At 66.4% G+C, this 53,596-nt stretch carries 59 protein-coding genes and 1 pseudogene (2 of these 60 running past the window's edge); 28 read left to right on the top strand and 32 right to left on the bottom strand.

Annotation, left to right across the window (positions count from 1 at the left end; all coding sequences use genetic code 11):
- From ACW7G2_RS10690 to rpsU, 6 genes are all read right to left on the bottom strand, one after another.
- Positions 1-141: the start of a DNA/RNA non-specific endonuclease gene (locus tag ACW7G2_RS10690; RefSeq protein ID WP_456975557.1), read on the bottom strand. 1,086 nt of this gene lie to the left of the window's left edge; 141 of the gene's 1,227 nt are visible here — the first part of the coding sequence; its start codon is at positions 139-141; its stop codon lies beyond the left edge, outside the window.
- A gap of 109 nt (positions 142-250) precedes the next feature.
- Positions 251-811, bottom strand: a complete 561-nt coding sequence (locus ACW7G2_RS10685) for a cytochrome b (RefSeq protein WP_456975555.1) — start codon at positions 809-811, stop codon at positions 251-253.
- Between the two features lie 89 nt (positions 812-900).
- Entirely contained in the window at positions 901-2,628 is a 1,728-nt protein-coding gene (gene dnaG / locus ACW7G2_RS10680) for a DNA primase (protein ID WP_456975553.1), read from the bottom strand.
- A 30-nt stretch (positions 2,629-2,658) separates the two neighbouring features.
- Positions 2,659-3,618: a YihY/virulence factor BrkB family protein gene (locus ACW7G2_RS10675; RefSeq protein WP_456975551.1), complete on the bottom strand. Its 960-nt coding sequence runs from the start codon at positions 3,616-3,618 to the stop codon at positions 2,659-2,661.
- 224 nt (positions 3,619-3,842) lie between these two features.
- A complete protein-coding gene (locus ACW7G2_RS10670; protein WP_456975549.1) occupies positions 3,843-4,289 on the bottom strand; it encodes a GatB/YqeY domain-containing protein in 447 nt (148 codons plus the stop codon).
- Between the two features lie 111 nt (positions 4,290-4,400).
- On the bottom strand, positions 4,401-4,616 hold the full coding sequence (rpsU, locus tag ACW7G2_RS10665) for a 30S ribosomal protein S21 (protein ID WP_343257411.1): 216 nt from the start codon (positions 4,614-4,616) through the stop codon (positions 4,401-4,403).
- A gap of 173 nt (positions 4,617-4,789) precedes the next feature.
- Between rpsU and tsaD the strand changes: the two genes are divergently transcribed.
- The 4 genes from tsaD to ACW7G2_RS10645 all read left to right on the top strand — a co-directional run bounded on the left by tsaD (position 4,790) and on the right by ACW7G2_RS10645 (position 8,090).
- Positions 4,790-5,827 carry a tRNA (adenosine(37)-N6)-threonylcarbamoyltransferase complex transferase subunit TsaD gene (tsaD, locus tag ACW7G2_RS10660; protein WP_456975546.1) on the top strand — a complete coding sequence of 346 codons (1,038 nt, stop codon included), beginning with the start codon at positions 4,790-4,792 and terminating at the stop codon, positions 5,825-5,827.
- A 178-nt stretch (positions 5,828-6,005) separates the two neighbouring features.
- Positions 6,006-7,292, top strand: coding sequence for a mechanosensitive ion channel family protein (locus tag ACW7G2_RS10655; protein WP_456975544.1), 1,287 nt, complete (start codon positions 6,006-6,008; stop codon positions 7,290-7,292).
- A gap of 40 nt (positions 7,293-7,332) precedes the next feature.
- Positions 7,333-7,698 (top strand): dihydroneopterin aldolase, encoded by a 366-nt coding sequence (gene folB / locus ACW7G2_RS10650; RefSeq protein WP_456975542.1) that lies wholly within the window; start codon positions 7,333-7,335, stop codon positions 7,696-7,698.
- Positions 7,695-8,090, top strand: coding sequence for a 2-amino-4-hydroxy-6-hydroxymethyldihydropteridine diphosphokinase (locus ACW7G2_RS10645; protein ID WP_456975540.1), 396 nt, complete (start codon positions 7,695-7,697; stop codon positions 8,088-8,090). The genes folB and ACW7G2_RS10645 overlap by 4 nt, the downstream gene beginning before the upstream one ends.
- A 37-nt stretch (positions 8,091-8,127) precedes the next feature.
- Here ACW7G2_RS10645 and ACW7G2_RS10640 read toward each other — a convergent pair whose 3' ends face one another.
- A complete protein-coding gene (locus tag ACW7G2_RS10640) occupies positions 8,128-8,868 on the bottom strand; it encodes a pteridine reductase (protein ID WP_456975538.1) in 741 nt (246 codons plus the stop codon).
- 285 nt (positions 8,869-9,153) lie between these two features.
- Between ACW7G2_RS10640 and ACW7G2_RS10635 the strand changes: the two genes are divergently transcribed.
- The 3 genes from ACW7G2_RS10635 to ACW7G2_RS10625 all read left to right on the top strand — a co-directional run bounded on the left by ACW7G2_RS10635 (position 9,154) and on the right by ACW7G2_RS10625 (position 11,958).
- The gene (locus ACW7G2_RS10635; RefSeq protein ID WP_456975536.1) at positions 9,154-10,338 is read left to right on the top strand and encodes a class I SAM-dependent methyltransferase; all 1,185 of its coding nucleotides are present in this window, start codon (positions 9,154-9,156) and stop codon (positions 10,336-10,338) included.
- Positions 10,335-10,748 (top strand): VanZ family protein, encoded by a 414-nt coding sequence (locus ACW7G2_RS10630; protein ID WP_456975535.1) that lies wholly within the window; start codon positions 10,335-10,337, stop codon positions 10,746-10,748. The genes ACW7G2_RS10635 and ACW7G2_RS10630 overlap by 4 nt, the downstream gene beginning before the upstream one ends.
- 193 nt (positions 10,749-10,941) lie before the next feature.
- Positions 10,942-11,958, top strand: coding sequence for an aminoglycoside phosphotransferase family protein (locus ACW7G2_RS10625; RefSeq protein ID WP_456975533.1), 1,017 nt, complete (start codon positions 10,942-10,944; stop codon positions 11,956-11,958).
- 137 nt (positions 11,959-12,095) lie between these two features.
- Here the strand turns inward: ACW7G2_RS10625 and ACW7G2_RS10620 are convergent, their stop codons facing one another.
- Positions 12,096-13,328 (bottom strand): multifunctional CCA addition/repair protein, encoded by a 1,233-nt coding sequence (locus ACW7G2_RS10620; protein WP_456975531.1) that lies wholly within the window; start codon positions 13,326-13,328, stop codon positions 12,096-12,098.
- A 48-nt stretch (positions 13,329-13,376) separates the two neighbouring features.
- On the bottom strand, positions 13,377-15,305 hold the full coding sequence (locus ACW7G2_RS10615; RefSeq protein WP_456975529.1) for a transglycosylase SLT domain-containing protein: 1,929 nt from the start codon (positions 15,303-15,305) through the stop codon (positions 13,377-13,379).
- Between the two features lie 156 nt (positions 15,306-15,461).
- Between ACW7G2_RS10615 and ACW7G2_RS10610 the strand changes: the two genes are divergently transcribed.
- Complete coding sequence (locus ACW7G2_RS10610; protein ID WP_456975527.1) at positions 15,462-16,256, top strand: sulfite exporter TauE/SafE family protein; 795 nt, start codon at positions 15,462-15,464, stop codon at positions 16,254-16,256.
- Between the two features lie 18 nt (positions 16,257-16,274).
- Here ACW7G2_RS10610 and ACW7G2_RS10605 read toward each other — a convergent pair whose 3' ends face one another.
- The 4 genes and pseudogenes from ACW7G2_RS10605 to ACW7G2_RS10590 form a co-directional block, all read right to left on the bottom strand.
- On the bottom strand, positions 16,275-17,021 hold the full coding sequence (locus ACW7G2_RS10605) for an endonuclease/exonuclease/phosphatase family protein (RefSeq protein WP_456975607.1): 747 nt from the start codon (positions 17,019-17,021) through the stop codon (positions 16,275-16,277).
- Positions 17,022-17,107: 86 nt separating this feature from the next.
- Positions 17,108-17,914, bottom strand: coding sequence for a thiol:disulfide interchange protein DsbA/DsbL (locus tag ACW7G2_RS10600; RefSeq protein WP_456975525.1), 807 nt, complete (start codon positions 17,912-17,914; stop codon positions 17,108-17,110).
- A gap of 50 nt (positions 17,915-17,964) precedes the next feature.
- The gene (locus ACW7G2_RS10595) at positions 17,965-18,603 is read right to left on the bottom strand and encodes a thiol:disulfide interchange protein DsbA/DsbL (protein ID WP_456975523.1); all 639 of its coding nucleotides are present in this window, start codon (positions 18,601-18,603) and stop codon (positions 17,965-17,967) included.
- Positions 18,604-18,873: 270 nt separating this feature from the next.
- A pseudogene (locus ACW7G2_RS10590) lies at positions 18,874-19,679 on the bottom strand (c-type cytochrome); the annotation flags it as partial.
- Positions 19,680-19,800: 121 nt separating this feature from the next.
- Here ACW7G2_RS10590 and yihA point away from each other — a divergent pair.
- The 7 genes from yihA (at position 19,801) to ACW7G2_RS10555 (ending at position 28,088) form a co-directional block, all read left to right on the top strand.
- Positions 19,801-20,406, top strand: a complete 606-nt coding sequence (gene yihA, locus ACW7G2_RS10585) for a ribosome biogenesis GTP-binding protein YihA/YsxC (protein ID WP_456975521.1) — start codon at positions 19,801-19,803, stop codon at positions 20,404-20,406.
- Positions 20,407-20,667: 261 nt separating this feature from the next.
- Positions 20,668-22,035, top strand: a complete 1,368-nt coding sequence (locus ACW7G2_RS10580; protein ID WP_456975519.1) for a glutamate--cysteine ligase — start codon at positions 20,668-20,670, stop codon at positions 22,033-22,035.
- Positions 22,036-22,094: 59 nt separating this feature from the next.
- Positions 22,095-24,851 carry a phosphoenolpyruvate carboxylase gene (ppc, locus tag ACW7G2_RS10575; RefSeq protein ID WP_456975517.1) on the top strand — a complete coding sequence of 919 codons (2,757 nt, stop codon included), beginning with the start codon at positions 22,095-22,097 and terminating at the stop codon, positions 24,849-24,851.
- A 206-nt stretch (positions 24,852-25,057) separates the two neighbouring features.
- Positions 25,058-25,687 (top strand): glutathione S-transferase family protein, encoded by a 630-nt coding sequence (locus ACW7G2_RS10570; protein WP_456975515.1) that lies wholly within the window; start codon positions 25,058-25,060, stop codon positions 25,685-25,687.
- Positions 25,688-25,725: 38 nt separating this feature from the next.
- The gene (locus tag ACW7G2_RS10565; protein WP_456975513.1) at positions 25,726-26,709 is read left to right on the top strand and encodes a GlxA family transcriptional regulator; all 984 of its coding nucleotides are present in this window, start codon (positions 25,726-25,728) and stop codon (positions 26,707-26,709) included.
- A gap of 99 nt (positions 26,710-26,808) precedes the next feature.
- Entirely contained in the window at positions 26,809-27,450 is a 642-nt protein-coding gene (locus ACW7G2_RS10560) for an HD domain-containing protein (protein WP_456975511.1), read from the top strand.
- 167 nt (positions 27,451-27,617) lie between these two features.
- Complete coding sequence (locus ACW7G2_RS10555; RefSeq protein WP_456975509.1) at positions 27,618-28,088, top strand: TfuA-like protein; 471 nt, start codon at positions 27,618-27,620, stop codon at positions 28,086-28,088.
- Between the two features lie 18 nt (positions 28,089-28,106).
- Here ACW7G2_RS10555 and ACW7G2_RS10550 read toward each other — a convergent pair whose 3' ends face one another.
- From ACW7G2_RS10550 to ACW7G2_RS10540, 3 genes are read right to left on the bottom strand one after another with little or no spacing between them, the layout of a single operon-like run.
- Positions 28,107-28,229, bottom strand: a complete 123-nt coding sequence (locus ACW7G2_RS10550) for a hypothetical protein (RefSeq protein WP_456975507.1) — start codon at positions 28,227-28,229, stop codon at positions 28,107-28,109.
- A gap of 10 nt (positions 28,230-28,239) precedes the next feature.
- Positions 28,240-28,785, bottom strand: a complete 546-nt coding sequence (locus ACW7G2_RS10545; protein WP_456975505.1) for a cysteine hydrolase family protein — start codon at positions 28,783-28,785, stop codon at positions 28,240-28,242.
- A gap of 15 nt (positions 28,786-28,800) precedes the next feature.
- A complete protein-coding gene (locus tag ACW7G2_RS10540) occupies positions 28,801-29,697 on the bottom strand; it encodes an MBL fold metallo-hydrolase (RefSeq protein ID WP_456975503.1) in 897 nt (298 codons plus the stop codon).
- A 123-nt stretch (positions 29,698-29,820) separates the two neighbouring features.
- Between ACW7G2_RS10540 and ACW7G2_RS10535 the strand changes: the two genes are divergently transcribed.
- The 3 genes from ACW7G2_RS10535 to ACW7G2_RS10525 all read left to right on the top strand — a co-directional run bounded on the left by ACW7G2_RS10535 (position 29,821) and on the right by ACW7G2_RS10525 (position 31,577).
- Positions 29,821-30,855, top strand: coding sequence for a GlxA family transcriptional regulator (locus ACW7G2_RS10535; protein ID WP_456975501.1), 1,035 nt, complete (start codon positions 29,821-29,823; stop codon positions 30,853-30,855).
- 112 nt (positions 30,856-30,967) lie between these two features.
- A complete protein-coding gene (locus tag ACW7G2_RS10530) occupies positions 30,968-31,240 on the top strand; it encodes a type II toxin-antitoxin system Phd/YefM family antitoxin (RefSeq protein ID WP_456975499.1) in 273 nt (90 codons plus the stop codon).
- A 1-nt stretch (position 31,241) separates the two neighbouring features.
- Positions 31,242-31,577 carry a type II toxin-antitoxin system RelE/ParE family toxin gene (locus tag ACW7G2_RS10525; protein WP_456975497.1) on the top strand — a complete coding sequence of 112 codons (336 nt, stop codon included), beginning with the start codon at positions 31,242-31,244 and terminating at the stop codon, positions 31,575-31,577.
- A gap of 161 nt (positions 31,578-31,738) precedes the next feature.
- Here ACW7G2_RS10525 and ACW7G2_RS10520 read toward each other — a convergent pair whose 3' ends face one another.
- Positions 31,739-32,221 (bottom strand): TlpA family protein disulfide reductase, encoded by a 483-nt coding sequence (locus ACW7G2_RS10520; RefSeq protein ID WP_456975495.1) that lies wholly within the window; start codon positions 32,219-32,221, stop codon positions 31,739-31,741.
- 178 nt (positions 32,222-32,399) lie between these two features.
- Here ACW7G2_RS10520 and ACW7G2_RS10515 point away from each other — a divergent pair, with 178 nt between their 5' ends.
- Positions 32,400-32,858 carry a helix-turn-helix domain-containing protein gene (locus ACW7G2_RS10515; protein ID WP_456975493.1) on the top strand — a complete coding sequence of 153 codons (459 nt, stop codon included), beginning with the start codon at positions 32,400-32,402 and terminating at the stop codon, positions 32,856-32,858.
- A 155-nt stretch (positions 32,859-33,013) separates the two neighbouring features.
- On the opposite strand, the gene ACW7G2_RS10510 is transcribed toward ACW7G2_RS10515, so the two are convergent.
- Both ACW7G2_RS10510 and ACW7G2_RS10505 read right to left on the bottom strand, forming a co-directional pair.
- Positions 33,014-37,591: an AAA domain-containing protein gene (locus ACW7G2_RS10510; protein ID WP_456975491.1), complete on the bottom strand. Its 4,578-nt coding sequence runs from the start codon at positions 37,589-37,591 to the stop codon at positions 33,014-33,016.
- 61 nt (positions 37,592-37,652) lie between these two features.
- Positions 37,653-37,808, bottom strand: a complete 156-nt coding sequence (locus tag ACW7G2_RS10505; protein WP_456975489.1) for a hypothetical protein — start codon at positions 37,806-37,808, stop codon at positions 37,653-37,655.
- Positions 37,809-37,827: 19 nt separating this feature from the next.
- On the opposite strand from ACW7G2_RS10505, the gene ACW7G2_RS10500 reads away from it, so the two are divergent.
- The gene (locus tag ACW7G2_RS10500) at positions 37,828-38,055 is read left to right on the top strand and encodes a helix-turn-helix domain-containing protein (protein WP_456975487.1); all 228 of its coding nucleotides are present in this window, start codon (positions 37,828-37,830) and stop codon (positions 38,053-38,055) included.
- Between the two features lie 72 nt (positions 38,056-38,127).
- On the opposite strand, the gene ACW7G2_RS10495 is transcribed toward ACW7G2_RS10500, so the two are convergent.
- Positions 38,128-39,231 (bottom strand): alkene reductase, encoded by a 1,104-nt coding sequence (locus ACW7G2_RS10495; protein WP_456975485.1) that lies wholly within the window; start codon positions 39,229-39,231, stop codon positions 38,128-38,130.
- 115 nt (positions 39,232-39,346) lie between these two features.
- On the opposite strand from ACW7G2_RS10495, the gene ACW7G2_RS10490 reads away from it, so the two are divergent.
- On the top strand, positions 39,347-40,255 hold the full coding sequence (locus tag ACW7G2_RS10490; protein ID WP_456975483.1) for a LysR family transcriptional regulator: 909 nt from the start codon (positions 39,347-39,349) through the stop codon (positions 40,253-40,255).
- 320 nt (positions 40,256-40,575) lie between these two features.
- Here ACW7G2_RS10490 and ACW7G2_RS10485 read toward each other — a convergent pair whose 3' ends face one another.
- On the bottom strand, positions 40,576-41,574 hold the full coding sequence (locus tag ACW7G2_RS10485; RefSeq protein ID WP_456975605.1) for an LLM class flavin-dependent oxidoreductase: 999 nt from the start codon (positions 41,572-41,574) through the stop codon (positions 40,576-40,578).
- 145 nt (positions 41,575-41,719) lie between these two features.
- Positions 41,720-42,787, bottom strand: coding sequence for an NADPH dehydrogenase NamA (gene namA / locus ACW7G2_RS10480; protein WP_456975481.1), 1,068 nt, complete (start codon positions 42,785-42,787; stop codon positions 41,720-41,722).
- A 109-nt stretch (positions 42,788-42,896) separates the two neighbouring features.
- Here namA and ACW7G2_RS10475 point away from each other — a divergent pair, with 109 nt between their 5' ends.
- The 4 genes from ACW7G2_RS10475 to ACW7G2_RS10460 all read left to right on the top strand — a co-directional run bounded on the left by ACW7G2_RS10475 (position 42,897) and on the right by ACW7G2_RS10460 (position 45,922).
- Positions 42,897-43,310, top strand: a complete 414-nt coding sequence (locus tag ACW7G2_RS10475) for a winged helix-turn-helix transcriptional regulator (protein ID WP_456975479.1) — start codon at positions 42,897-42,899, stop codon at positions 43,308-43,310.
- 138 nt (positions 43,311-43,448) lie between these two features.
- Positions 43,449-44,465: a zinc-dependent alcohol dehydrogenase family protein gene (locus tag ACW7G2_RS10470; protein WP_456975477.1), complete on the top strand. Its 1,017-nt coding sequence runs from the start codon at positions 43,449-43,451 to the stop codon at positions 44,463-44,465.
- Between the two features lie 30 nt (positions 44,466-44,495).
- Positions 44,496-44,951 carry a MarR family winged helix-turn-helix transcriptional regulator gene (locus ACW7G2_RS10465; RefSeq protein ID WP_456975475.1) on the top strand — a complete coding sequence of 152 codons (456 nt, stop codon included), beginning with the start codon at positions 44,496-44,498 and terminating at the stop codon, positions 44,949-44,951.
- A 35-nt stretch (positions 44,952-44,986) separates the two neighbouring features.
- On the top strand, positions 44,987-45,922 hold the full coding sequence (locus ACW7G2_RS10460) for a TIGR03571 family LLM class oxidoreductase (RefSeq protein ID WP_456975473.1): 936 nt from the start codon (positions 44,987-44,989) through the stop codon (positions 45,920-45,922).
- A 219-nt stretch (positions 45,923-46,141) separates the two neighbouring features.
- Here the strand turns inward: ACW7G2_RS10460 and ACW7G2_RS10455 are convergent, their stop codons facing one another.
- From ACW7G2_RS10455 to ACW7G2_RS10435, 5 genes are read right to left on the bottom strand one after another with little or no spacing between them, the layout of a single operon-like run.
- A complete protein-coding gene (locus tag ACW7G2_RS10455; protein WP_456975471.1) occupies positions 46,142-46,309 on the bottom strand; it encodes a hypothetical protein in 168 nt (55 codons plus the stop codon).
- Positions 46,310-46,345: 36 nt separating this feature from the next.
- A complete protein-coding gene (locus ACW7G2_RS10450; protein WP_456975469.1) occupies positions 46,346-46,792 on the bottom strand; it encodes a CBS domain-containing protein in 447 nt (148 codons plus the stop codon).
- 27 nt (positions 46,793-46,819) lie between these two features.
- A complete protein-coding gene (sdhD, locus tag ACW7G2_RS10445) occupies positions 46,820-47,203 on the bottom strand; it encodes a succinate dehydrogenase, hydrophobic membrane anchor protein (RefSeq protein ID WP_456975467.1) in 384 nt (127 codons plus the stop codon).
- A 3-nt stretch (positions 47,204-47,206) separates the two neighbouring features.
- Complete coding sequence (sdhC, locus tag ACW7G2_RS10440) at positions 47,207-47,584, bottom strand: succinate dehydrogenase, cytochrome b556 subunit (RefSeq protein ID WP_456975465.1); 378 nt, start codon at positions 47,582-47,584, stop codon at positions 47,207-47,209.
- A gap of 47 nt (positions 47,585-47,631) precedes the next feature.
- The gene (locus ACW7G2_RS10435; protein WP_456975603.1) at positions 47,632-48,471 is read right to left on the bottom strand and encodes a succinate dehydrogenase iron-sulfur subunit; all 840 of its coding nucleotides are present in this window, start codon (positions 48,469-48,471) and stop codon (positions 47,632-47,634) included.
- Positions 48,472-48,633: 162 nt separating this feature from the next.
- Here ACW7G2_RS10435 and ACW7G2_RS10430 point away from each other — a divergent pair, with 162 nt between their 5' ends.
- Both ACW7G2_RS10430 and ACW7G2_RS10425 read left to right on the top strand, forming a co-directional pair.
- Positions 48,634-48,834 (top strand): hypothetical protein, encoded by a 201-nt coding sequence (locus tag ACW7G2_RS10430; protein ID WP_456975463.1) that lies wholly within the window; start codon positions 48,634-48,636, stop codon positions 48,832-48,834.
- Complete coding sequence (locus tag ACW7G2_RS10425) at positions 48,827-49,075, top strand: hypothetical protein (protein WP_456975461.1); 249 nt, start codon at positions 48,827-48,829, stop codon at positions 49,073-49,075. The genes ACW7G2_RS10430 and ACW7G2_RS10425 overlap by 8 nt, the downstream gene beginning before the upstream one ends.
- 18 nt (positions 49,076-49,093) lie before the next feature.
- Here ACW7G2_RS10425 and ACW7G2_RS10420 read toward each other — a convergent pair whose 3' ends face one another.
- The 5 genes from ACW7G2_RS10420 to ACW7G2_RS10400 are packed head-to-tail and all read right to left on the bottom strand — an operon-like array spanning position 49,094 to position 52,487.
- Positions 49,094-50,221: a zinc-binding dehydrogenase gene (locus ACW7G2_RS10420; RefSeq protein WP_456975459.1), complete on the bottom strand. Its 1,128-nt coding sequence runs from the start codon at positions 50,219-50,221 to the stop codon at positions 49,094-49,096.
- Positions 50,222-50,231: 10 nt separating this feature from the next.
- Positions 50,232-50,699 carry a PaaI family thioesterase gene (locus ACW7G2_RS10415; protein WP_456975457.1) on the bottom strand — a complete coding sequence of 156 codons (468 nt, stop codon included), beginning with the start codon at positions 50,697-50,699 and terminating at the stop codon, positions 50,232-50,234.
- A complete protein-coding gene (locus tag ACW7G2_RS10410; RefSeq protein ID WP_456975455.1) occupies positions 50,696-51,397 on the bottom strand; it encodes an SDR family NAD(P)-dependent oxidoreductase in 702 nt (233 codons plus the stop codon). Before ACW7G2_RS10410 ends, ACW7G2_RS10415 begins: the two co-directional genes overlap by 4 nt.
- A complete protein-coding gene (locus ACW7G2_RS10405) occupies positions 51,394-51,987 on the bottom strand; it encodes a DsbA family protein (RefSeq protein ID WP_456975453.1) in 594 nt (197 codons plus the stop codon). The genes ACW7G2_RS10410 and ACW7G2_RS10405 overlap by 4 nt, the downstream gene beginning before the upstream one ends.
- On the bottom strand, positions 51,984-52,487 hold the full coding sequence (locus ACW7G2_RS10400; RefSeq protein WP_456975451.1) for a winged helix-turn-helix transcriptional regulator: 504 nt from the start codon (positions 52,485-52,487) through the stop codon (positions 51,984-51,986). Before ACW7G2_RS10400 ends, ACW7G2_RS10405 begins: the two co-directional genes overlap by 4 nt.
- 207 nt (positions 52,488-52,694) lie before the next feature.
- Here ACW7G2_RS10400 and ACW7G2_RS10395 point away from each other — a divergent pair, with 207 nt between their 5' ends.
- Positions 52,695-53,596: the 5' portion of a SulP family inorganic anion transporter gene (locus ACW7G2_RS10395; RefSeq protein ID WP_456975601.1), read on the top strand. 562 nt of this gene lie beyond the right edge of the window; only the first 902 of its 1,464 coding nucleotides appear in the window; its start codon is at positions 52,695-52,697; the stop codon falls past the right edge of the window.

Here is a 53,596-nt window from a genome sequence, read left to right as displayed (position 1 = left end):
GTCACTGATGCGGGTGCTGGCGGGATCGTGCTCGAAGGCCAGCTCACGCCCGTTGGCGCTGGTAATGGCCGGCCCGAAATCCTGCGCCGGGCTCGCCGTGTCACGGAAGCGCTGCAGGGCGCTGTTGACCCAGTCGGACATGGAAAAATCGGAGCGGGGCGCGTTGATGGTCATCGGGGGCACGCGGAAACGGTGGCCGTAGCCGGTGCCCGAAAGTTTATCGATGCCGCATAACGCCGGGTATTGGGGTTTACCCGAGGCGCGCCCGGCCGGCCATGCGCGCGGCGGTGCCGTCGCGCAGGAGCACCTGGTGCACGGCCACCATGAGGATATGGCCCACGATCAGGGTCAGCAGGGTCCAGCCCATCAGCCCGTGGGAAGCGCTGGCCGGGGCCATCATCCAGTCCACCTGCTGGCCGGTTTCCGGAAACAGCGGGATGCCGAACGGCGAGAAGCCGCGACCGCGGCCGTAATCGCGCATCAGGGCGACGAAGGGGATGTAGAGCATCAGCAGGTACATCACCCCGTGGGCGGTGGTGGCCACGCGGCCACGCAGGGTGCCGGGCTGGCGCGGGCGGCGACGCAACTGCGACAGGCCCCAGGCGGCGCGCAGCAGCACCAGCAGCATCAGCAGGGCGCCGACCGGCTTGTGCGTGCCCATGATGAAGGCGGCAATGTCGTTTTCGCGGCCGACGGTGATCTTCAGCAGCATGCCGGTGAACTGCCAGGCCAGCACGGCAACCATCAGCCAGTGCAGGGTGCGGGACACCACGCCGTAGCGCTGGGGTGAATCAAGCAGGGGGGAAGACATGCTGCGGATTTTCAACTTTGATGTGGGCGTTGAATGATGCCAGCCGGCGCCAATGCTTGCTATTCATCAAAGTGAGGGTCGAACGCGTTTCAGGTCGACCGGGGGGCGGCCTGCAGCTGGCGCAGCTCGTCCTTTTCCTCGGCCGACAGGGCGCTGAAGCCGCCGCCGGCCACCCGCTGCTGCAGTTCCTCCACCCGCTGGTCGAGGGTCTGGCGGTCGAGGCGGGCGATGATGTCGAGGAATTCGGATCGCCAGGCTTTTTCTTCCCCCGGCAGGCTGATGGTGGCGAGCTTCTGCAGCGCGTCGGCTTCATCACGGCCGCTGAAGTGGTCGATCAGGGCGCCGGTGCTGATCTCCGGGCGGGTGTGCACGATGGCCAGCAGCTCGGTCAGCAGCGCAATGCCGGGCTGGCGCAGGGCGGTGAAGCGGTAGGAATCGGGCAGGTCCAATGCCAGCGCCGGGCGGTGTAGCAACAGGATGATGGCGGTGCGCACCAGGCTGCGCCGCGGTGCGCTGCTTGGTGCACTGCGCCGTTGCGGCCGGGCCGGGGCGGCCTGGGGGCGGCCGCCGACGCCGGTCAGTTCGGTCAGGCGCTGACGCATCAGGTCAGCGAAGGCGCCATCGGGGATCTGCGCCAGCTGCGGGCGGGCGCGCTCGGCCAGGCGCGCCTTGCCGTCCAGCGTGCCCAGGTTGATGTCCTCGCCCACGCTGTCGAAAAAGAATTCAGACAGCGGTGTGGCTTGGGCCAGGCGCGCATTGAAGCCTTCGGCGCCCTCGGCGCGGACCAGCGAATCAGGATCCTCGCCATCGGGCACGAACAGGAAGAACGCCTGGCGACCATCGCGCATGCGCGGCAGCACCGTTTCCATTGCCTTGACTGCGGCGCGACGGCCGGCGGCGTCGCCGTCGAAGCAGAAGTACACATCCGGCGCGTTGCGGAACAGCAGCTCGGCATGGTCGGGAGTGGTGGCGGTGCCCAGCGTGGCCACGGCCTGGGTGATGCCGTGCTGGAACAGGGCGATCACATCCATGTAGCCCTCGACCACGATCAGGCGGCCGAGCTCGCGATTGGCTTGGCGCGCCTGCCACAGGCCGTAGAGTTCGCGGCCCTTGTGGAACAGCGGGGTTTCGGGCGAGTTGAGGTATTTCGGACCGTCATCCTTGCCCATCACCCGGCCGCCGAAGGCGATGGTGCGCCCGCGCCGGTCGGAAATCGGAAACATCACCCGGTCGCGGAACTTGTCGTACACGTGGCCGCGGTCGTTGCGCGACAGCATGCCGGTCTTTTCCAGCAGCCGCAGGCGGCGCTCATCGGTGCCGAGCCGGTCCTTGAGCGCGGAAAATCCTTCCGGCGCGTAGCCGATGCCGAACTGCTCGCGGATGGCTTCGTCCACGCCGCGGTCGTCCAGGTAGGCGCGGGCGGTGGCGCTGTTCGCCAGTTCGCGGCGGTAGAAATTGCGCGCCGAATCCATGGCGTTGAACATCGCGTCGATATCGCCGTCGCGGTTGTTCTGTCGGGTTTCGCGCGGCACTTCCATGCCGGCGATGCGGGCCAGCTCCTCGATCGCGTCGAGGAATTCCAGCCGGTCGTACTCCATCAGAAAGCCGATCGCGCTGCCGTGCGCGCCGCAGCCGAAGCAGTGGTAGAACTGCTTGGTCGGCGACACCGTGAACGACGGCGAGCGCTCGTCGTGGAACGGGCAGCAGGCGGCGTATTCCTTGCCCTGGCGCTTGAGCGGCACGCGGGCGTTGACCACCTCGACGATGTCGGTGCGGGCAATGAGGTCGTCGATGAAGGCGTCGGGAATGCGGGACATGTCCCCGCTAGGATGCCACGCCGGCTGCTGTCATGGCCGCGGCTGTGAAGGCTCGCCGGCCGTGGACAGGTCGCCGTCCGCGGGCAGGACCACCGGCAGCAGGCGCGGGTCGTCGACCGTCTCCGCTTCGCGCCGGGCGACGCGCGCGCGCCAGCGCTCGTCGATCACCGCGGTGATCATGGCGCCACCGAAGAAGATCATCGCCGCGTAGTACATCCACACCAGCAGCAGCACCAGCGCGCCGGCCGAGCCGTAGGCGCTGCCGGGCGCAGCCTGGGCCAGGTACACGGCGATCGCCCAGCGCCCGATCAGGAACAGCGCCGCGGTGATCAGTCCGCCCAGGAACGCCTGCTTCCAGTGCACCCGGCGGTCGGGCAGGTAGTGGTACATCAGGGCGAAGGCGAAGGTGTAGACCAGCAGCATCACCGCATTGCCCGCCAAGGGCACCAGGACCGGGATATCGCGGAAGGCCAGCTCCACCACGGTCCCGGCCAGGGTGGAGATGATGATCAAGAAGCCGAGCGAGAACACCACCCCCACCGAGAACACCCGCTTGCGCAGCCAGGCCATGAGGCCGCCGAGCGCCTTGTCGCTGGTGTGGAAGATCAGGTTCAGCGTGGTCTGCAGGCGCGCGAACACCACCGTGGCGCCGACGAACAGCAGCAGCGTGCTCCACAGGCCGGCGAGGCTGCCGATATCGGGCTGGTCGCTGGCGTTGCGGATGACGGTGTTGGCCACGGCCTCGGCCTGCGGACCGGCGAGCCCGCCGATCTGGCTGATCAGCGCGTCCTGGGCTTCCGGGTACAGCGAGGCGGTCAGCCACAGCAGCAGCACCAGCAGCGGCGCCAGCGAGATCAGGGCGAAGAACGAGAGCGAGGCGGCCTGGGTGAGCAGGTCGCATTCAATGAAGCGCTGGACCAGTGCGTAGGGCAGGCTCTCCTGCACCTTGGCGATCCATCGCTTGATTCGTGGGTGGTCGAGCAGGGACATGGCTCAAGGATGGCATGGCCGTGTCAGCGGACCGTGATTCCGGCGCACCCACGATCACGTGTAGGAGCGCGCCATGCGCGCGAAGCCGCGTGAAACATGTCGTTGCCGCGCGGCGTCGGCCCGCGCGCAGGTACCGACGCCACCCCGCGTGGCCAGGTGTCACGCGGTTTCGCGCGCGTGGCGCGCTCCTACAGCAGGGCCGGGCCACTTACAGCAGGACAGGGTCAGCTGGCGAGCTTCTGCTTGACCAGCTTGGACACCAGGCCCATGTCGGCCTTGCCGGCGAGCTTGGGCTTCAGCGCGCCCATCAGCTTGCCCATGTCGGCCGGGCCGGAGGCACCGGTGGCGGCAACGGCGGCGTCGATCTCGGCGTTGATCGCGGCCTCGTCCATCTGCGCAGGCAGGTAGGTTTCAATCACTTCGATCTCGGACCGCTCCACCGAAGCCAGGTCTTCGCGGTCGGCGGCTTCGTACTGCGACACCGAGTCGCGGCGCTGCTTGAGCATGCGCACGAGCACCCCGGTCACGGCTTCATCGTCGAGTTCGATGCGCTCGTCCACTTCCTTCTGCTGGATTGCGGCGTTGACCAGCCGGATCACGCCCAGGCGCTGCTTGTCGCCGCCTTTCATTGCGGCCTTCATGTCTTCGATCAGGGTCTGCTTGAGGGTCATGGCGTGGCTCCTGGTGATGTGGAGGAACGAAGAAAAGCCGGCGACGCTTGAGCGTGCCGGCTTCCCGTAGAAGCGAGCTGTGGCCTCCGCGCCGGGGCGCGGAGTGGCCGATCAGTACAGGCGCTGGCGCTTGGTGACGTCACGCGCGGCGCGGCGCGCCTGACGCTTGACGGCAGCCGCAGCCTTGCGCTTGCGCTCCTGGGTCGGCTTCTCGTAGTACTCGCGCTTGCGGGTCTCGGCGAGGACGCCGGCCTTTTCGCAGGTGCGCTTGAAGCGACGCAGGGCAAACTCAAACGGCTCGTTTTCGCGGACTTTGACGCTGGGCATGGAATCTCCGGGAGTGGAATCGCCGGCTGTTTGCGTCGGCGAGCCCGCTATCATAGCCCCGCTCTCGGCGGCGCTGCAAGTGGGGCGGGATTTTCCCGCTCATCGAGGGGCTGGCGGGGGGCCGGATAAGCCAATGCGTGACTTGCGGCGCCGGCGTCCCCATCCTATCGGGTATGCGAGTCCTCGGTATTGAAACCTCCTGCGATGAAACCGGCGTAGCGGTGTATGACACCGCCATCGGCGGCCCGGCCGGGCTGCGCGCCCAGGCCCTGTACAGCCAGATCGCCCTGCACGCCGAATACGGCGGCGTGGTGCCCGAGCTGGCCAGCCGCGACCACGTGCGCAAGCTGCTGCCGCTGATCCGCCAGACCCTGGCCGAAGCCGGGATGGGCGTGAACGACCTGGACGGGGTGGCCTACACCGCCGGGCCGGGCCTGGTGGGCGCGCTGATGGTGGGGGCGGGCGTGGCGCGGGCGCTTGCCTGGGCGCTGGAGATTCCGGCGCTGGGCGTGCACCACATGGAAGGCCACCTGCTGGCGCCGCTGATGGAAGACGATCCGCCGGAGCCGCCGTTCGTGGCCCTGCTGGTGTCGGGCGGGCACACCCAGCTGGTGGCGGTGGATGCGATCGGCCGCTATCGGCTGCTGGGCGAGACCCTGGATGACGCCGCGGGCGAGGCCTTCGACAAGACCGCCAAGATGATGGGCCTGCCGTATCCGGGCGGGCCGCAGCTGGCCCGGCTGGCCAAGCAGGGCACGCCGGGGGCGTTCCGCTTCCCGCGGCCGATGACCAAGCGGCCGGGGCTGGATTTCAGCTTCAGCGGCCTCAAGACCCAGGTGCTGCTGGCCTGGCAGGACAGTGACCAGTCCGACCAGACCCGGGCCGACATTGCCCGCGGATTCGAGGATGCGGCGGTCGATACGCTGGCGATCAAGTGCAGGCGCGCGCTGGAAGAGACCGGCAGCAAGGTGCTGGTGGTGGCCGGCGGGGTAGGCGCGAACACGCGCCTGCGCGCCCAGCTGCAGGAGATGGCCGCCGAGCGTGGGGGTCGGGCATGTTTCCCGCGGCCGGAGCTGTGCACGGACAACGGCGCCATGATCGCCTTTGCCGGGGCGCTGCGGCTTGCGGCCGGGCAGCGCGATGGCGCCGAACCGCAGGTGCGCCCGCGCTGGGACATGGCCACCCTGCCGGCGCTCGATACGGCGGCCTGAGCGGCTGCGCGGGGCTGCGCAGGGATGCCGGCAATGCGCCGGTGAGCGCTGCGTTCAAGCGGATTCGTTAGGATTGGACCCCGCAAACCCGGGCCAGGCGCGCCGCGCGCATGATGGGCGCAGTCATAGAGCGCGCTGCCGGGTCTGATCCTCCCCCTTCGACAATTCCGGAGCCGACATGCAACCACGGCTGCAGCTGCTGCAGGAAACACTTTCCCCCTGGCCCTGGGCCTACACCACGCTGATGCTGGCAGCTCTGCTGCTGCTGGCGTGGCTGGCCAATTTCATCACCAAGCGGGTGCTGCTGCGCGGACTGCGGCGCTTGCTCGGCATGCTGCCGGGACTGCGCGGCGGCCACGACGCACCGGCGGTGCAGATGCGCGCGATCCCCCGGCTGGCGAACGTGGTGCCCGCACTGGTGATCTCGACCGGGATCCTGCAGGTGCCGGGCCTGCCCGCCTCGGTGGCGCTGGTGGTGCACAACCTGGCCAACGTGTTCATCGTGTTCACCGTGGTGCTGGCGATCAGCCACGTGTTCGACCACATCAACGAGATCTACGAGCGCAGGCCGGACGCCCGCAACAAGCCGATCAAGGGCTATCTGCAGGTGGCCAAGATCGTGCTGTTCGCACTGGCGGCGCTGTCGGCGGTGGCGATCCTGGCGGGGGTCAAGCCGCTGCACGTGCTGACCGGCCTGGGTGCGGCCAGTGCGGTGCTGATGCTGGTGTTCCAGGACACGATCCTGTCATTCGCCGCCAGCCTGCAGATCAGCGGCGACGGGCGCGTGCGCATCGGCGACTGGATCGAGATGCCCAGCCAGAACGCCGACGGCGACGTGATCGATATCGCCCTGCACACGGTGACGGTGCAGAACTGGGACAAGACCATCACCACCGTGCCCACCAAGAACCTGATCAGCCACTCGTTCAAGAACTGGCGCGGCATGCAGGAGTCCGGGGGGCGCCGGATCAAGCGCTCGCTGTACATCGACCAGGGCAGCGTGCGGTTCCTGGGGCCGGAGGAAGTGGAGAACCTGCACCGCTTCATGCTTCTCGACGATTACCTGCGCGAGAAGGGGCAGGAGCTCACGGAATGGAACGCGCAGCTGGCCAGTCGCGGCGGCGGCGCAGAGGTCAACCACCGCAGGGTCACCAACCTGGGCACCTTCCGTGTGTATATCGACCAGTACCTGGCGCAGCATCCGGGCATCAATCAGGGGATGACCAGCATGGTGCGCCAGCTGCAGCCGACCGAAGCGGGGATTCCGCTGGAGCTGTACTGCTTCACTGCCGACGTGCGCTGGGTCTACTACGAGGCGGTGCAGTCGGACATCTTCGACCACCTGCTGGCGATCCTGCCGGAGTTCGGGCTGCGGGTGTTCCAGCGCACTTCCGATGCGCCGATCGATGTGCGCCTGCATGACCAGCGCGTCGGGACGGAAGGACCGCGGCCGGCGGCGGACTGAAAGCGTTACGCTTGCCAACCCCATCCGTGCATTGACCGCCATGGACAGGATCCACATTGAAGGACTGCGCATAGACGCCCTGGTGGGCGTGTATCCGCATGAGCGCGAGGGCACCCAGCCCCTGCTGTTCGACCTGGAGCTGGCGTTCGACAACCGCGCGCCTGCCGCCAGCGACGACGTGGCCGATGCGCTGGACTATGCCGCGGTATGCGAGGCGGTGCGCCAGCACGTGGCGGGGCGCACCGACCAGCTGCTGGAGACGCTGCTGGAGAGCCTGGCGGCAGCGCTGCTGGAGCAGTTCCCGGTTGCCCTGCACCTGCGCATCCGGGTGCACAAGCCCGATGCGGCGCGCGCGCTGGGCTGCGCCGGGGTGGGCGTATCGATCGTGCGTGGTCGGGCCGCGTGAGTCGTGCCTGGCTGCTGGTACTGGGCAGCGATGACGCCGGCGGGGCGCCGATCGCCGCAGCGCTGGAAGCCCTGGCAAAGCTGGGACAGGTTGAGCCGCTGACTGGGTCCCGTCGCAGCCCCGATGCCGAGGGCGCGGACCGCTGGTTCACCAATCGTTTGGTGCGCCTGGACAGCGCACTGGCGCGCGAAGAGCTGGCGGAGCGTCTGCAGCGGATCGAGCGCGATATCGGCCGCTCGGAGCACAGCGATGAGGTGCCGATCGACATCGACCTGCTGGCCCACGAGGCCAATGGCGACGCCTGGCGGCTGGACTCCTATGCCGCCGACAAGGGCGAGCAGCGCCGCGCCCACGTGATGGCCCTCCTCGAAGAAGCCGGCATCATCCTGTAGTTCGGGGCTACGCCCCCGACGTTGCACCGCAACGGAATCAAATACTCAACGTGCGCCCGCCATCCACGGCAAGGATCTGCCCGGTCACGTAGCTGTTGCCGCGCAGCAGCCAGTGCACCGCTTCGGCGATGTCGCCGGGCTTGCCCTGGCGGCCGAGGGCGGTGCGTTCGCGCACCATCTCGAGGGTCTCGGCCTTGATCGGGTTTTCCGACCACAGCACGTTGCCGGGGGCGACGCCGTTGACCCGCACTTCCGGGCCCAGTTCAAGCGCCAGCGATTTCGTGGCCATGACCAGCGCGGCCTTGGCCATGCAGTACACGGTGTGCCCGCGCAGCGGGCGCTCGGCGTAGATGTCGACGATGTTGACGATGGCGCCGCCGCTGCGGGCCAGGTGCGGCGCGGCGGCCTGGGCAAGGAAGAACGGCGCGCGGGCGTTGCTGGCAAACAGCTCATCCCACTGCGCGGGCGTGGCTTCGCCGATGGGCGTTGCGTAGTAGGTGGAGGCGTTGTTGACCAGCGCATCCAGGCGACCGAAGCGGCCAATGGTCTGCGCCACCAGTTCGGGCAGGCGGTCGAATTCGGCCAGGTCGGCCTGCAGGGTGATCACGCTGTCGGCGCGCTGGGCCTGGAGGCTGGTCGCAAGCGCGTCCATCTCCGCCCGCGAGCTGCGGTAGTGCAGGGCCAGGTCGTAGCCGTCGGCGTGCAGGCGGCGGGCGATCTCGGCACCGATGCGCTTGGCGGCGCCGGTCACCAGCGCCACGGGTCGGGCAGCATCCATGGTCGGGCTCTGCGACGGGCATTCCATCTTAGCCGATGGCCCGGGCCGTTCCCGGGCCGCGGCCCGGGCGTGGCCTGGACACTGGCGACCTTCAATTGGAACAAGCAATCACAAAGGATTGACCCCGGTAGGAGCGCGCCATGCGCGCGAAGCCGCGTGAATTGGATTTTGCAGAAGCGCTTCGGTTCCAGCGATGCAGCCGGCGCCACGCGGCGTGGATCGATGTCACGCGGTTTCGCGCGCATGGCGCGCTCCTACCCCGTGGGGGTTGCGTAAACTGGGGGCATGACAGATTCCGACGAAAACGACACCGCTGCGCTCGCCCACAGCGGGCGCCTTAAGGCGCTGATCCGCGAGCAGATCCAGGCTGCCGACGGCGCAATTCCATTTTGGCGCTTCATGGAGCTGGCGCTGTACGCGCCGGGGCTGGGCTATTACAGCGCCGGGGCGACCAAGTTCGGCCGCGCGGGTGATTTCATCACCGCGCCGGAGATCGGGCCGCTGTTTGCCGAATGCGTGGCCGAGGCGGTGGCGCCGGTGCTGGCGCAGCTGGGCGCGGAGGCGCAGATGGTGGAGATCGGCGGTGGCAGCGGGCGGTTTGCCGCCGATGCCATCAGCCATCTGGTGGCCCTGGATGCGCTGCCTGCGCGTTACGCGATCCTCGAGCCCAGCGCGGACCTGCGCGAGCGCCAGCGCGAATACCTGCGCGAGCGGCTGACACCGGAGGTGTTCGAGCGCGTGCACTGGCTGGACGGGCCGCCGGATGACACCTGGGACGGCGTGCTGTTCGCCAATGAGGTGATCGATGCCCTGCCCACGCCGCGCTTCTGCGTGCGCGGCGGCGAGGTGCTTGAAGAACACGTGGCGATCGGCGAAGGCGGCGCCTTCGTGCGTACCGAGCGCCCGGCGGATGCCTTGCTGACGGCTGCGGTGCGGCATGTGGAAAGCCAGCTGGAGCGGCCGTTTGCCGATGGCTATCGTTCCGAGCTGCTACCGCAGCTGCCGTACTGGATCCAGGCGGTGGCCGGTGGACTGCGCAACGGAGTAATGCTGTTCGTCGATTACGGTTTCGCCCGGCGCGAGTACTACCTGCCCGAGCGCAATGACGGCACCCTGCGCGCGTTCCACCGCCATCAGGTGAGCGGCGATGTCTTCGCCAACCCCGGCCTGCAGGACCTCACCGCCTCGGTGGACTTCACCGCGCTGGTGGAAGCGGGCACCGGGGCCGGGTTCGAGTTTTCCGGCTACTGCAACCAGGCCGCGTTCCTGATCGGCAACCGGCTGCCGGAGCGGCTGGTCGCGCACGAGGCCGGGGCCGCGGACGAAGCCGCGCTCTATTCGCTGCGCCAGCAGGTGAAGCAGCTGACCCTGCCCGACGGCATGGGCGAGAGCTTCCAGGCGATGGGCTTCGAGCGCGGGGTGGACTTCAGCCATGCCTTCCTGGCGGGTGATCTGAGCCATCGCCTGTGACCCGATTGCGTGTGGGCAGGTCGCTGAAGCCGTTCCGCCGGCCGTGGCTGTGGAGCGGGCTGTGGTGCGTTGCGATCGCTGCGGTGGTGGTGGTGTCACTGGCGCCGCCGCCGCCGATGCCGCCGGTGGAAGGCGGCGACAAGATCGGCCACTTCCTGGCGTATGGCGTGCTGGCCGCGGCCGCGGTGCAGCTGTATGCGCGCTGGCCGGCGCTGCTCGGCGCCGCACTGGGACTGGTGCTGATGGGCATCGGGCTGGAATGGGCCCAGGATGCGCTGACCGAGACCCGGCAGATGGAGCGGGCCGATGCTCTGGCCAATACGCTGGGCGTGATAGCGGGGCTGGCGACGCGGCTGACGCCCCTGCGCGACCTCCTGCTGCGGCTCGATGGAGGCAGGTCACCCGCGTAGGAGCGCGCCACGCGCGCGAAGCCGCGTGAATTACGGCCCTGCCGCGTGGGGTTGGTCCCGGCGCAGTTGCCGACGCCCCACCGCGCCGCCAATGTCACGCGGTTTCGCGCGCATGGCGCGCTCCTACAGTTGGGGGGCCTTTTCGCGGATGGAATTGCTAATCTGCCGCGATGATCCAGACCCGGTATCCAACATGACCGTGATCTCGCTTGCCGCACGCGCGCCGGAGGCGGCGCGCGCGGCCGTGCGGCTGGCGTGGGCGCGCAGTGCCAGTGGCGTTCCCGATCTCGCGCTGGAGCGGGCTTCGGCCGATGCGGGCTTTCGCACCTACTGGCGGGGGCGCACTGCGGAGGGCTCCCTGATCGTGATGGATTCGCCGCCGGCGCTTGAAGACGTGCGCCCGTGGCTGCACATGCACGCGGTGCTGGATGCCGGTGGAGTGCGGGTGCCGCGGGTGCTGGCGCGCGACGACGAGGCCGGCTTCCTGCTGATGGAGGACCTTGGCGGCGACACCTGGCTGCAGGCGGTGGACCGGCTGGATCCGGAGGCGACCTTCGACCTGGCCATTGACCAGCTGCTGCAGCTGCAGCAGCTCGAGTGCTCGCCGGACCTGCCCGCCTACGACGCCGCGCTGTTGCAGCGCGAGCTGGACCTGTTCGAGGAGTGGTATCTCGGCCGGCACTTTGGGGTGGAGCTGGATGCCGGTGAGCGCGAAGGCCTGCGACGGGTGCAGGAACTGCTGATCGAATCCGCACTGGCGCAGCCGCAGGTGTTCGTGCATCGCGACTACATGCCGCGCAACCTGATGCCGGTGGAGGGCGGGCTGGCGGTACTGGACTTCCAGGACGCGGTGCGCGGACCGGTGGCCTACGACCCGGTGAGCCTGGTGCGCGATGCGTTTCACAGCTGGGAGCCGGAGCGCGTGCGCGGGTGGCTGGGCCGCTATCACGCCCGCGCCAAGGTGGCGGGCATTCCGGTGCCGGAGCTGGCGCAGTTCCTCCGCGACGCCGACCTGATCGGCGTGCAGCGGCATTTGAAGGTGCTGGGTATCTTTGCGCGGCTGAATTACCGCGACGGCAAGCCCAGGTACCTGGCTGATGCGGAGCGGTTCCTCACTTATCTGGCAGAAGTGATCCCGCAGTATCCGGAGCTGGCGCCGCTGGCGGCGATCCTCGACACCTGCACAGGCCCCAGCCCCACCGCCGCCTGACTCTCCCGGTAGGAGCGCGCCATGCGCCCGAAGCCGCGTGAATCCTGGCATTGGTACGTGGCTTCGTCCCAGTTCGCCGGGACCGAAGCCCTATCGCAAAGATCAACGTCACGCGGTTTCGCGCGCGTGGCGCGCTCCTACAGTGGGGCGGATTGCCGGGTGGCGGCGATGGCGTCGATGCGGGCTTTGCGCAGCGCGCGGCCGATGGCGGGGCCGGTCATGCCTTCCTGGACCACATCGCGGGCGCTGACCGCCATGGCGGCGGCGTGCAGGCGTTTGAGCTCGGCGGCCTGCGGATAGTCGGCATCCTCGAAGCCCAGGCGGCCGCGACGGTCGGCCTCGCACACCAGTACGAGTGCTGCGATGCGCTCCGGCTTGCGGAAGGCATCGCAGCGCGCCAGCAGGTCGTGCACGGTGGCATCGCGCAGTTCCAGCGTGCGGTGCACGTTGAGGTGCTCGCGACAGGCGACGCGGGCCAGATCGCGATGTGCGTTGGGCACCTTCAGCCGGTCGCACAGCCCTTCCAGCGGCTTCAGCCCGGCCTGCTCGTGGCCGATGTGGCGCGGCCATTTCGATTCGGGCGTCAGCGCCTTGCCCAGATCGTGGGTGAGCGCGGCAAAACCGATCACGCCGTCGCCCGGAGCCAGCCGTGCGGCCATATCGCTGACCAGCTCCTGGTGGATGCCGGTGTCGATTTCCGGGTGGTATTCCGCGCGCTGCGGCACGCCGTACAGGGCGTCCACTTCCGGCAGCACCGCGGCCAGGGCGTTGGCCTGGCGCAGGGTCTGCAGGAACGCCGATGGACGCGCGGCAGCCAGCGCCTTGGCCAGCTCCTGCCAGGTGCGCTCGGGCACCAGCGCCTCGAGTTCGCCGCTGGCGGAAATCTCCCGCATCAGCGCCATCGTCTCCGGCGCCACGCTGAAGCCCAGCGACGCAAAGCGGGCCATGAAGCGGGCCGCGCGCAGCACCCGCAGCGGGTCTTCGACAAAGGCCGGGCCCACATGGCGCAACACGCGCTGTTCGATGTCGCGCTGGCCGTTGAAAGGGTCCGTCAGGCTGCCGTCGGGCGCCTCGGCGATCGCGTTGATGGTGAAGTCGCGCCGCTCCAGGTCCTGTTCCAGGGTCACCGATGGATCGGCGTGGACCACGAAGCCGCGATAGCCGGGTCCGCTCTTGCGCTCGGTCCGGGCCAGCGCATGTTCCTCGCCGGTATCGGGATGCAGGAACACCGGGAAGTCGCGGCCCACGGCGCGGAAGCCGGCAGCGATCATCGCCTCTGGCGTTTCGCCGACCACCACGAAGTCGCGGTCGCCGGCGGGCAGGCCGAGCAGGCGGTCGCGGACGGCGCCGCCGACGAGATGGATGTCCATGCGGGCATGATGCCCGGGGTCACGCGGCTTCGCGCACATGGCGCGCTCCTACACGCCGGAGGCGGGGCAGGCGAACGCGCGGGTGGGCGCGCCGGTGCGGCCGAGCATGCGCTCGCTGATCGGCACCGCGGCACCGTTGAGGCGCCAATCGTAGATCACGCTGAAGGCCATCACCCGGGCCACATACTCGCGGGTCTCGCGATAGCTGATGGTTTCGATCCACAGATCGGGATCCATGCTGCTGCGCTGCGCCTGCCAGCGGGCGGTGGGCGTGGGCCCGGCGTTGTAGGCCGCCGAGGCAATGTAGGGAAATCCGTACTGGTCGCGGCGCTGGGCCATGTAGGCGGTGCCGATGCGGATGTTGGTGGCCGGGTCGTAGAGGCTGTTGCCGCCGCTCCAGCTGAGTCCCAGGCGCCGGGCGACCGCCGCGCCGGTGCTGGGCAGCACCTGCATCAGGCCGCGGGCGTCGGCCGGCGAGCGGGCGTTCGGATTGAAGGTGCTCTCGGCGCGGATCTTGGCCGCCACCCAGGCCGGGTCCAGGCCGTTGCGGGCGGCCTCGGCGCGGATCACCTCGTCGTAGTGCAGCGGGAAACGCAGCTCGTACAGGCGCGTCTCCTCGGGCTGGCGGCCGAGCCCGAACACCGCCCGGTCAAACCAGCCGTTGTCCTGGGCCACCTTCACCGCAATGCGGCGCTGCTCATCGCTGAACTGCTCCAGCGCATGGCTCCATTCACGCGTGGCCCAGCCGGGCCGGTCGGCACGGAACAGGGCCATCGAACGGATCATGGCCGGGTGGTTGGCGACCTGCGCGCGTGCCGAGGCATCGCCCGGTGTGGGCATCGGGCACAGCGCGTAGGGCTGCTGCAGGCGGTCGGCGGCAAGGAAGCCGTGGAAGGTGGCGTCGGTTGCCGCCTGCGCGTACTGCTCCTGGGCCTGCGGCTGATGGCCCAGCAGCTCGTGCATGCGTCCGGCGAAATAGGTCCAGCGCGAGCTGGTGCGCTGCTCGTCGTCCATTTTGGCGATCGCGTCCAGCGCGGCGCGCCAGTCGGAGCGGGTGATCGCCTCGCGCACGCGCCACTCGTGCAGGCGGCTGTTGTAGGCGGACTCGGGCACCAGATTCAGCCGGCGCGCAGAATCGGGCAGGTAGGAAGCCACCGTCCACAGCGCGATCTGGTGTTGCACGCGGCCGTTGGCTTCTTCATCGAACGCCAGTGCACGCGCATAGCGGGGCAGCGCGGCTTCCGCGGCGTCGGGATCATTGCGGCCAAGCTGGGCCAGCCCGTGGGAAGCCACCAGCCGGCTGCGTGCGCTCTTCGGCCAGCCCAGCGCCCGCTCGTGGGGGGCCTGTACGAAGGCGGCGTAATCCTCGGCCAGCGCGCGCTCGTCGGCGGGCAGGCCGCGTGCGGCTACCCGCATCACGCCCGGGTTCCAGTCTGCCGCGGCCAGTTCCAGCCGCTCCCAGCGCAGTTCCGGGGTCAGCGCGCCGCGCGCGTCCAGCGCCGCGAAGGGCGCATCGCATTCGTCGGGCAGCGAGCCGCCGCTGGACCGCCAGATGCCCTGCACGGCCTGGTCCCACGCCGCATCGGCCGCGCCCAGGCGCTGGCGCGCGTTGAGCTCGATGCAGCGCAGCCGGGTGTTGGTGATCGAAGGCGACCAGGCGGCGCGGATGCCGGCCCAGTCCTGGCGCCGGTGCAGGGCGCGCAGGTATTCCTCGCGGAACAGCCCGGCCACCGCCTGGCCGGCGTAGCGCTCCATGAAGCCCTGCGCCTGGGCCTGGGGCAGCGACTCCAGGTTGCGGCGCAGCGAGGCGAATTCCACCCAGCCATAGGCCGGGTGGGACGCCATGTGCGGGGCCACCGGTTGGCCGCGCGCAGCGGATTCGAACGCGGCGCGCAGTTGGACGGTATCGGTCTGGGCGGGCGCTGCCCCGGGCAGCGCAAACAGGACCAGGGTGGCGGTAAGCAGGAATGTTTTCATGGGGGATCGCAGGCTGACTCGGTGCGCAGACGACTATAGCGAAGGGTGGATGAAGCCCCGCAGTGGTCGGCGGTGGTGCGGGCCGCGTCGACGCTGCGTTATCCTTGTTGCCGGCCCGTAGCACCCGCTGCGGGCCGGTCTGTTTTCGGAGCCGGGATGCTGACGCTGCTGCTGATTTTTCTCGCACTGGGCGCGCTGGTGGGCGTGCTTGCCGGCCTGCTGGGCATTGGCGGTGGGCTGGTGCTGGTGGCGTCGCTGGCCTGGCTGCTGCCACAGTACGGAGTGCCCAAGGACGCCGCCATGCACGCGGCGCTGGCCAGTTCGCTGGGCAGCATCGTGTTGACCGGGATTTCCTCCACCCGCGCCCACCACCGGCGCGGCAGCGTGATCTGGCCCAGCGTGGCCTGGCTGGTACCGGGCATGCTGCTGGGGGCGTGGCTGGGCAGCCGCTTCGCGATCGGCCTGGATGCGGCGGTGCTCAAGTGGTGCGTGGCGGGCTATTGCCTGCTGATCGCGGCGCAGATGGCGTTTTCAGGCGCACCCGCTGCAGGTGCAAGTGCGGTGGGTCCGCGCGGTGCGGGTCTGACCGCGGCCGGCGGGGGCATCGGGGCGCTGTCGGCGCTGGTAGGCATTGGCGGCGGCAGCATGACGGTGCCGCTGCTGACCTGGCTGGGCGTGGCGCCGGTGCGGGCGGTGGGCACGGCGGCGGCCTGTGGCATCTTCATCGGCCTGGCCAGCGCCGTGGGCTATGCCGTACAGGCGCCTGCGGGGGCGCTGCCCGAGTACGCGTTGGGGTACGTCTACCTGCCCGCGGCGGTCGGGGTTGCGGCGGCTTCAATCCTGACCGCGCCGCTGGGCACCCGGCTGGCACACGCCATCAGCGGCGCAGCGCTCAAACGCACATTCGCCGCGTTCATGGCGCTGGTGGGTATCGCGATGGCGCTGTGGTGAGACGGCCCGGGAGCAGGCTCAGCCGGCGGTGCGCAGGGCCTCTTCGGGCACGTCCAGGTCCACCGACAGGGCCAGGTGGTCGGACAGCGCGGCGGGCAGGGCGCGCATGTTGCTGGTGGCCAGGCTGTTGGTGATCAGCACGTGGTCGATCGCCCGCTGCGGGCGCCAGCTGGGGAAAGTGTGGACGCTGCAGTCCGGCGGCTGCAGCGAGGTGTGCCGGTACAGCACCGACATCTCGGGCCGGTCCGGGGTGCAGTTGAAGTCACCCATCAGCACCGCGTTGGGATAGTCGCTGAGCAGCTCGGCGATGTAGCCAAGCTGCGCCGCGCGCGATTGCGCGCCCAGCGACAGGTGGGCCACGGCGATGGTCAGGCCTGCCTCGCCTTCGCCGAAGCGCGCCAGCAGCAGGCCGCGTCCGCGTACCCGCCCGGGCAGCGGATGGTCCATCACCTCCATCGGCTCGAGGCGGCTGAGCAGCGCGTTGGCGCTGGAGGCCACGTTGGCCACCTTGCGATTGGGCTGGTGGGTCCAGTAATCGAACCCGCCGCGCTCGGCCAGGTAGTGGGTCTGGTTGGTGAAGCCGGAACGCCAGCTGCCGGGATCGCTCTCCTGCAGGCCGACGATGTCGTGACCGCCGGCCAGCTGGGCGATCTGGTCCAGCGACTGGCGCTTGCCGCCGGTCGGCAGCACGTGCGACCAGCTGCGCGTGGCGTAATCGCTGTAGCGCCGGGTGCTGGACCCGGCCTGGATGTTGGCGCTCAGCAGCTTGATGGTCTGGCGCCCGAGGGATTGCGCGCGCAGCAGTGATTCGGCACTCGGCCGGGTCACCAGACGCTGGTCCCGGGCGGTGTTCATTGCGCGGCGTCGTTCCCGCCGGCAGCGCGCTCGCGCGCCACCAGGTGGTCGACGATGCGCAGCACTTCCTGGTAATCCTGGCCGCTGGTCACCCGGTACTTGCCGTTGACGATCATGGTCGGAGTGGCGTCCACGCCGGCGGCTGCGATGAACTGCTGGGCGCGGCGCATCTGGCCGCTGACCGCGAAGCTGTCCATGGTCTGGGCGAACCTGCGCGCATCCGCACCGTGCTGGGCATAGAACGCGGCGATGTCATCGTTGCTGACGCCCTGCACCGGCAGCGAGCGCTCCAGGTGGATGGCGCGGAACATCTGCTGGTGGGTGGCGTCCACCAGGTCCATCGCTTCGGCGGCGTAATAGGCCTTCGCGAACGGGGTCCAGAAGCCGCCAAACGGCGCGGCCAGCATGGTCACCCGCACGTCCTCGGGCTGGCGCTTTTTCCATGCCGAGATCACCGGCTCGAAGCTGGCGCAGGCGCCGCAGGTGTAGCCGAACACCTCGACGACCTCGACCTGGCCGTTGAGCGGCTGGAACGGCTGGCCGTTCTCGATCACCACGTAGTTGGTGCCTTCCACCGGGGCGGGACCCTGCGGCGTTGCGGCCTGGATCGGAGCGTCCGTGGTGGCGGTATCGGCAGTGGCTTCTGCGCTGGCCGGGGCGTCCGACTCGGGCGCGGCGGTCTGTTCAACAGCCGGGGTTTCGCCCGGTGCGGTGGCGGCAGGCGCGGCGTCATCCTGCTGGGCGCAGGCAACCAGCAGCAGCGGCAGGAGCAGGGAAATCAGGGCGTGGCGGAAAGAGTTCATGAGCAGATCTCAGGCTTTGTCTGGTGAAATTGGGGTCAAGGGGCGCTGGCTCAAGGCTCGCGCTCCATGGCAATCAGCTGATCGGCGATACGCAGCACGTCCTGCAGGGTACGCCCCTGGACGCGGTATTTGCCGTTGATGACCAGTGTCGGCGTGCCCTGGGCGCCGCTGCGGACCAGAAATTCATGCGCTGCGTCGAGCTTCTGCTGGACCTGGACGCTCTTAGCGGCTTCGGCAAGGCTGGCGCGGTCCAGGCCCAGTTCCAGGCCGGCATAGAACGCGGTGATTTCGGCCACGGTGGCGTTGCGGGCCAGCAGACCGCGCCGATGCACGGCATCGAAGGTGGCCGCGTGCACCGCATCGGATTGGCCAAGCGCCCGGGTAGCGAAGAACATGGTGGCGAAGGGATCCTGTCGGCGGTAGGCCGCGGGCACGTGGCTGACACGCACGTCGTCGGCCTGGCGCCGTGCCCAGGCGTCGAGAATCGGGCGGAATTCATCGCATACGTGACAGGCGTAGGAGAAGATTTCGGCGACTTCGATCTGTCCTTCCAGCGGCTGCCAGGGCGGGCCCTCGGCAATGCGGACGTAATCTTGGCCTTCAATCGGGGTCTGGGCGGCGGCGGGAGCGGCCAGTGCCGGAGCCAGTACCAGCAGCAGCGGGAGGAGCCAGCGGGCGGTGATGTTCATCGGGTCGGGGCTTCCGGGCAAAAAAAAGCCGGCCGATAACGCGGCCGGCAAATGATTTCAAGGAGACTGTACGGACTCAGACCCGCAGCAGGCGTGAAAGTTCACGACTGCGCGGCAGGCTCCTGGGATTCTTCGCCTGCGTCGACCTGATCCTGGTCGGCATCAGCGTCGACGTTGGTGTCGGTATCGGCGTCACCGTCGGCGGGCTGGTCGCCTTCGCCGGCTTCGTCGCCGTCCGCGGTGTCGGGCGCGGGCTCGGCGGGTGCGGGCGCTTCGGCCGGCACTTCCACCTGGGCCATGGCGGCGCGGGTGGCGGCGTCCGGGCGCGCATGCAGGCCTTCCATGTAGCTGCCCAGGGCCTGGATTTCCTCGTCGGTCAGGTCGGAGGCGATCTGCGCCATGATGTTGAACAGGCGCGGATCCTGCGGCTGGGTGCTGCCGTCACGGTAGGCCTGCAGGCGCTGGACCGCGTACCAGGACGGCTGGCCGGCAACCTGCGGATAAGCGGGGCCGGGGTTGCCGGCGCCGGCGGGGCCGTGGCAGGCCATGCAGGCCGGGATGCCGCGATCCATGTCACCGCCGACGAACAGTTTTTCGCCGATTTCGTAGAACTTCGCGCCCTCGAAGGGACCGGCTTCGACCACGGTGTCGTCGGCCAGGCCGCTGTCCGATTCCTGCAGTGCGTAGTAGGCGCCGACATCGCGCATTTCCTGGCCGCTGAGCATTTCGGCAAACGGCTGCATGATCGGGCTCATGCGCTCGCCGGACTTGAACAGGGCCAGCTGGTGGGCCATGTAGCGTTCGCTCTGGCCGCCCATGGACGGATAGATGTCACGAACGGTGGCCTTGCCATCCATGCCGTGGCAGGCGGCGCAGGTGGAAGCGAGCGTGGCGCCGTTGTCGGGATCTCCCCAGGTGGTGCCTTCGAGGATTTCCGCGACGCTCAGGACTTCCAGCGGCGCGGATTCAACCGGCGCCTCTTCTTCCAGCGGCAGAACGGTGGACTGGGCAAAGGCAACCGCGGCGGCTGCCAGGGTAACCAGACCGACAAGGGCGTAGGCGCGAGCGTGGCGCATGCTTGGCTCCGGGATACAGATGACCGGGCATGATGCACCCGGCAGGACGCCGAATTATCGTCGCCGGGCATGAGCGCGGTCAAACCCGACGCCGGCAGCCCCAGCGTGCGATGCTATCGCGATGTCGAATCCCCTCGCCCGCGCCAGCTACAGGCTGGCTGCCCACACCCCGTCCCAGCTGCCGCTCGACAGCGGCCATGAAGTGGCCTTTGCCGGACGCTCGAACGCCGGAAAATCCAGCGCGCTCAACGTCATTTGCAACCAGAATGCGCTGGCGCGGGTGTCGAAAACGCCCGGTCGCACGCAGCAGCTGGTGTTTTTCCAGATCGAGCCGCACGAAGACCGGCACCTGGTGGACCTGCCCGGCTACGGCTACGCCAAGGTGCCCAAGGACCTGCAGGCGCACTGGAAACAGTTCATCGCCGGCTATTTCGCCCAGCGCCAGGCGCTGCGCGGACTGGTGGTGGTGATGGATATCCGCCATCCGCTGAGGGAATACGACCGCCAGATGCTCGGTTACGCGGTCAATCGCGGCCTGCCCGCGCACGCGTTGCTGACCAAGGCCGACAAGCTTGGCCGCGGCGCCTCGGGCAACGTGCTGCAGGAGGTGCGCAAGGAGCTGCAGTCCGAGTACGGCAACGGGGTGAGCGTGCAGACCTTCTCCGCGCTGCACAAGACCGGTCTGGATGAGGCGCGGGCGGTGATCCGGGGCTGGCTGGAACTGTAGGAGCGCGCCATGCGCGCGAAGCCGCGTGACGTCTGGTCACGCGCAAGGGTTCCGGTTCAGGACGGCGGCGCCGACGCCACGCGGCATCGCCATGATTCACGCGGCTTCGCGCGCATGGCGCGCTCCTACGAAGGTAAGGCGGGAGCTGCATGGCGTGTTCCAGCGCCGGAACGCCGCGGGGCGGCGGCCACCGGTAAACTGAGCAGGCTGCGGCGTGCGCTGATGTCGCCGCGTTCTTCACTTCCACCAGGGCGGTTGCCAATGTCGAGTTCCACCCAGGCCGGCGAGCAAGCGCCGATCACCCATCGCGACCAGCTGGTGGAGGTTCCCGCTTCGGGCGTGAAACCGCGCACCGATTGGCGCATCGGCACCGAGCACGAGAAGTTCGGCTTCCGCCTGGACGACCTGCGTCCGCCCACCTTTGACGGCGAGCGCGGTATCGAAGCCGTGCTGAAGGGCCTGGCCAGCTACGACTGGACCGAGGTGCAGGAAGACGGGCACACCATCGCCCTGACCCGCAACGGCGCTTCGGTCTCGCTGGAGCCGGCCGGGCAGCTGGAGCTGTCGGGCGCGCCGCTGGAAAACATCCACCAGACCTGCGCCGAGGTGGGCAATCACCTGTACGAACTCAAGACCGTGGCCGACGGGCTGCGGTTGGGGTTCCTGGGCATGGGCTTCCAGCCCAAGTGGCGGCGCGAGGACATGCCGTGGATGCCCAAGGGGCGCTACGGGATCATGCGCGCCTACATGCCCAAGGTCGGCAACCTGGGCCTGGACATGATGACCCGCACCTGCACGGTGCAGGTGAACCTGGACTACGCCAGCGAAGCGGACATGGTGAAGAAGTTCCGCGTGGCGCTGGCGCTGCAGCCGGTGGCGACGGCATTGTTTGCCGATTCGCCGTTCACCGAAGGCAAGCCCAACGGCTTTCTCAGCTACCGCTCGCACATCTGGACCGATACCGATGCGGACCGCACCGGCATGCTCGACTTCGTGTTCGAGGACGGGTTCGGCTACGAGCGCTACGTCGATTACATCCTCGATATGCCGATGTATTTCGTGCAGCGTGGCGAGCGCTACATCGATGCCAGCGGGCAGAGCTTCCGCGATTTCCTCGCCGGCCGGCTGCCGGCGCTGCCGGGCGAGCTGCCGACGCTGACCGACTGGACCGACCACATGACCACGGCGTTCCCGGAGGTGCGGCTGAAGAGCTTCCTCGAGATGCGCGGCGCCGACGGCGGGCCGTGGAACCGGCTGTGCGCGCTTTCGGCGTTCTGGGTTGGCCTGCTGTATGACGATGCGGCGCTCGACGCCGCCTGGGACCTGGTGAAGGACTTCACCCGTGAAGAGCGCCACGCGCTGCGCGACGGCGTGCCGAAGCACGCGCTGGGCCTGCCGTTCCGCGGTGGGAAGGTGCAGGATCTCGCCATCCGCGCCCTGCAGATTTCAGCCGCCGGCCTCGCCCGCCGGGCGATCGTCAACGAGCAGGGCAGCGACGAGGTCCGCTTCCTTGAGCCGCTGATCGAGTTCGCCGAATCCGGCCAGACCCCGGCCGAGCGCAAGCTGGCCCTGTTCCACGGCGAGTGGGGCGGGGATATCGACCAGGTGTTCCGCGAGTTCGCGTACTAGGCCACCGCTGCCCACTTCCTACGGGGGGGCGTCATGCTGGGCGGTGTAGCCTTCCACGCATGGACAATACGCCCGCTTCCCCCGACGACACCCCCTCGCTTCGCAGCGTGCACTTTGCCGAAACCGATGTCCTGCTGCGCGACGATGTGCGCCGCCTGGGCACGATGGTGGGCGAGATGCTGGCCGAACAGGTCTCGCCGGCATTGCTTGACCAGGTCGAGGCGGTGCGCCGCGCCGCCATCGCCCGGCGCGAGAACGACGAGCCGGTGGATGCGCTGGCTTCGGAGCTGGCGCAGGTGTCGCCCGCCAATGCCGATGCGCTGGTACGCGCGTTTTCCGCCTGGTTCGGCGCCATCAACCTGGCCGAACGGGTCCATCGCATCCGTCGCCGTCGCGAGCATCAGCGCAGTGACGATGGCCCCCAACCCGGCGGATTGGAGGCGGTACTGGCCGCGCTGCATGCCGATGGCGTGAGCCTGGATGAGCTGCAGACGCTGCTGCCGCGGATGTGGGTCGAGCCGGTGTTCACCGCCCACCCCACCGAGGCGGTACGCCGCGCGCTGTTGGCCAAGGAAGAGGTGATCGTTGAGCGCCTGGTGGCCGACATCGACCGCACCCGCACGCCCGAAGAGCGGCTGAGCGACGACTCGCGCATCCGCCAGGCGCTGGCCACCACCTGGCAGACCTCCGAGGCGCCGCCGCGCCGGCCCACGGTGACCGACGAGGTGGACCATATCGGCCACTACCTGGGCGTGCTGTTCCGGGTGCTGCCGGCGTTCTACCAGGTGTTTGCCGATGCGGTGGAGGCGGCCTGGGGCGAGCGCATCGACCTGCCCAACGTGCTCCGCTTCGGCACCTGGGTCGGTGGCGACATGGATGGCAACCCGAACGTGGGCGCGGACACCATCGAGGCCGCGCTCACCGCGCAGCGGGCGCAGGTGCTGGCGCAGTACCGCCAGGAACTGGCCGCGCTGGCCCTGGTGCTGACCCAGACCCGCGGCCGCGCCGGCATCAGTGCCGAAGTCGAGGCGCGGCTGGACGATTATCGTGACGCCATGCCGGGCGTCGCGGCAGGCCTGCGGGCGCGGCAGGAGGACATGCCGTACCGGCAGCTGCTGGAACTGATGTCGGCCCGGTTGAGGCCCGACAGCGATCACTCCTGTGAGGGTCTGCCCCACGAAGGTCTGCCCTACGAAGGTGTAGCCGGGTTCCTCGCCGACCTTGAGCTGATCGACGCCAGCCTGGCCGGCAATCGGGGCGGGCAGGCCGGCGGGCGGGCGCTGCGGCGGCTGCTGCGCCGGGTCCGCAGCTTCGGCTTCCACATGGCGGCGCTGGACCTGCGCCAGGATTCGGCGGTCCACGATGCCGCGCTCGGGGCGCTGGAGGGCGACGATGGATGGGGCGAGCGGCCGCTTCCGGAGCGGCTCGAGCGGCTGCACGCGCTGATTGAAAACCCGACGCCGCGCGTGCCCGATGCGGAGGAGGCGGCATCATCGCTGGCCGTATTCCGCACGCTGAAGTCGGCGCGGGTACGTTACGGCGTCGATGCGTTCGGCCCCTATATCGTCAGCATGAGCCGCAGCGCCGCCGATGCGCTGGCGGTGCTGGCGCTGGCGCGCATCGCCGGCTGCGTGGAAGGCGACGGCGAGGGCGAGGTGCCGCTGGATGTCGCTCCGCTGTTCGAGACCGTGGATGACCTGGATGCCGCCGCGGGGGTGATGCGCTCGTTGTTCGACGACCCGGTGTATCGCCGCCACCTGCAGGCCCGCGGCGACCGCCAGATCGTGATGCTGGGGTATTCAGACAGCGCAAAGGACAGTGGCCTGCTGGCCTCGCGCTGGGCGCTGCAGCGCGCGCAGGTGGACCTGATGCGGCTGGCGAAGGAGGCCGGCGTGCGGCTGGTGTTCTTCCATGGCCGCGGCGGCTCGGTCAGTCGCGGCGGCGGCAAGACCGGGCGCGCGATCATCGCCGCGCCGCGCGGCACGGTGGACGGGCGCCTGCGGGTGACCGAGCAGGGCGAGGTGATCCACCGCAAGTACGGCATCCGCGCGCTGGCGCTGCGCAACCTGGAGCAGATGACCGGTGCGGTGCTGCAGGCCAGCCTGCGCCCGCGCCAGGCCGATCAGCGCGCACGCGGCTGGCGCGGGATCGCGGATGCACTCTCCGCCGATTCGCGCACCTGCTACCGCGCGCTGGTGCATGAGGATCCGGGTTTCAACGCCTACTTCCGCGCCGCCACGCCGGTGGATGTGATCGAGCGGCTGCAGATCGGCTCGCGCCCGTCGCGGCGCCGCGATGGCGGGGTGGAGAACCTGCGGGCCATTCCCTGGGTGTTCGCCTGGTCGCAGAACCGTTCGGGCCTGACCGGCTGGTACGGCGTGGGTCATGCGCTGCAGGCCGGCATCGACCGGCATGGGCTGGAGGCCATGGCGGAGATGGCGCGTGATTGGCCGTTCTTCGCCGCCATGCTGGATGACGTGGAGATGCTGCTGGCCAAGTCCGACATGGACATCTTCGAACGCTATTCGCGCCTGGCAGGGGGTGCGCACGAGGTGTTTTTCCCGGGGATCGCGGCGGAGTTCAAGCGCACCCGCGATGCGATCCTGGCGATCAAGGGCGCCGACGAACTGCTGTCCAACGACTATCGGCTGCGACTGTCGATCCGCTTGCGCAATCCTTATGTCGACCCGATCAGCCTGCTGCAGGTGGAGCTGCTGCGGCGCTGGCGTGAGGGCGGGAGTCAGGAGGATGAGCTGCAGCGCGCGCTGTTCGCCACCGTCAACGGCATTGCCGCGGGGGTCCAGAACACCGGTTGAACCAACCCCCGCTGCGGTTTCGCGTAGGAGCGCGCCATGCGCGCGAAGCCGCGTGAATCCCGCCCTCGCTGGTGGCTTCGGTTGCAACGTGGGTCCGACGCCCCGCGGCACGGACACATGTCACGCGGTTTCGCGCGCATGGCGCGCTCCTACGGGTTGGGAGGCGGGCGTAGACTCTGCGGTTTGCGACCCTGTGAGGCTTGGCCATGAGCGACAGCGGAATCATCTTCCACACCAACCCCATGTCGCGCGGTCGCATCGTGCGCTGGCTGCTCGAAGAGCTCGGCGTGGAGTACCGCACCCAGGTGCAGGAATATGGCACCAGCATGAAGTCGCCCGAGTACCTGGCCATCAACCCGATGGGCAAGGTGCCGGCCATCCAGCACCGCGGCATGGTGGTGACCGAGGCCGCGGCGATCTGCACTTATCTGGCCGACGAATTTCCGCAGGCCGGACTGGCGCCGGCCGTCGATGATCCACTGCGCGGAACGTACCTGCGCTGGATGTTCTTTGCCGCCGGGCCGGTGGAGGCCGCAGTCTCGGCCAAGTCGCTGGGACAACTACCGCCGCCGGAGAAGGCCGCCTTTGTCGGCTATGGCAGTTTCGAGCAGACCATCGACACCCTGGAGCAGGCGGCGGCATCCGCTTCGCCGTGGCTGCTGGGCGAACAGTTCACCGCCGCCGACGTGTACGTGGGCAGCCAGGTCGATTTCGGGCTGGCCTTCAAGACGATTCCCGAACGCCCGGCGTTCACCGCCTGGGTCGAACGCCTGCGCGGGCGCGAAGCCTACAAGCGGGCAAGGGCGCTGGACGATGCGTTGATGCCGGCGAAGTAGGGCTGCACCGACTATCCGACGCTGGCAGCGGAGGCCACGTGGCGATACTTACGATCGCGATTGCAATACACGAGCATGTGCAGGCGCTGGACGTCGCCGGGCCGGTCGACGTATTTGCCGAGGCAAACGGTCATGTTCCGGCCGGGGATCATTACAGGACGGTCCTGGTGGCAGCGGATCGCAAGCCGCTGCGGACATCCGGCGGCATGCTGGTGGTGGCCGACATGACGTTCGAGGAGGCGCGACGCGACTTCGACATCATCCTGGTGGCAGGCGGGCCGGAGCTGCCGGACACGGCGCCCGATGCCGAACTGCTGGAGTGGGTGAGGGAAGCGCCGCGCAGGTCGACGACCTACGGGTCGATCTGCACGGGCGCGTTCGTGCTCGGCCATGCCGGCCTGCTCGATGGCCGGAGGGTCACGACCCACTGGCAGAGTGCCGCCCAGCTGGCACGCATGTTCCCCGAAGCGAAAGTCGAAGCCGATTCGATCCATGTCCGAGATGGCCGACTCATCACGTCTGCCGGCGTCACGGCCGGGATCGACCTTGGCTTGGCGCTGGTCGGTCAGCGTCATGGGCCGGAGGTGGCCGTGGCCGTCGCCAAGCGGCTCGTCGTGGTGGCGCAGCGCCAGGGCGGCCAATCCCAGTTCAGCCCCTATCTCACGCCTCCCGTCGATCCCACGTCGCCGGTGGCGCTCGTCCAGCAACACGTCGCGGCGCATCCCGCCCAGCGGCACGCGCTCAAGTCGCTTGCCGGCGTGGCAGACATGAGTCCGCGCAACCTGATCCGCCACTTCGTCCAGGAAACCGGAATCACCCCGCACGAGTTCGTCCTGCGGGCACGGATCGACGCGGCCCGCAAGGTCCTGGAAAGCAGCGACCTGCCATTGAAGACCGTGGCATACGACTGCGGTTTCGGAACCGCGGACCGCATGCGGATTGTCTTCAGGGAACGCCTTGGCGTGACTCCCGCGCAATACCGCGCCCGGTTCCGGCACCAGGAAACATCTCCGGTGTCATGAAATCGCGCTGTATTGTCACGATCCGGCGCAAGCGTTCGATTGTGGTCAGGCGGGCAACTGCCGACACTTGAGGGCAGTATTTTTCTGGAGTGGATTTCCATGACCGAGACCATCGCAGGCATCCGGGTGCCCGACAGCCCGCTGGTGCGCGCCGCCACGCAGCTTGTGCGCGACACCGAAGACGACCTGCTCTACAACCACAGCCGGCGCGTGTTCTTCTGGGGGGCGCTTTCCGGCAACCGGCGCGGCCTCGAATACGATCCGGAACTGCTTTACCTGGGTGCCATGTTCCACGACATGGGCCTGACGGAACGGTACTCGAGCGCCGACTTGCGCTTCGAGGTCGACGGCGCCAACGCGGCGCGCGACTTCATGAACGGCTATGACGTGCCCGAGCGCGACGTCGAGGATGTCTGGACGGCCATCGCACTGCATACGACGCCCGGCATCCCCGCGCACATGCGGCCGACCGTGGCCTTGGTGACCGCTGGCGTCGAGATGGACGTGCTCGGCATCGCCTACGACGAGTTCAGCCCGGAGCATCGCCACGAGGTCTGTGCCTGTCATCCCCGCGAGGCGAACTTCAAGGAAGGCATCATCGACCACTTCGCCGATGGCATCAGGAAGAAGCCGGAAACCGCATTCGGCAACGTGAAGGCGGACGTGCTGGCGCTGAAGGTGCCGGGATACCGGCGGACCGACTTCTGTTCCATCATCCTCGGCTCCGCCTGGCCGAACTGATCAGCCGAATTGAGCAGCGATCCCGCGCCACGAGGGAGCGCGGGAGGCCGATCGTATTCCTGGGCCTGAGCATCACCGGACCGGAAGCGCGCGCTGTCCTGGATGCGGAGTACCGCGCGCCCATCGTCCGCGGCGACCTGGATGCCATCGCTGCACCGGCGCAGGTCGTGATCGTCGACGGCATGCTTGATCCTGACCTGCGGCTGGACCCCGAAGAAGCCGCCCGGGCGCTCGCTCGCGGCCTCGACCTCCACGGGACCGCGAGCATGGGCGCGGTGTTGGCGGCGCGGCTGGAGCCCCTGGGTATGAAAGGTGCAGGGCAGGTGTTCCAGATACTGCGCACGCTGGGTGGCGACCGGGAGGATCTGGTCCAGGCACTGTTTGTGCGCGACGGGTTGGAGTTCAGGCCGCTCACGGTGCCGCTGATCAACGTGGTGGCCGGCTTTTGGTCGAGCGGATTGGGGACCGGAGAACTTGCTGCGCTCGTCCACGTGCTCCGTGCCATTGCGCTGGATGCGCGGACCTGGGAGAACATCGAGGCCGCTGTTGCCGGCGCGGGTTTCCGCCTGCCGCCTGCGATCCGCCTGATGGACGCCAAGCGTGAGGACGCGCTCTGCCTGCTTCGGCAACTCAGGTAGCCGAGGAAAGCCTGCGACTCAGGCCCGTGCCAGGCGCGCCACGGACTCTGCAACCGGCGTGTCGCCTTCGGTCAGCTCGATGATGATGCCGAGGCGGCGGGCGACCTTGCCCGAGCCGCCGATGATGAAGACCTTGCGCATGATGGATTCCTCAAGCCAGATAGGCGTCCGTGGTGGTGATCGCGGCATAGCCGAACGCCAGCGCGGCCATTGCGGCGGCATGCACGTGCGCCGCGGGTACCGCCGTTCCGCCGAATTCGAGATCCATCGTGGCGCAGGCATCGTGCACCACGGTGACGGGGTAACCGAAGTCGGCGGCGGCGCGGGAGGTCGCTTCCACGCACATGTGGCTCATCGCACCGATCACCACCAGCTCCTCGACGCCCTGTTCGTCCAGCATCTGTTTCAGGCCGGTGTCGCGGAACGAGTTGGGGTAGTTCTTGACGACGACAGGCTCACCTTCGACGGGCGCCACGGCGGGGATAATCTGCACCCCATCGCTTTCCGGCACGAAGATCGGCGCGTCGGGCGCGGCGAATTCATGCCGGGCATGGATGATCAGTTCGCCCTTGGCGCGAGCCGCGGCGATGAGGCGGGCGGCGTTGGCGAGGGCGGGTTCGATGCCGACCAGCGGCACCTTGCCGGTGGGCAGGTATTCGTTTTGAAGATCGACGACGACGATTGCGCGCTTGCTCATGGGATTTCCTCTTTCTTAGAAGGTGTAGGACTCGCCGTCCGCGGGAACCAGCACGCGCTCGGGATCCATGCCCGTTGCCTCGATGTGGTCGTGCAGGTCCTGGCGCGTCTGCATGGCGTGATTGACGGCTTCCATGTGGCTGCCGATCACCTTGGCCTGTGGCGCTGCCTGGTAGGCCCGGTAGAGATCGTCCTTGCCCATGATGATGGAGCCATCCCACCCCAGCATTCGCGCATAGCCGGTGTTGAGGACGATCACGTCCGGCTGGTACTGCTGGATCGACTCTTCGACCTGCGCGTTCCAGATGGTGTCTCCGGCCAGGTACACCGTCTCGTGGCCCGAGCGCTGGAAGACGACGCCCATCACTTGCCCGAGAGCTTCTCCGGCAACCGCCATGGTCTGGTCATCGCCATGCTGTCCACCGGTGATGCTCAGCTGCGTCCCGTTGAAGACGGTGTCGCGGGTCAACACGCGCACGTCGGTGAAGCCATCCTGGCGGATGCTTTCGGCATCGGCCTCGTTCTGGACAAACAGTGGAAGATTCCTGGGCAGGCTGCGCTTGGCCTCGTCATCCCAGTGATCGGCGTGGGTATGGGTGACGATGATGGCGTCGGCGTCCATCACCTCGGACATCGGCATCGGCAGCTCGACCAGTGGGTAGCGCACCTCGCTGTTGTAGGTGCCCTCGAAGCCGGGGTAGGCGTCCTTCGCCGCGAGCATCGGGTCGATCAGGAACGTGGTGCCGGCGTAGTCCAGCTTGATCGTCGCGTTGCGGATCTGCTGGAAAACGACCGCGCCCGCGTCTTCGGTGTTGGCGTCCGGGGTGGCGGCGGGGCTGGTGGCGCCGCAGGCGGCGAGCGCAAGGGCCAGAGTCGCGACGGCAGCGCCGCGCAGCAAGGTTCGATGGGTCATGGGAGTCTCTGGGTCGAGTGGAATGACGGCCATTGTCCGGAGATGGTGTGCTCGGCACCATTGGCCCAAATGACAGTTACCGATACAATCGGGCCATTCTTTTCGCACCCGCCGGAGGCCTCCATGCAGCCCGTTCGCGTCGCCGTGCTGGCGTTCGATGGCATCAACCTGTTCCACCTGTCCGTTCCCGGCCAGGTGTTCGGCGTCCAGCCCGCGCCACCGGGCCTGCCGCCCTATGAGGTGCGCTATTGCGCGCCCACACCCGGCCCCGTGCGCACGATGCAGGGGCTGCAGATCGACGTGCCGGACGGACTGGACGCAATGCGGCGGGCCGATATCGTCATCGTGCCGGCGTGGGATCATCCGGAGACGCCCGCGCCCGCCGAGCTCACGCAGGCGTTGCAGGCGGCGCATGCGCGCGGCGCACAGGTGGTCGGGCTATGCCTGGGCGCGTTCGTGCTGGGCGATGCGGGCCTGCTCGACGGCCGCCGCGCCACCACGCACTGGGCCGCGCGCGACGTATTCGCCCGCCGCTTTCCTACCGCCGATTTCCGCCCGGACGTGCTGTACATCGACGACGGCAGCATCGTCACGTCCGCCGGAACCGTCGCCGCGATCGACTGCTGCCTCAACCTCCTACGCGTGCGTCACGGCGCCGAGGTGGCCAACCGCATCGCGCGGCTGTTGGTGACGCCGCCGCACCGTCAGGGCGGGCAGGCGCAATACATCGAGCAGCCGGTGCCCGGGCTGCCCAGCGAGAACCGCCTGCCGGGCGTGCTGGACTGGGCGCGCGAGCGTCTGGCCGAACCGCTGTCGGTGGACGCACTGGCCGACGCCGCCCACATGAGTCGCCGCACCTTCACCCGCCGCTTCCGCGAGGCGACCGGGACCACGGTCGTGAAGTGGCTGGCGTCGGAACGGCTGGCGCGCGCGCAGCAGCTGCTTGAAACCACCGACCTGCCGATCGAGCAGATCGCCACCGAGGCAGGCTTCGGCACGGCGCTGTCGCTGCGCCAGCACTTCGCTGCGCAGCTGGGGACACCGCCTTCCGCCTATCGACGGAACTTCTGCGGCGACGGCAGCCGGCAGCTGGAGTCCCCGGTTGCCGGTCGGTCCACCACAGATACCCGTAGCACGCATCATCGGGATGACGGTTGATCGCCACGCATGACTCGCTTGTCAGGGCATCGCCTGGAATCCGACACCCGCATTGCGTGAAGGGAATAATTCTGGCCAAATTGTTCCCTCGACACATCGCACGAAGGCCGCCATGAAATACGCCACCCAGATCAAGCCGATCAGCTACCTGAAGAACCACGCGGCCGAAATCGTCACCACGCTGGAGCAGACCCGCGAACCGCTGTTGATCACCCAGAACGGCGAAGCCCGGCTGGTGGTGATGGATGTGGACTCCTGGGAACAGCAGGAACAGACCATGGCCCTGCTCAAACTGCTGGCGCTGGGCAACCGCCAGATCGAGGATGGACACTACAAGCCCGCCGACGCGGTGCTGGCCAGCCTCGACAACGACAACGACGCATGACATGACCGTGCAAGTGGTCATCCTGCAGGGCGCGGAAGCGGACCTGCACGAATTGCGCCGTTACCTGCTCCGCCGCTTTGGCGCATCCCGCTGGCGCGACAGCAAGCAGGAAATCACACGCGCGCTTGCGCGCATCGCTTCGCAGCCGCAGGCAGGCAAACTGCCGGAGGAGCTGCTGGCCCTGAATCTGGTCCAGTACCGGCAGGTGCTGTCGGGCATGAACCGCATCATCTATGAACTGCGCGGCGACGTGGCCTATGTGCACGTGATCTGCGACGTGCGCCGCGACCTGCGCGCGGTGCTGCTGCGGCGCATTCTGGAGACGAAAGCCGGTTGATGCCACGAATCGCGGGGCTGTGACAACCAGCCAATTCGCGAAGCACTCCTGGGCACGGGCGCGTGGCTGCACGCCTACACCCGGCCCGCGCATCGTCCCCGCGAAGCCACCTCAGCCGATAAGTGAACCTGACCCCGTTCCTGCGGGTCCGCTCTACAGGCTTACGCTGGTTCGGCCAGCAGCGTCGCGATTTCCGCGCCCAGGCGTAGGTCATCGAGTAACCCAAACAGTTGCCGGCGCAGGTTGCCACGACGATCGATGAGGCACAGCGTGGGCGTACCTTGCATGGCGTAAGCCTGCATGGTGAGCGGTTGCGGATATCGTTCCGGATCGCCATCGCGGTAGGCGTCCACGGCGACCGGGTAAGTGATCCGGTTCTCGTGCAGGTACACGGCAAGCGCTTCCGGCCCCATCGCATGGTGGTGCTCGAACACCGTGTGCAAGCCGATGATCGCAAGGTCGGTGTTGGTGAATGCCGCCGCGACCTTCAGACTCTGCGGCACCGCATGTTGTACGCAGCCGGGACACAACATCTGGAACGCATGCAGGAACACCACGCGCCCGCGCAGCGACGCCAGGGTCAAACTGTCGTCGGCATTCAACCATCGCGAGATTGACCAAGCAGGGGCTGATTGCAGGGCCATTGCGTCATCCATGCCTGGGAAGAGAGGTGGAAGCAAGCGTAGGACTGTGCGTGGGTAGGCGCAATGTTGGCGGCGGACAGACATGTGGCGGGTATTCAACAGCGGAGCTGGTCATCCACTTCGTGGGTTCCGCCCTACGCGGGCAGGTATCAGCGGACGTCGCGGCGGCGGCGCCGAGGTGGCCAACCGCATCGCGCGGCTGCTGGTGACGCCGCCGCACCGTCAGGGCGGGCAGGCGCAATACACCGAGCAACCGGTGCCCGAGCTGCCGAGCGAGAACCGCTTGCCGGGCGTACTGGACTGGGCGCGCGAGCGCCTGGCCGAATCGCTGTCGGTGGACGCATTGGCTGACGCCGCCCGCATGAGCCGCCGCACCTTCACCCGCCGCTTCCGCGAGGCGACCGGCACCACGGTCGTGAAATGGCTGGCGTCGGAGCGGTTGGCGCGCGCTCAGCAGTTGCTTGAAACCACCGACCTGCCGATCGAGCAGATCGCCACCGAGGCCGGCTTCGGCACCGCGCTGTCGCTGCGGCAGCACTTCGCCGCGCAACTGGGGACACCGCCTACCGTCTATCGACGGAACTTCTGCGGCGACGGCAGCCGGCCCCTGGAGTCCTGGGTTGTCGGACGCACATAGTTCACGTCGACCCATCGCCATTGGAAGTCCAACATAAGGGGCCAGAGTAAATATCCGTTTCAAACCGACATTTCCTCTGGCCCCTTTGTTCGCGATACCGATAAGTGAACCTGACTTCATTTTCGTGGAGCTTTCGACGCTCTCGTGAGGACAGGTCAGACATGGAGGATGTCATCCATTGCAGGCTCAATGGCATCGGCCTCCTCATCTTCGGGCGCCAATTCCATCGGCTGCTCCCACACCCGACGTTCAACCAGCAGAGGAATCTGGGCGAGCGCGCCGATGGGTTCAATGCGCATGGAGGTCAACTTCGACAAGAGTTCATCGAACACTTCTTCGGTGTGCAGCGACCACGTCGAAGCGAAGCAACGCCAAAATGACCAGCCTGCGCGTTCCAAAATCCGCTGCCGGTTCATGTCATGAGGCCAACGATCAGGCCCATGAAATTCGTCACCGTCGAGTTCGATAGCCAACCGCCGGTCCTCAGCCCCTTCCACCACCATGTCGATGCGATAGGCACCGACCTTGACCTGAGGAATGACGCGATAGCCCTTGTCCACCAGTTTGAGATACACCTGCTTCTCAAATCCTGATTCACACAAGGCAAGGAGGTCTTCGCTGGAGGATTGCCCTTGAAGCATGGGCTTATCGAAGTGGTTGAGCAGGGTCTTGCGGAGGTCTACCTCTGACAAGTCGGACAGCTGAACCGAGCGCACCAGATACATTCGATCGCGCGCACGGCTTGCCGCGACGTTGAAACGCTGCTCATAGCCCGTGCCGGACAGCGCGTGGTGCCGTTCGCGATCGGCCACAACGGACAGAAACATGATGTCTCGCTCGCTTCCCTGGAATGTCCGTGCGTCACCGCACTCGAACTTGCGCCGTATCAGCTCCCCTGCCGGACACCGTTCTCGCACGACTTCATCAATGTGTCTTGCCTGTTCCAGGCCAAGCAGAGAAACAACTCCCAACGTCCGACCCACCATAGCCGGATCTGCAAGGATCGTTTCGATCTCATCAGCGATGGCCAGCGCCTCGTGGTGGTTTTGATCCTTGCGGTCCCGCAGGCCCGATGGGACATACACATCAATCAGAGGCGGATCGAGCCTTTCCGACGCCAGTGGGATACGCAGCGGTTGAATCGAGTCTTTGTAGAAGGTGTGGTTCGAGTAGGCGATGATCGGCGCGACACACCGGAAGTGCTCGCGCAACATGACCTGGTGCCCCGCGAAAACACGGGCGGCAAGATCATAGAGCGACTTTTCGGGCGTCATGTCAGCCCCGTAGGGCTGCTGCCCCAGAAACCGCGCGCGCAGCGAGGTGATGTGCTCGGAGTTGATGAAGCCCCCGTCTGGCGAAACCTGTTTGTCATCGCCTACAACCAGGATCTTTTTGCCGCGCAGGATCGCAGGGAGTGCCCACAAATCAGACTGGCTTGCCTCGTCGACGATCACCAGGTCGAATTCACCGATTTCCGCAGGCATCGACTCAGAGATGCGTGCGTGGCTCATGATCCAGCAAGGCACGGCTCCGGCCGCGTCCGTCATGGCATCACGCGCATCGCGACGGTAGCGCGTGGCATTGGGCCCCGTGCCCTGCCCGATCCGGCGGATCGCCGTGGCATAGCCATTGAGTGCGGAAAGAATTTGGGGGGTCGCATTTCGCTTGGCTCTGAGCCATGCAGCCTTACCCACCAGCTCGCAATAATGCTTTTGCAGCCCAACGCCAAGGTTGCTTCGCTTTTCGGCAAGCGCTCTCAGTTCTTCCCTGCCCTCGATGGCTTCCAGATGACCGCGAACTCGGGCCCACGTCCAGCTTTTGCGCCAACGCGCAGGAACCGTTTCGTCGTCGCCAGAGTTTTTCGTCGGCACGCTCACAATCCTGTCCGCCCACCGCACAGCACCGGCATCGCGCAGGCGTTGTGCGCTGTCCTGGATGACATGTAAATGCGATTGCAGCGCGTGCACCCGCCGCAGTTCAGCCATCAGCTGGACATATTCCGCGGTCACTTGCTCCGCCTCAAACAACGGCTTGCCCAACATTTGCCGCGCAAAATCGCCCAGACGTTGAGAAATGGCGCCTTCGGTCCCTGCCAATTGTTCTTGGAATGCAGTGAGACCTTCGGCCGCACGCGCCATGGCTATGCGGCTCAGAAATTTGCGCAGTGCACTTTCAATCCCTGCCAGGCCCACAGAGCCACCATGCAACTGCTCGGTCGGCACGGTCCTGAAAACGCTGGCTGATTGGTTGATCAGCTGCTTGTCGAGGATGGTGCCGATGCGATGAGCGTTTCGAGCAAGCACCGCCTGCTTTTCCACCTTCCGCAAGTCGCTCTCACCCTCAGTCATCGTCGGAAAAGAAAGTGTCTCGGCGAATGTGTTCCACCGTGCGACAAATGACGAAAGCTGGGCGCGCATGTGCACGTGCCGCTGGACGTGCCTCCAAGCATCGGCGTCCTGCGGTGGGAGACCTGAGACGCGCACGCCCGAGATGTGCTCTTTCGCCTCACCTGCACCAATTGAAATGGCGCCGAACGGTTTCCCTGAATCAGCCGCTCGGTTGACCGCCGCCAGTGTTTTCGGCGAAGCGAAACCAGCGACCGGAAAGACTACGGGCCGTTTGAGAAAATCCGCTCTCGCAGCGACAAGATCGTCGATGTCACCAAACATTGCCTCGAAGGCATGGCGCTCGGCAACAAGGGAAGAGGAACGACATTTCTCACGGGCAGCCTGTCCCCACGCGGGCGCGCCACTTTCCAGCGCAGACACATCCGTTTGGGCCAGCTGAACGGTGTTGAGAAGCGTCGCCGCGGCCCCGTGGACCTCATGCGTGTTTCCGATCAGGGCAAGGTTCGGTGCAGTCGCTATGTCCTCATCGAGGTGTCTGAGGCTTGTGATCGTCCGGTGCAGCTCTGCCACGTGCGGGGCGTCGGGCAGCTGATCGGCCTGCGGAAGTTTCGTGCTGAGATACGCGAGGTCGTCACCGACTTGCCGACGGGATTGGCGAAGGTTGGCCACCTCTTCTTCCGTCAATGGTGGCTGATGCTCTGGGCCGATGGTGATTTCATCATCGAACCACCCATGCTCATCCGCACCTTGCAGCAGAAGCTCGGCAGCCTTTTGTGCGCGCAAATTTTCGCCATCCAGGTTGATCTGGCCAAGCTGCGCCATGGCGATCACGTCAACTCGGGCATCGAGCTGGGCAAGCTCGTGATGGATGCGATCTATGGCGGTATGCAGCGCCGCGATCGCATGCTCCGTGGCTTGCACGTTGAGCTGGGAAACTTGGTGCTGGATCGCTTCGATCGAAGCTTGGAACTGCCGCACACCCTCTCGATCCGTGGCCAGGAGGGCGACGGTCAGTGGACGGACTTCATCGGGAAGTTTGGCCTGCAACACCTCCAACGCGGGTTCACCACGGGAGGTCACCAATACCCTCCGGCCGGTTGCCAAGTAATGGCAGATCACGTTGGCGATCGTGTGGGTCTTTCCTGTTCCAGGAGGACCTTGGACGGTCACACCAGGTGCACGTTCAAGCCGCTCGATGATGGTGACTTGTTCGTCGTTGTGCGGCAACGGGAAGTAAAGCTCCTGAATGGGACCGCCCCCGCTGCCGCCTCGGCCACCGCTGGACAGTCCACGGAAACCGCCCGACATGTGTTCGATCACCTCATTGGATGGCGGCGTCACCAAAGCTAGCGGCCCGAGCGGGATCGTTTCCGCCGCGGCGACCTTCTCTTTGAGCCGCTTCAAATCTTCCAGCAGAAAATTGTTCTGCCTGGGACGCGCCAGGAGCACCCAGCCGTCCGTAACGACCAGATCTTCCCCGGGTGTGGGACACGCTTGGCCCTGGGAAAGCACCTCTCGATAGCTGCCATTTGAATCGAGGTTTCCCGCAACCAGCCTCATCACCGGACTGTATGACGAAACGTCGAATGGCGAGAAACCACCGGCCCCCGGTCGCGCGAGCTGTGCCTTGGCGGCCAGTTCGGTTTCGGCGGTCCCTGGGATTTGCGCAAGCACAAATGCATCGAGTTCCAATCGCACATCGGTCTCGCGCGGGCGAAGCTCGATGGCCATGGTTAGATCATCAATGCTGATTTCGACCGCTTGCGTCAGCAGCGGATACTCAAAGGTTGACGTGCTCCCACCGGAAGGGATTTGCCACGAAGCGACACCCACGCCCCATACCAGCTCTTGTGGCTTGGCGGTTTCTTCTGCCTCGATTTGGTGTTTGAGCGTGAAAAAGTTGCCGTAGACCTCGATGGACTGTCGCCGGGGCTTTTCGCGCTCAGCCCACCGCGCCCAGTCAATGGAGTATTCATCGAACGCCCGGTCAACCCTTTGCCGGAAGTCTTCCGGATCGGCTTCTGGATCTTGGTCGAAGTGCGCTTCTATTTCGGCGACGTTGAGCTCGGGCGGTCGTCCATGCGGATCGGCGGCCGCTGAAACGAATGGATGAATTTCCGATGGCGCGACTGGCGCGTCCTGAGGTTCGAGTCGATCAACCCGAAGCCAGATGTGATCACCTTGGGCCTCAACATTGAAGGAGAGCCCGGGCAACGAAGACAGGTCCGCCGGGAAATACCGCAGACCTTTGTGCGTTGAGAGCCGGAACCCTCCGGGCTTAACGACTTTTGCTTGTTCCTGGATGTAGTCGAGAAGCCCAACCAGAAGATCTTTTGCACCCGGCATCGGCTTTCCCCTTCCTTGCACGTTCAATGAGCCAAGCATGTCTCATGCCAGCTTACGCTCCGGGTCCTGACAGGTCCAAGTATCGCCAAGTATTTGGCGATTAGACCCAGTCCACCCGCTCCTTGGACAGGCGCAAGTTTTCCTGTTGCGACACCAAGCGCAGAACGGCATGCGTCTGATGGTAGTCGGCCCACGCCTGAACCAGCTCACGATCCACAAAATGCGGCACGGTGCCGAAGAACAGGGTCAGGTTCACTTACATCCCCCCCAAAAAAGTGAACCTGACCCCGTTTTTGGCGGAGCGGCTGGCGCGCGCACAGCAGCTGCTTGAAACCACCGACCTGCCGATCGAGCAGATCGCCACCCAGGCCGGCTTCGGCACCGCGCTGTCGCTGCGGCAGCACTTCGCTGCGCAACTGGGGACACCGCCTTCCGCCTATCGACGGAACTTCTGTGGTGACGGCAGCCGGCGGCTGGAGTTACAGGGTGTCGGGCGCACATAGTTCACTGCATCACGTCCGCTAGCGGCCAGAAGCAGCTGTACTGGCTACAAGCGTCGATACGACAGCGCTCGATCAGCTGGTGGCCGGGTAATCCGTATAGCCTGTGGCACCCCCACCGTAGTAGGTCTCGCGGTCGGGCAAAGCGAGCGGCACATCGCGCCGCAAGCGCTCAACCAAGTCGGGGTTGGCGATGAACGGCTGCCCGAATGCCGCCAAATCGATGGTGCCTTCGCCGACCAGTCGGATGGCCCGATCGCGCATCATGCTCCCGGCGAGGATCACGGTACCGCCGTACGTCTTCTTGAATTTTCGCAGGAACGCCTCGTCCAGCACTGACACGCCGTGGGCGTGGTTGTCGTTGAGATGCGCGTAGGCCAGGTCGCGCTTGCCGAGTTCTTCGGCCAGGTAGAGGTAGCTTGCCTCGTTCTCTACGTACTCGGGCATGTCGAACTGCCGGTTGTGCGGCGCCAAGCGGATACCGACCCTGTTCGGACCGATACGACGTGCGATCGCATCCACGGTATCCAGGATCAGGCGTGCCCGGTTGGGCAACGAGCCACCGTAAGCATCGCGACGGTCGTTGACCACTGGATTGAGGAACTGTTCGAACAGGTAGCCGTTGGCGGCGTGTACTTCGATGCCGTCGAAGCCGGCGGCGATCGCGTTCGCCGCGGCCTGTTCGAAGTCGTCGACAATCCGCGGCACCTCATCGGTGGTCAATGCGCGCGGCGGACTTGGCTCGGCCTGACCGCGCGTACCGTCTTCGCGATAGACGAATGCCATGCTCTTCGGATCACTCGCCACGCGACGTGTGCTCGAGCTCACCGGCTGACCGCCGCCGGGCTGCAGCGAGGTGTGCGACATGCGGCCCACGTGCCAGAGCTGGGCGAAGATCACACCTTGCCGGGCATGCACGGCCTCCGTCACCAGCTTCCAACCGGCCACCTGCTCGGCTGACCACATGCCGGGCACGTCGATGTAGCCCTGCCCTTCCGGCGACACCGGGGTGCCCTCGCTGATGATCAGGCCAGCGCTGGCACGCTGCGCGTAGTACTGGGCGGTTAGCGCATTGGCGATACAGCCGGGAGCGCGGGCGCGGGTCATCGGCGCCATGGCGACGCGGTTGCGCAAGGGCGTCGCCGCCAAGTCATACGGTTGGAACAGTGCAGATGTCATGTTGTCGTTTGTCTCGGTGCAGGCGATGACAACGATATGAGGTTGACACTGACGCCCGCAATGGCGCTTTATGTCCCGATAAAGGGGAAATGTTGTCCCCAATAGGCCGCGAAGAATGATGCCGCTTGACTCCTTGAACGGCCTGATCACCTTCGTTACGACCGCCCGGGCAGGCACTTTCACGGAGGCTGCGGCGACGCTGGGCGTATCCCGCTCGGCAGTAGGCAAGGCCATCTCCCGCCTGGAAGGCCGCCTTGGCGTGCGTCTGTTCCACCGCACGACGCGGCGTATCTCGCTTACCGCAGACGGCGAGGCTTACTACGCGTCGTGCGCCGCCGCGCTGGAGGAGATCGCTGCCGCCGAGGCCAGCCTTGGCTCGAAGTCGCACCTCCCGGTCGGGCGGTTGCGCATCGACATGCCAGCCTCGTTCGGGCGCCACGTGATCCTGCCCATCCTGTTGCGCATCGGCGCGGCGCATCCGGACCTGCAGTTCACCGTGACCTTCAACGACCACCTGCTCGATCCGGCCGAGGAGGGCATCGACCTGCTCATCCGCTTCGGCGGGCTCGAACAAGCAGGCAATCTGGTCGCGCGCAGACTGGGCAGCCAGCGGCTGGTACTGTGCGCCTCGCCGGCCTACGTGCGGGCACATGGCGTCCCGCTATCGGTGGAGGATCTGCATTCGCACCGCAGCATCGTCGGATTCCGGCATGGGCAACCGATGGCATGGCGGATGGGTACCGACGCCTCGGCCGATGCTTTCGTACCCGTCGGCACCCACCAGTTCAGCGATGGCGATGCTGTCATCGACGCCGCTGTCGCCGGCCTCGGCATCTGCCAGATGCCGATCTCGCTGGTCCGGCCGCACCTGCAGTCCGGCGCGTTGCAGCTGGTGCTTGACGATTGCTCGCAGCAGCACATTGAGATCCATGCACTCTGGCCGCAGACGCGTCATCTACGGCCGAAAGTGCGTCACGTGGTGGACGAGTTGGCGAAGCTGGCGGCGCGAGGAACGTTCGATTGACGAATCCCCCCTCAAGGGCCGCTTTGGGTCGATAGCGGATATCCAGCTAGCCAGCTACGTCCCCGACAATCACCGGTAATGTTGCGCCCAGTCCGTCCCCTTTAGCTCCTTTGTATATCGACGACGGCGGCATCGTGACGGCTGCTGGTGACGCCGCCGCAGGTGGCCACTTTCACTCTGATCGGCCCGCCCGCGCCATGGGTTTCCGATGCGCCCAGCGGACCGATACGGGGTTGGCTCCATCAGGTGTACTCGGTGCGGGGCCCGATCCTCGAGCCGCTCTCGCGGCGGCGCTGACGCGGGAGCGGTGTTCGGAAGCCTTACGCTGACGTCGGGTGCGCTCCCACGATCTCAGCGGTCATCTGGAACGAGCGCAGCCTCAGTTCGAAGTCGAATATGTCCGAGACCACCATCAGTTCGTCGGCGCCGGTGCGCGCGACCAGGGCCTGCATGCCTGCGCGCACCGTGTCGGGGCTGCCGATGATGCTATGCGCCAGCATGTGCGAGGCCTGGACCTTTTCCTGCGGGGTCCAGTAGGCCTCGATGTCGTCGATGGGCGGCTGGGTCAGGCCGCGCGTGCCGCGGAAGATGTCGGTGAACGCCATCTGCTGGCTGGTGGCGAGGCGCCGGGCCTCGGCATCGGTGGGCGCGGCCACGATGTTGACGCCCACCAGCGCATAGGGCCGGTCGAGCTGCGCCGAGGGCTTGAACCGCTCACGGTAGATGGCCAGCGCCTGGTCCAGCGCCTGCGGCGCGAAGTGCGAGGCGAAGCCGAAGGGCAGGCCGAGCTCGGCCGCGAGCTGGGCGCCGAACAGGCTGGAACCCAGGATCCACAATGGAACTTCGGTGCCCGAGCCGGGCACCGCTTCGATCCGCTGGCCCGGCTGCACCGGCGCCAGCCAGGCCTGGAGTTCCTGCACGTCCTGCGGGAAGTTGTCGGAGTTGCCCGGCGGGCGGCGCAGCGCGCGCAGGGTCATCTGGTCGGTGCCCGGCGCGCGGCCGAGGCCCAGGTCGATGCGGCCGGGGAACAGCGTGGCCAGCGTGCCGAACTGCTCGGCGATGATGTAGGGCGAGTGGTTGGGCAGCATCACGCCGCCGGCGCCGACCCGGATCTTTCGGGTTCCGGCGGCCACGTGGGCGATCACCAGCGAGGTCGCCGCGGTGGTGATCGCCGGCATGTTGTGATGCTCGGCGATCCAGAAACGCTGGTAGCCCCAGTCCTCTGCCTGGCGGGCGAGCTCACGCGCCTCGTCGAGCGCGGTGCGGCGGTCGTCTCCCTCGCGTACGCGGCCGAGCTCGAGGATCGACAGGCGCGGCATGATATGGCCAGTCATCGGGCTACCGCCGGGGCGGCTGCGCCTGGCGCGGATGAGTGGGGGTAATGAAGGCGCATGAAGGACATCGGCTAACTCCAGGAAAGGGGGCTGAGGCGCGGGCCAAGACTACTACCTGCTGTGCCGCCACCTACGCAGCTTTCTGTTTCTCCGCAGGCGCAGGCGGGGTATCCAGCCAGACGGCGCCGTACCGGGTGTATTGCACCGGCGTGTGAATACGCTGGCCCAGTTGGTCGGCGGCAGTACGAACCCAGAACGGATCGCGCAGCAGCTGGCGCCCCACGAACACCAGATCCGCGCGACCATTGCGGAGGATCTCTTCTCCCTGCCGTCCGCTGGTAATCAAGCCGACGGCCCCTGTGGCAATGCCGGCCTCGCGACGGAGCAGCTCAGCCGCGGTCACCTGGTAGTTGGGATAGCTCTGGACCTTGACTGGCGCGATCCCCCCCGAGCTGCAATCGATGAGATCAACCCCCTGACCCTTCATCAGCTTGGCGTATTCCACAAAAGATTCGGGCGTGTTGCCACCGTCGGTGTAATCAGTGCTGGAGATGCGGACGAAAAGTGGCCCGCGCCAGTACTGCTTCACCTTGTCGATGACCTCCCCGAGGAGCCGGTAGCGGCGTTCGGCGTCGCCGCCGTACTCGTCGGTCCGCGTGTTGGACAGTGGAGAGAGGAACTCGTTGAGCAAGTAGCCGTGCGCAGCATGGATCTCCAGCACATCGAAACCCGCCGCCCCGGCGCGCTGTGCCGCCTGCCCGAACGCATCCACCACCTGCCCGATTTCATCCTTTGAAAGGGCCTTGGGCACCGGGCGATCTTCGCTGAAAGGGATCGCGGACGGTGCGATCAAATTGACGCCCGTCAGGAGAACGTTGCGCCCGCCATGGCCGATCTGCGCTCCGACCTTGGCTCCGAAGCCATGCAACAGGTCGACGAGGCTTTTCAGGCCGTCCACATGGGCGTCACTCCAGATGCCCAGGTCTCCGTCGGCGGTCCGCCCGTCACGAGTGATCGCCAGGGTTTCCGGGAAGATCAATCCCACCTGCCCTTGGGCACGCGCGCCGTAATGGACCCGGTGCCAGTCGGTCACAAAACCATCCTCCGCGGCGACGTGCATGCACATGGGCGACATGACCACACGATTGCGTAGCTCAAGGCCTGCGATCTCGAAGGGGGACAGCAATAAAGAACTCATATCAACTCCGTAGGGATGCTTGAAGGTGTCGGCGTTGAGACATGCTAGAGTCACTTCATCTGTGGCATCTACTGCACAAAACTGTAGGTAGTACAAAAAAGCGTAGCGTATGAATACAAAACCGGAAAGAAGACTGAGGGACTACCAGGAAGCGCCTGGCTGTGCGATCGAAGCGGCACTGCACATCATGGGCGGCAAGTGGAAGGGGGTGATCCTCTACCACCTGCTGAGGGACGGCACCCATCGGTTCAACGAGTTGCAGCGGGCCCTGAAAGGCATCACCGCACGGCTGCTGGTAAAGCAATTGCGGGAACTGGAAGCAGACGGGCTGGTGATCCGAACCGTTTTTCCGGTGGTACCTCCACGGGTGGAGTACGCGATCAGCGCCGAGGGGCGCAGTCTCGAGCCTTTCCTCGTGGGGCTCAGCGGATGGGGGGAGAAGTGGCTTGACGCGCGGGGCGTTGAACTGTCCGAACCGGCCTCCAAGGCTGGCGGACGGCAAGCGGCAAAGTCGCCGCGATAGCGGGCCCCGATTGCAGGGCGGATCCGCGCTCCTTGAAACAGACCTTTACATTGCGCGCAATGTATTTATGTACAATCGATCGTAAGCGCCTCGCTTACAAGTGGAGAGCGCACTACCTGAAGATTTTTTGGAGGCGTCATGAAGGCTTATCGGATTTCGCACGGCGGAAAGATCGACGGACTGCAGTTGCAAGACATTGTCGAACGTCCTGTCGGACCCTACGAGGTACGGGTGAAAGTAAGAGCCGTGTCGTTGAATTATCGCGACCTCATGGTTGCCAACGGCGCATACCCGGTAAAGGTAGACATTCCGATCATCCCCTGTTCCGACGGTGCGGGAGACGTGATCGCGGTCGGCTCGATGGTCAGTCGGGTCCAACCGGGTGACCGGGTGGCGGCATCCTTCTTCCCCCACTGGCTCGAAGGCAGGCCCGATCCAGCCAAGGTGCGGAACGCCCTGGGTGGTGACATCGACGGCATGCTTGCCGAGGAAGTCACATTGCACGAGGACACTCTCGTGAAGATCCCGGAACAGCTGGGCTATGTCGAAGCGTCCACGCTCCCATGCGCGGGTGTCACCGCGTGGAATGCCATCTTCGAGTCCTCCGACGTGCGGCCGGGCGGTACCGTTCTCCTGCTCGGCACGGGCGGCGTTTCAATCCTGGGCTTGCAGATGGCCAAGGCCGCAGGCCTGCAGGCAATCATCACCTCGTCCAGCGATGAGAAGCTGGTGCAAGCCCGTGCCCTGGGTGCGGATGAGACGATCAATTACCGTACGACCCCCGAGTGGCAGGACGAGGTGCTGCGTCTGACCGGCGGCAAGGGCGTTGACGTGGTGCTGGAAGTAGGCGGGCAGGGAACCGTCAACCGCTCTGTCGCGTCCACGGCCGTGGGCGGGACCATTGCCGTCATTGGCGGTGTCAGCGGCTTCGGTGGAGAGGTCAATCCGACCACCCTGTCGATCACTGCCAAGCGCATGGTTGGCATCTACGTTGGCAGCCGGGGCATGCTTGAGCAGGCCGCCGGACTCGTTGCTGGAGCCGGCATAAAGCCCGTGGTCGACCGCGTGTTCCCGTTTTCCGAGGCGAAGGAGGCTTACCGCTATCTTGAGTCGGGAGCGCATTTCGGCAAGGTCGTGATCGACTTGACGCACTAGGCGATGCCCACTTCCGCACCGGGACTCGAGATGCCGGAGAAAAAAGCGCCCGCTGCCCATGACGACTTGCTGTCGCTCGACCGGCAGGTGTGTTTCAGCCTCTATGCTGCATCGAACCTCGTCACCCGCCAGTACCGGCCACTGCTGGCCGAACTCGGACTCACATTCCCGCAGTACCTGGTGATGCTGGTGTTGTGGGAATCCGAGCCACAGACTGTCAACGCCATCGGTGAACGCCTCCACCTGGACAGCGGCACCCTGACGCCGCTTCTCAAACGGCTGGAAACCAACGGGTTTGTGCTGCGGCGACGTGATGCAGCCGATGAGCGACGGGTGTTGATCTCCCTTACGGACGCCGGGCGCGCGCTCCGCGCCCCCGCGCGGCAGATTCCTGAAGTTTTCCGGCGGGATGTGTCCTTCTCGGCGGCCGAAACCGAGTCCCTCGCCACCAGCCTGGATCAGCTCATCTCGGCACTCGGGCGCTAAGCTGTCATCGGTAAAGGGGTCGGAGTAGGGCACTCATGTCTCAACACCCGGAACGCCACGAAAGCCTGTTTTGCGAAAATCAGATGTCGATCGGCATTGTGCTTCCGATCCGCGCAACCGGGAGCGAGGATGTAGACGTTCGCCAGCAGCTGGGATTGGCCGCGCTTGCCGACCAGCTCGGCTTCGCCGCTGTCTGGGTGCGCGACGTTCCGTTGAATGGGCCGTGGTATCCCGAGGCGTTCGGCCATCCGGAACCCTTCGCGATGCTGGGGGCCATTGCCGCGGCGACCTCGCGCATCGCGATCGGCACCGCAGCGACCGTGCTGACGCTCCGGCATCCGCTCCATATCGCCAAGGCCGCGATCTCACTTGACCGCTTGGCGCCGGGCCGCTTCGTGCTGGGCCTCGGATCCGGCGATCGGCCGGAAGAGTTTGCCGCGTTCGGGGCGGATTCCAACGATCGCAGGGAACTCTATCGCGCGCACTGGACCGAACTTGCCGCGGCGTTGGAGCAGCCGCCACGCATCCTGCGAGCGGCGTCCAATCCGGACAACGCGTTCGAGCTTCGGCCTTCTGCGCAAAGCATCATCCCCATGCTCGCTGTCGGTTCCGGCGGTCAGAGCCTCAACTGGATCGCGCGTAACGCCTGCGGATGGGCGACCTATCATCGCCCGCCCCAGGTGCAGCGCGACCGGCATGCGCTTTGGCGGACGGCGGTCGAGCGCTCCGCGGGCGGCCAGTTCCGCAGTTTCAGCGTGGCGCTGGCCATTGAACTCGTCGAAGACCGCGCAGCTCCGGCCGAAGAGATCGAACTCGGCTATCGCTCCGGCTCGCTGGCACTGGTCGACGTGCTGGAAGCCATGCGGGATGCCGGCACCCACCACGCGCTTCTCAACCTCGCGCCGAACGGCATGCAGGCGCATGAACACCTGGAGATCATCGCCCGCGACGTGCTGCCTGCTTTTGGCTAAGAGGACGGCGCGGCAATGCATCCAGCACGAGTGCGAAGGCCGGTTAGTTAACGCCCTTAATCGATCGGCCTGTTTCAAGTATGTTGCCGACATGAGATTCACGGTGAAGCTTTCGGCCGTCGCTTTGTCTTGAGAGGTCCGTCGTCACCGCCAATACCGGCCGCTGCATCCACGAGCAAGGCAGTGACCAAGCCTTCCAGCGCAATCACGAATGTGCAGTTACGATAATTCCGCATTCGTCAGAGGAGGCACTTCGGATGGCTTCTCATCAGAAGCGGCTTTTTCTCCATGTACGCTACGGATCGCGCCGCCCTCGTTTTCCCAGCTTGCAAGTGCTTTCGCGCGAAGCTGCAACGGGGTCGGGGATTGCAGGTCTTCGTCAGACATAAAAAGCTCCGAAACAGCAAGGCTCGTACACTGGATTCAGTGGTAACCGACGGTCATCACATAGTCTCGAAGCAGCGATTCCTCGTACTCGACTTCCCGCATGAGCGCTTGCAGCGCATCGCGGGCATTGAGCACTCCCACTGGCCGGGAATCCTCGTCTGTCACCGGAACGTTCTTCAATCCACGCGCTTTCATCTTCGACCACACTTCGTCCATCCGATCTCCTGGCCGACAAGCAAGAACATCGCGCACCATTACAGATGAAACCGCGGTGGTGCAGCCGCATCCTTGGCATCGACTGATCTGGTCGACGACGTTGGTCTTGGTCACGACGCCCGCCAGCACACCATTTACGTCGCAAATCACCACAAGGTCGGTCCCGGTATTGCGCAAGAGTTTGGCGGCCTCAATGAGTTGCGCGTCGTCGGCAAGCATGACGAGCCGCTCGCGCGCTACAGGCAGCGATGCTTCAACGAATATCATGGTACTCCTCCGGGTTCACGCTCGCGTTCATTTGAAGACTATATGCAGGGTGGCCATGGCACCGGCAATGGCCAATGCGAGACAGGTCAGACGCATCGCTACCAGCACCGTGAACCTGGCACGTGAGTGCATGTAATCCTCAATGACCACCTGCAGACCGAGCGCCGTGTGATGGAACAACGCCAGCAGCAACAGGATCATCGCAACGGCATTCAATGGTGCCCTCAACCACACCAGGAAGGTGGCGTGGTCACTGTGGGTATGCGCGATGAGCGACGCGACGAACCAGAGCGTGAGCGGGATGAGCGCGATGGCTGAAACGCGCTGGGCCCACCAGTGCTCGACGCCCGCCTTCGCCGATCCGAGCCCGGCCGCACGGGCCACGGGGGATCGCATGTCGTGACTGCCCATGTCCTAACTCCCTCTCAAGAGCATGGCGAGCACCCAGGCCAACACGGTCAACACCACACTCGCCACCACCACGGCCCAGCCGGACAGATAAATGGAACGCAACTCGAATCCCTGCACGGCATCGAAGAACAGATGGCGGATGCCTCCGCAAAGATGCAAGAAGAACGCCAGGGTGGCTGCCACCAACAGGGCTTGGCCGACCCAGGAGCCGATAACGCTTTGTACGAGGCTATAGGGGCTCGGTCCTGATGCGGCAGCGAGCAACCAGAGCACCAATACGATGGCACACACGCTCAGCATGACGCCGGTGATGCGATTGACGATCGACAGGACCGAAGTCAGCTGCGGGCGATAGATCTGGATATTGGGAGATCGGGGCATCGGCCGTTTCCGCACATGATTTGACGTTTTTTCCATGAGGTCCGCCGTCAGCCCCTGCGCTCGATCATCTGCCGCTTGATCTCCGCGATGGCCTTGCCTGGGTTCAGGCCCTTCGGACACGTCCGGGTGCAGTTGAGGATGGTGTGGCATCGGTAAAGGCGGAAGGGGTCTTCGAGTGCGTCGAGCCGTTCATCCGCTGCGTCGTCACGACTGTCGGCAAGCCAACGCCAAGCTTGGAGCAGTACCGCAGGGCCCAGGAAACGGTCGCCATTCCACCAATGACTGGGGCAGCCCGACGTGCAGCAGAAACACAGAATGCACTCGTAAAAGCCATCGAGCTTGTGACGTTCCTCCACCGATTGAAGTCGTTCGCGCTCGGGTTCTGGCGTTCTGGACTTGAGCCATGGCTCGATCGCGGTGTATTGCGCGAATACATGCGTGAGATCCGGAACAAGATCTTTGACGACCGGCATGTTCGCCAGCGGATAGATGGTTGCTGGCGAAGCCAGGTCAGTGATGAATCGCATGCAGGCGAGCCAGTTCGTGCCATCCATGGTCATGGCGCAGGAGCCGCAGATGCCTTCGCGGCATGAGCGCCGGAACGTAAGGGTTGGATCGACCTTGTTCTTGATCCAGAAAAGTGCGTCCAACGTCATTGGGCCGCAGTCGTCGAGATCGACTTCAAACGTATCCAGGCGCGGATTGGCGGTGGAATCTGGATCGTAGCGGTAGATCTGGAACCGTTTGGTTCGCGTCGCGCCGACAGGCACCGGCCACGTCTTGCCGTTCTTGATACGCGATTCCGGGGCTATCCCCATATTGCGCGGTACTGGAAAACGCTTGAGCAGGGTTGCGCGCGGAACCTGATCCGATCCCTCGATGATCATCAGTCGATCCGGGTCACGGGTGGGGGACGCCAGCTGGGTGGCGCGCGGCAAGTCATTGATCGGTTTGCGGGACATGATTTGTGGTTCGTGCCCAGAGTCACCGAGAAAGGTCATGCAAAAGTAGTCCCGCGAGCGGGAGATATCCGTGAAGGTTCTTCAAATGTGCGCGATCTGCGTCGGCTCCAGCGGGGGAGGGCGGCATGCCGTCTGGTAAAAACCGGCTCGCTTGCCCTGGCCGACGTGCTGGAAGCCATGCGGGATGCCGGCACCCACCACGCGTTTCTCAACCTCGTGCCGAACGGCATGCAGGCGCATGAAAACCTGGAGATCATCGCCCGCGACGTGCTGCCTGCTTTTGGCTGACCTTGGCCCGCTGCTTCTGCGCCTGCAGGATCCGGGGCAGGCTTCCCTCGATGAAGCCGAGGCGCGCGGGACGCTCGACGCGGACTACCGGGGGCCGGTCATGGCTGGCGACCTCGACGCGATCACGAGTCCAGCCCACGTCCTCATCATTGACGGCATCCTCGATGTGGGCAGGCGACTGGCCATCGCGGAGGCCGAAAGGGCGCTGCAGCACTTCGGCAAGATCGTGCCCGATATCTGAGCATTGAAACAGCCCTGCCTACAGGGATGGATTGATCAGATACTTCTCGCCGGTCGACTTGCGCTCGTATGCAGCCAGGATCCCTGGCTGGAGCGCATCAGCAAGGCTGATGGTCTTCGTATAGTGGCTGGCGAAGGTCGTGCCGAGTTCATCCACGACGCGTTGGCGCATCCGCGCCGCGACCTCCTGGCCAGCCTTCTGCATGAACGGGAAGAGAAGCCATCCGCCGATGTTCCAGGCAAAGCCGAACGTCCGATCGATCACGGTCGGCCCCGTGTCCAGACCGCCGTAGATATAGACCTGCTTGGGCGCGTCCGAGCCGTAGCGGCTGTAGGAGGTGACGCCGCGGCTGGCGACCGTTTCCATCGCCTGCAGGATCTGGCCGGCCAGCTTGCCGCCACCGATGGCGTCGAAGCCGATGGTTGCACCGGTTTCGGCGATCGCTTCGGTCAGCTCGGCCTGGAAGTCCGGCGACGTGCTGTCGACGATGTGGCGTGCGCCGATCTCGCGGAGAATCGCCGCCTGCGCGTCGCTACGCACGATATTGACCAGCCCGATGCCGTCCGCAAGGCAGATCCTGTTGAGCATCTGGCCCAGGTTCGAAGCGGCGGCGGTCTGCACGATGGCGCTGTGCCCCTCGGCCCTCATCGTCTCGGTGAAGCCAAGCGACGTCAGCGGATTGACGAACATGGACGCGCCGTCCGCGACGTCCACGTCATCGGGCAACAGGATGCAGTCCTGCGCCCGCAGCCTGCGCAGCTGCGTGTACATCCCGCCGCCCAGCATCCCGACTTTTTTGCCAAGGAAATGCTGCACATCGCGGCCCGCCTTGACGACGGTTCCTGCGCCTTCGTTCCCGACCGGTAGCGACTGGTCCAGCCGACTGCGAATGGCCGCCAGGCGCTGCTGCGGAATGTCGGCGACCAGCACCGGTCGTTCCAGCGTGCCTTCGGCCCTGACGGTCGATACATCGGCAGGGCCGAGCAGGAGCCCAAGGTCGGATGGGTTGATGGGTGTGGCCTCGACCCGCACCACCAGTTCATCCGGGCCGGGCTCATCCAGCACGACCGTCTCCAGGCTCAGGCGAAGCTGTCCATCGGACGTCGCCAGCGATCGCAGTTCCAATCCACTCATCGTCTTGTCCATCTCTGCTGCCTCATTTGGGTTGTTCGATGTCGAATACCAGCAGCGTCGACGTGGCCGTCGCGCACAGCCGGCCGTCGCCGTCATGCAGCGTCGCCTCGGCGAACGCGACGCGTCGCCCCATCGAGACAACGCGGCCGACTGCGCGCACCGTTCCGCTGTTGTCGGTCAGCGGACGCAGGTACGACACCTTCAGTTCGAGCGTGGTGTGTCCGCGCCCGGCGTCGAGCTGGCTGTGCACGGCAATGCCGCAGGCGCTGTCGAGCAGTGTCGCGGCGTAGCCGCCGTGCACCGAGCCGAGCGGGTTGTAGACAGTCCGATCGGGCGTCCCCTCGAACACGGCATGGCCGCGATCGACCTCAACCAGCGTGAAGCCGAGCGTTTCGCCCATCGGCGGCTGCTTGGAGCCGGCCACCATCAGGGCGCGAAGCTGCTCGAGGCCGTTGCGCGCGCCGCCTGCCCACGTATCCACGGCGCTCACCACGGTTCGTGGAAGGGCCGGACCTCGGCGAGGAACGACCAGGCGTCGCGCGGCTGATGCGCCAGGTGAAAGACCTCGCCCGCGATCGAGGCGGGGGAGATGAAGAAATCGTCCGCCGCATCGGGCAGCCGCTCGCGCTGCCACGGCACGTCGATCACCGCGTCGATGATCAGGTAGGCGACGTGCACGCCCTTCGGCCCCAGGTCGCGGGCCAGGGATTCGGCCAGGATCCGCTGTGCCGCCTTGGTCGGCGCGAAGCCGGCAAAGCCCGCCCTGCCGCGCTGGGCGGAGGTGTTGCCAGTCACGATCAACGCGCCTTCGCCGGCCTCCACCATCGCCGGAGCAGTCAGCCGCGCGAGGTTGAACAGCGCCATCGTGTTGGTGTCGAAGTTCTTCTGCAGCGTCTCCGCCTCGATCTCCATGAACGTGCCGAAAGCACCGCCCACGGCGTTGTGGACGACCACCTTCGGCATGCCGACATCGGCGATCGCCTGCTCAAGCGCAGCCACGTCAGTCACGTCGCATGGCACGGCGATGGTGTCGGGGATCTCCCTTTCCAGCGCCGCGAGGCGATCCGCATCGCGCGCCAGCATCGCCACGCGGTAGCCGCCCTCGGCGAAGCGCCGCACCAGGGCAGCGCCGGTGCCGGGGCCGACCCCGGTCACGAGGGCGAGTGGTTTGGTGGTCTTGCTGGTCATGCTGATTCCTCCAGGAGCGCGATGTGTTCGCGCACAAAGTCGAGACGGTCGTTGCCGAAGAACATCGCGTCGCCGACGAACATGGTCGGCGAGCCGAACACGTCGCGCTCGATGGCTTCGTTGGTGTTGGCCTCCAGCTGCGCGATCGTTTCGGGTGCGTCGATCCGCTTGGCGATCGCGTCAGTGTTGATCCCGGCTGCGGCGATGACAGCGAGGATGTCGTCCTTCGTGGCGAGTGTCTTGCCCTCGCTCCAGCACGCGCGGTACAGCGCCAGCGTTATTTCCATTGCCTCCGCCGGCGACGCCGCCGCCAGCACCGCGCGCGAACAGGCATCGCCATCGTTGGCGCGCATGTCGGATGGGTTCAGCGCGATACCGTAGCGCTGCGCCCACCGCGCCAGGTCCGTGGAGGCGTAGCGTCCCTTGGCCGCGCAGGTGAGCGTGGTCGGCACGTTGCCGACCGCCTCCATCACCTTCAGCAGCATCATCGGCCTGAGCACGAGGTCGACGCCCATCTCGCGTAGCTGGGTGAAGGCAAGGTAGCTGTACGGGCTGCGGAAATCGTAGAAGAGTTCGAGCGATCGGGTCATTGGGCTGCTCCTGTGGCGAGGTTGTCGAGAAGGTGGCGGGTGCGGTCGTCGGCCCCTGGGCCGGGGCGAAGCTGGGTGCGGTTCGTGGGCACGGCCGTGCCGGTCTCGGGATCCACCAGCGCCAGGCGCAGCGGTCGCCCGGTCTCGCGATCGATCGTCTCCACGGTCGGTGCGCCAAAGCCGCTCGCATCCCAGCGGTCGCCCCATTCGCGCAGGGCGACGCTGACCTTCCACAGGTCGCGGCCCTTGGCGGTCAGCCGGTATTCGACCCGTGGTGGCCGCTCCTGGTACTGCGACGGTTCGACGATGCCGTGCTGCATCAGATGCTTGAGGCGCGCCGCCAGCGTGGCGGTGGGAATGCCCGTGCTTTCGCGTAGTTGGTCATGGCGGGCAAGCCCGAGCGACAGGTCGCGGATCAGCAGCAGCGTCCAGCGATCTCCGATCAGCTCGAGTGCGCCCGCGATGGAGCAGCGCATGCCCTTGAAGGATTTGGGCTTCATTCTGGTGGTCCTCAGTTACTTCAATGATTGAAGTATACAGAAGAGGGCGGGCTGACGTCTGCTAAACTTGCCGCCCTGATCATGCCGTCCCAGGTCCGGATCCCGGTCAGCTCCAGTCTTGATCCGTCACGCCGGCGCGGCGTCGTTGTCACTGCCCGGCCGCAGCGCACGGGCGCAAGGAAACCCACTGTGAAACCCGCTTCCCGCCTGGGCCAGGAATGGTTCGGCAATGTCCGTGGCGACGTGCTCGCCGGCCTGGTCGTCGCGCTTGCGCTGATCCCCGAGGCAATCGCGTTTTCCATCATTGCCGGCGTGGATCCGAAGGTCGGCCTGTACGCCTCGTTCTGCATCGCGGTGGTGATCGCCTTCACCGGCGGCCGCCCGGGCATGATTTCGGCCGCCACCGGCGCGATGGCGCTGGTGATGGTGGGGCTGGTGAAGGACCACGGCCTGCAGTACCTGCTGGCGGCGACCCTGCTGACCGGGGTGCTGCAGATCATTGCCGGGGCGCTGAAGCTCGGCGCGCTGATGCGCTTCGTCTCGCGCTCGGTGATCACCGGCTTCGTCAACGCGCTGGCGATCCTGATCTTCATGGCCCAGCTGCCGGAGCTGATCGGCGTGCCGTGGACCGTGTACGTGATGACTGCCGCCGGTCTGGCGATCATCTACCTGCTCCCGCGCCTGACCCGCGCGGTGCCCTCGCCGCTGGTGGCGATCGTGCTGCTGACCGCAGTGGCGATCATGATGGGGCTGGATATCCGCACCGTGGGCGACATGGGCGAGCTGCCCGACAGCCTGCCGGTGTTCCTGCTGCCGGACGTGCCGTGGAACCTGGAAACGCTGAAGATCATCTTCCCGGTCTCGGCCACGCTGGCGGTGGTGGGCCTGCTGGAGTCGCTGCTGACGGCGCAGATCGTCGACGACCTGACCGACACCCCCAGCAACAAGAACCGCGAGTGCGCCGGCCAGGGCGTGGCCAACATCGCCGCCGGCTTCATGGGCGGCATGGCCGGCTGCGCGATGATCGGGCAGTCGGTGATCAACGTGAAGTCGGGCGGGCGCGGGCGCCTGTCCACTTTCGTTGCCGGCGCGGTGCTGCTGGTGATGGT

The sequence above is a fragment of the Luteimonas sp. A277 genome (genome assembly GCF_054052045.1).
The sequence above is the reverse complement of the archived record's forward strand: the minus strand, read 5'-3'. Positions and strand labels throughout refer to the sequence as shown.

Excerpts from the sequence above, each read along its gene's own strand:
- ACW7G2_RS10685 (WP_456975555.1), bottom strand. The coding sequence starts at position 811 with ATGTCTTCCCCCCTGCTTGATTCACCCCAGCGCTACGGCGTGGTGTCC.
- dnaG (WP_456975553.1), bottom strand. The coding sequence starts at position 2,628 with ATGTCCCGCATTCCCGACGCCTTCATCGACGACCTCATTGCCCGCACC.
- ACW7G2_RS10675 (WP_456975551.1), bottom strand. The coding sequence starts at position 3,618 with ATGTCCCTGCTCGACCACCCACGAATCAAGCGATGGATCGCCAAGGTG.
- ACW7G2_RS10670 (WP_456975549.1), bottom strand. The coding sequence starts at position 4,289 with ATGACCCTCAAGCAGACCCTGATCGAAGACATGAAGGCCGCAATGAAA.
- rpsU (WP_343257411.1), bottom strand. The coding sequence starts at position 4,616 with ATGCCCAGCGTCAAAGTCCGCGAAAACGAGCCGTTTGAGTTTGCCCTG.
- tsaD (WP_456975546.1), top strand. The coding sequence starts at position 4,790 with ATGCGAGTCCTCGGTATTGAAACCTCCTGCGATGAAACCGGCGTAGCG.
- ACW7G2_RS10655 (WP_456975544.1), top strand. The coding sequence starts at position 6,006 with ATGCAACCACGGCTGCAGCTGCTGCAGGAAACACTTTCCCCCTGGCCC.
- folB (WP_456975542.1), top strand. The coding sequence starts at position 7,333 with ATGGACAGGATCCACATTGAAGGACTGCGCATAGACGCCCTGGTGGGC.
- ACW7G2_RS10640 (WP_456975538.1), bottom strand. The coding sequence starts at position 8,868 with ATGGATGCTGCCCGACCCGTGGCGCTGGTGACCGGCGCCGCCAAGCGC.
- ACW7G2_RS10635 (WP_456975536.1), top strand. The coding sequence starts at position 9,154 with ATGACAGATTCCGACGAAAACGACACCGCTGCGCTCGCCCACAGCGGG.
- ACW7G2_RS10625 (WP_456975533.1), top strand. The coding sequence starts at position 10,942 with ATGACCGTGATCTCGCTTGCCGCACGCGCGCCGGAGGCGGCGCGCGCG.
- ACW7G2_RS10620 (WP_456975531.1), bottom strand. The coding sequence starts at position 13,328 with ATGGACATCCATCTCGTCGGCGGCGCCGTCCGCGACCGCCTGCTCGGC.
- ACW7G2_RS10615 (WP_456975529.1), bottom strand. The coding sequence starts at position 15,305 with ATGAAAACATTCCTGCTTACCGCCACCCTGGTCCTGTTTGCGCTGCCC.
- ACW7G2_RS10610 (WP_456975527.1), top strand. The coding sequence starts at position 15,462 with ATGCTGACGCTGCTGCTGATTTTTCTCGCACTGGGCGCGCTGGTGGGC.
- ACW7G2_RS10600 (WP_456975525.1), bottom strand. The coding sequence starts at position 17,914 with ATGAACTCTTTCCGCCACGCCCTGATTTCCCTGCTCCTGCCGCTGCTG.
- ACW7G2_RS10595 (WP_456975523.1), bottom strand. The coding sequence starts at position 18,603 with ATGAACATCACCGCCCGCTGGCTCCTCCCGCTGCTGCTGGTACTGGCT.
- yihA (WP_456975521.1), top strand. The coding sequence starts at position 19,801 with ATGTCGAATCCCCTCGCCCGCGCCAGCTACAGGCTGGCTGCCCACACC.
- ACW7G2_RS10580 (WP_456975519.1), top strand. The coding sequence starts at position 20,668 with ATGTCGAGTTCCACCCAGGCCGGCGAGCAAGCGCCGATCACCCATCGC.
- ppc (WP_456975517.1), top strand. The coding sequence starts at position 22,095 with ATGGACAATACGCCCGCTTCCCCCGACGACACCCCCTCGCTTCGCAGC.
- ACW7G2_RS10570 (WP_456975515.1), top strand. The coding sequence starts at position 25,058 with ATGAGCGACAGCGGAATCATCTTCCACACCAACCCCATGTCGCGCGGT.
- ACW7G2_RS10560 (WP_456975511.1), top strand. The coding sequence starts at position 26,809 with ATGACCGAGACCATCGCAGGCATCCGGGTGCCCGACAGCCCGCTGGTG.
- ACW7G2_RS10550 (WP_456975507.1), bottom strand. The coding sequence starts at position 28,229 with ATGCGCAAGGTCTTCATCATCGGCGGCTCGGGCAAGGTCGCCCGCCGC.
- ACW7G2_RS10545 (WP_456975505.1), bottom strand. The coding sequence starts at position 28,785 with ATGAGCAAGCGCGCAATCGTCGTCGTCGATCTTCAAAACGAATACCTG.
- ACW7G2_RS10540 (WP_456975503.1), bottom strand. The coding sequence starts at position 29,697 with ATGACCCATCGAACCTTGCTGCGCGGCGCTGCCGTCGCGACTCTGGCC.
- ACW7G2_RS10535 (WP_456975501.1), top strand. The coding sequence starts at position 29,821 with ATGCAGCCCGTTCGCGTCGCCGTGCTGGCGTTCGATGGCATCAACCTG.
- ACW7G2_RS10530 (WP_456975499.1), top strand. The coding sequence starts at position 30,968 with ATGAAATACGCCACCCAGATCAAGCCGATCAGCTACCTGAAGAACCAC.
- ACW7G2_RS10525 (WP_456975497.1), top strand. The coding sequence starts at position 31,242 with ATGACCGTGCAAGTGGTCATCCTGCAGGGCGCGGAAGCGGACCTGCAC.
- ACW7G2_RS10520 (WP_456975495.1), bottom strand. The coding sequence starts at position 32,221 with ATGGCCCTGCAATCAGCCCCTGCTTGGTCAATCTCGCGATGGTTGAAT.
- ACW7G2_RS10510 (WP_456975491.1), bottom strand. The coding sequence starts at position 37,591 with ATGCTTGGCTCATTGAACGTGCAAGGAAGGGGAAAGCCGATGCCGGGT.
- ACW7G2_RS10495 (WP_456975485.1), bottom strand. The coding sequence starts at position 39,231 with ATGACATCTGCACTGTTCCAACCGTATGACTTGGCGGCGACGCCCTTG.
- ACW7G2_RS10490 (WP_456975483.1), top strand. The coding sequence starts at position 39,347 with ATGATGCCGCTTGACTCCTTGAACGGCCTGATCACCTTCGTTACGACC.
- ACW7G2_RS10485 (WP_456975605.1), bottom strand. The coding sequence starts at position 41,574 with ATGCCGCGCCTGTCGATCCTCGAGCTCGGCCGCGTACGCGAGGGAGAC.
- namA (WP_456975481.1), bottom strand. The coding sequence starts at position 42,787 with ATGAGTTCTTTATTGCTGTCCCCCTTCGAGATCGCAGGCCTTGAGCTA.
- ACW7G2_RS10475 (WP_456975479.1), top strand. The coding sequence starts at position 42,897 with ATGAATACAAAACCGGAAAGAAGACTGAGGGACTACCAGGAAGCGCCT.
- ACW7G2_RS10470 (WP_456975477.1), top strand. The coding sequence starts at position 43,449 with ATGAAGGCTTATCGGATTTCGCACGGCGGAAAGATCGACGGACTGCAG.
- ACW7G2_RS10465 (WP_456975475.1), top strand. The coding sequence starts at position 44,496 with ATGCCGGAGAAAAAAGCGCCCGCTGCCCATGACGACTTGCTGTCGCTC.
- ACW7G2_RS10460 (WP_456975473.1), top strand. The coding sequence starts at position 44,987 with ATGTCTCAACACCCGGAACGCCACGAAAGCCTGTTTTGCGAAAATCAG.
- ACW7G2_RS10455 (WP_456975471.1), bottom strand. The coding sequence starts at position 46,309 with ATGTCTGACGAAGACCTGCAATCCCCGACCCCGTTGCAGCTTCGCGCG.
- ACW7G2_RS10450 (WP_456975469.1), bottom strand. The coding sequence starts at position 46,792 with ATGATATTCGTTGAAGCATCGCTGCCTGTAGCGCGCGAGCGGCTCGTC.
- sdhD (WP_456975467.1), bottom strand. The coding sequence starts at position 47,203 with ATGGGCAGTCACGACATGCGATCCCCCGTGGCCCGTGCGGCCGGGCTC.
- sdhC (WP_456975465.1), bottom strand. The coding sequence starts at position 47,584 with ATGCCCCGATCTCCCAATATCCAGATCTATCGCCCGCAGCTGACTTCG.
- ACW7G2_RS10435 (WP_456975603.1), bottom strand. The coding sequence starts at position 48,471 with ATGATCATCGAGGGATCGGATCAGGTTCCGCGCGCAACCCTGCTCAAG.
- ACW7G2_RS10420 (WP_456975459.1), bottom strand. The coding sequence starts at position 50,221 with ATGGACAAGACGATGAGTGGATTGGAACTGCGATCGCTGGCGACGTCC.
- ACW7G2_RS10410 (WP_456975455.1), bottom strand. The coding sequence starts at position 51,397 with ATGACCAGCAAGACCACCAAACCACTCGCCCTCGTGACCGGGGTCGGC.
- ACW7G2_RS10405 (WP_456975453.1), bottom strand. The coding sequence starts at position 51,987 with ATGACCCGATCGCTCGAACTCTTCTACGATTTCCGCAGCCCGTACAGC.
- ACW7G2_RS10400 (WP_456975451.1), bottom strand. The coding sequence starts at position 52,487 with ATGAAGCCCAAATCCTTCAAGGGCATGCGCTGCTCCATCGCGGGCGCA.